The sequence below is a fragment of the Mangrovimonas sp. ST2L15 genome (genome assembly GCF_001280515.1).
GTDB lineage: Bacteria > Bacteroidota > Bacteroidia > Flavobacteriales > Flavobacteriaceae > Mangrovimonas > Mangrovimonas futianensis.
Genome location: NZ_LBIQ01000030.1, coordinates 1,613,186 through 1,670,856 on the forward strand (window position 1 = coordinate 1,613,186; position 57,671 = coordinate 1,670,856).

A 57,671-nucleotide genomic window follows, 5' to 3' on the forward strand; every position below is an offset into this window, starting at 1 on the left:
GCTCAAGTAGTCTTCTACCTGCTTGGTCGTTACCGTTTGGTGGTAGAAATCTTTATTGAGACCTTTTAAAATTTGACGCCACTTGTCATCGTCTTCAATTAATTGGCGTAAGGTGTGCAACATGTTGGCACCTTTGTAGTACATGTCTCCAGAACCTTCTTTGTTCACATCGTAAAAACCAATGATGGGTTTGTCATTAGAAACAGCTCTACGCGTTCCGATGACATATTCTGAAGCGGCTTTTTTTCCGTAGAAATAATCTAGGAACAGGTTTTCAGAATAGGCTGTGAATCCTTCATGAATCCACATGTCTGCAATGTCTTTGTTGGTAATGTTGTTTGCGAACCACTCATGACCAGACTCGTGGATGATGATGAAGTCAAACTTCAGCCCCCAGCCCGTTCCAGAGAGGTCACTACCCAAGTAGCCATTTTGATAATGGTTACCATAGGTCACCGAGCTTTGGTGTTCCATTCCTAAATAAGGAACTTCTACAAGCTTAAAGCTGTCTTCATAGAATGGATAAGGACCGAACCAATGCTCAAACGCTTCCATCATTTGAGGCGCTTGCTTGAACTGTTCTTTGGCCTTGTCTAAGTTGTAGCTAAGTACCCAGTAGTCCATATCTAAAGGACCTTTTTCACCTTGGTATACTTCAGAAAAATGGGTGTAATCTCCTATGTTGACATTGACGCCGTAGTTGTTGATTGGGTTTTTGACCTCCCAATTAAAGGTGGTAGTTGTTGAGTTTTCTACTTTGCTTTTTAAGCGTCCATTGGATACATCTATCAACCCCTTTGGAACCGTAACCGAAATGTCCATGCTGTCTACCTCGTCATACATGTGGTCTTTACATGGCCACCAGACGCTGGCGCCCAGACCTTGACAAGAAGTGGCTATAAAGGGATTGCCGTTTTGGTCTTTTTTCCAAGAGAAACCACCGTCCCAAGGAGCTCTAACTGCTTCTCTGGGTTTTCCGGTGTAGTGAACCACAATTTCTTCGGTATTGCCAACCTTTTGATATCTTTTTAAGTAAACGAAATGGGCGTTGCCGTCATGCTTTACATACAACCTTTGTCCGTTTTGGGTGACTTTGGTTATTTGCATGGGCTCTTGCAAATCGATTTGCATCACGCCATTGCGCTCTAGAATCTTATACCTAATGGTATTGGTACCTTTGATGGTTTTGGTTTCTGGGAAAACCTCAATATCTAAATGGTAATAAGTTAAATCCCACCAAGCCCGTTCTGGGGTAATGGTACCCCTCAAGGTATCTTGGTGTGTAAAATTCTCCTTCTTTTCTAATAGGCCTTGGGAATAGCCACTTAGAACAGACAGGGTCATAAACGTCGTTAAAAGTAAGTGTTTCATTATGTAGTAAGTGTGGGTAATTTAGTTATCCACAAATCTACTTAATAATTCTCTAACACTTTCAGGGTCTTTGACGTAATATTTGGCCTTGGTTTTTTTGAATCCCACTTTAACTGAGTATGAGGACTTTGGAAGATCTTCAAACATGTATTCGTCGGTCCAATCATCACCAATGGCAAACACAAAATCATAAGGTGCTTTGTTAAGCCAGCGTGAAGAAGCACGTCCTTTGTTAACACTACTGCTTTTTATTTCCATAACCTTATTACCGTTTAATACCGCCAAATCCCTATTGGAAATTAAGCTTGTTAACACGGTATTTAGTTCCATAGTCCTGATCTGGGCCAATTCTGGATCGGCTTTTCGGTAGTGCCAAGCTAAGGAGTATTTTTTCTTTTCTATAAAGGTTCCTGGGGTTCTATCTACAAAGGATTCTAGGATGGGCATGATGTTTTCCATCCAGTTTATTTTGATGCGTTCCAGCATTTCCCAATCTTTATTTTTGTCTTTGAGCCACACGCCATGATCTGTAATGAGGTTGTATGGTTTGTCGCCGAACCAATTTTCAAAGGTTTCTTTGTCACGACCACTAATGATAATGATATCGGTATCGGGTAACTGATTTAATTTATCCAGTAATTTGATGAGTTGCTCATCTGGTTTGGCATCTTGTGGGTCGTTCTGAAAACCAGCCAAGGTACCATCATAATCCAAAAAGAAAGCTCTTTTATTGGCCTTCTTAAAGTCGGCAATCATGGCATCTTGATTGGGGGTATCCATTTTTTTGGCTACAATGACCTCGCCCAGACTTTTAGTGGCATTTAGGGATTTCATGAATTCGCTAGCCCATTTTTCTATACTATACCTTTGAAGTCGCTTTTGAAGAATTTTCATGCGTTTGTTTTGTTCTTCCAGTGGCATTTCAAGTGCAAACTTCAGGGTGTCTGCTATTTGTTCAAAATTATTGGGGTTGATCAATAAGGCTTCATTTAATTCTTTGGAAGCCCCAGCCATTTCACTTAATACCAAAACCCCGTCTTGATTCACTCTGGTAGCTATGTATTCTTTGGCTACGAGGTTCATACCATCACGAATGGGTGTAATTAGGGCCACATTAGATGAGGTATATAAATCGATTAAATTATCAAAAGGCATGGACCTATAGAAATACCAAATAGGCGTCCAACTTACCGTGGCAAACTTTCCGTTGATGCGCCCGACCAATTCGTCTGTTTCCCGTTTTAACTTCTGGTATTGCGGTACATCAGACCGCGAAGGAACGGCGAGCATGATGAGTCGAACTTTTTCTTTGAACTGTGGGTATTTGTTGAGGAAATATTCAAAGGCACGGATGCGGTTGGGAATTCCTTTGGTGTAATCCATTCGGTCTATGGATAGGATCATTTTTGTGTCTTCTCCTGCCTGGATGTGATCATCTAACCGCTTTTGGAGCTCTGATTTTTCATCCTCACTTTGATTGAGTTGTTTGTTGGCCGCATCATAAAATTTGTTGTAATCTATTCCCATGGGGAAGGAGTCTACCTTCACAACCCGGTCATGGTAGGATACCTCATTGAACTGGACATCCAAACGTAAAATTCGTTTGACCGAACTTAAAAAATGTCTTTCATAATCATAGGTATGGAACCCTAAGAGGTCTGAACCTAGCATGCCGTGTAATAATTCTTCACGCCATGGGAAGGTTCTAAAGATTTCGTAAGAGGGATAAGGTATATGTAAAAAGAAGCCAATGGTTGAGTTTGGTTTCTTGTCTTTGATTAATTTCGGGAGTAATAGTAATTGGTAATCGTGTACCCATACATTGTCTCCGTCTTCAATGTGTTCGAGAACAACATCAGCAAACTTTTGATTCACTTTTTTGTAGGCTTCCCATTGCTCACTATCAAACTCTGTATATTCTAAAAAATAATGAAACAGTGGCCAAAGGGTTTTGTTGCTGAAACCGAAATAAAATTTATCGATATCATCTTGGTTTAACGGAACTCTGGCGCATTTGGCATTGGCCAGTTCCTTTTCAACTTCTTGCGTTAAGTCCTCTGTCAATTCTTCTTCTGTTAGGCCAGACCACCCAATCCAAATTCCGTCGCCCTCCTCATGAATTGATTTTAATCCTGTGGCCAAACCACCCACACTGGGCTTGACGTTCAATTGATTATCTTCTAGTTTGATTTGTAAAGGAAGTCGGTTGGAAATGATAATGGTTTTATTCATTGAATGTATATCTTGGTTTAAAGAATAGATTTTCGTTAATTTAAAGAAAAAATAGCTGTTAACCTCATAAAACATAAGATTTGACAAATAATTTAGATTATGGAATTATAGGAAATTGTAGAAGTGCCGCTTTAATTTCAAAAACAGGATCTATTGATTGGTGTTGTTTGCCTGAGTTTGATTCTTCTTCGGTTTTTGCCAAATTATTGGATGACCAGATAGGAGGAAGTTTTGAGCTGGAAGTAGATGATAGTTATAGTATTAGTCAGTACTATTTGGACGGAACTGCCATACTGGTAACTAAATTTAGCAATGGGATAGATGTTTTTGAAGTTCATGACTTCATGCCACGATATTATAAACACAATGGCACTTACAATGCCCCACCAGAAATAGTTAGATATTTTAATAGAGTATCGGGGAAACCCACTTTTAGGGTGAAATACCAACCTAAATTAGAGTATGCCAAGGGAGAAACCAAAACCTATGTCAAAGATGATTTTATAGTGAGTTTGACCTATGGTGAAAAATTTGACACCCTTTTCCTATATACCAATTTCAACAAGGAGGAAGTTGTTAATGGTGATGAGATATCCTTGATGGAAGATGGTTATTTCTTGATGGGGTATAATGAAAAGATTTTTGAAACGTCTACAGAAAAGATGTTTTTGGAGCATCAAAGGACTAAAGTGTATTGGTTGAATTGGCTTGACGTTACTCCAAAATTTAACCTATATCAAAAAGAAATATTACGAAGTGCTATGACCTTAAAGCTTTTGACTTATGATAAGTCAGGGGCGGTTCTGGCAGCAGCCACTACTTCCTTGCCTGAAACCATAGGAGAAGTAAGGAATTGGGATTATCGATTTTGTTGGATACGTGATGCCTCCATGGTAATCAAGGTGGTGTCGCAATTGGGTCATAAAAATATAGCTAAAAGGTATTTGAAGTTTATTATTGATCTAATACCAGATAAAGATGAGAAGCTTCAAATCATGTACGGAATTAATAAAGAAAAGATTCTTACCGAATACAGTCTGGATCATTTAGATGGTTACCAAGGTTCTAAACCAGTAAGGGTTGGAAACGCTGCTTACAAACAGAAGCAAAACGATATCTATGGTATTTTGATGGATGTCATTTACCAGCAATTTGTCAATTTCTCCATGGATATTGAGAACACAGAGGAGTTGTGGACCATTACTAAAGGCATTGTTTGGGTGGTTAATAAACACTGGCGGGAGCCTGATAAAGGAATTTGGGAATTTAGAGCTGAAGACAGGCATTTTACTTTTTCTAAAATCTTATGCTGGACGGCAGTGGACAAAGCCATTAAGGTTGCTGAGATTTTAGGCAAATCCAGAAAAATAACGAAGTGGAAGTTGATTGAGTCTGAGATTCGAGAAGACATTATGGCCAATGCTTGGAACAATGAGGTGAAAGCCTTTACGCAATCTTATGGTTCTAAGGATTTGGACGCTTCAGTTTTATTGATGGAATCTTATGGGTTTATAGATGCTAGAGACCCTAAATATGTGAGTACCGTAAATGCTATAGAACGTGAATTAAGTAATGACGGACTTTTATACCGCTATAAAAATCAGGATGATTTTGGGCTGCCATCATCCTCCTTTACTATTTGTACCTTTTGGTTTATCAACAGTTTATTTAAAATAGGAGAGGTACAGAAGGCTAAAAAGCTGTTTGATAAATTGTTGTCTTACAGCAATCATTTGGGCTTGTTTAGTGAGGATATCGATTTTAAAACTAAGCGCTTGTTGGGTAATTTCCCGCAGGCCTATTCCCATTTGGCACTCATAGAAACAGCCATCAATCTTTCTTCCACCACAGAGGAGGAGCGGATTAAGGAGACGATAGGGTAGTATTTAAAATTGTCCCCATTATTAATAGTTACATATGAATTATTTAAAACAACTGACGGATAAGTTTCTTTTCATGTCAGTAATAGGGATGTCCTTTTTAGGATGTTCATCAAAAATTGAAGAGGTTAAACCTATTGAGAGCCCTTATAAATTATGGTATCAACAACCTGCAGAAATTTGGGAGGAAGCTCTTCCCATTGGTAATGGAAGACTTGGAGCCATGGTTTTTGGAGGAATTGGCACAGAAACCATACAATTTAATGAGGAAACAGTTTGGGCAGGAGAGCCTGGGAACAATGTGCTTCCTGAAATAAAAAAGTACTTGCCTGAAATACGTCAATTAATTTTTGAAGAGAAGTATGAAGAAGCGCAACAATTAGCAAATACTTATTTGCCAAGACGCGCTACTTCAGACATGAATTATGGGATGTGTTATCAGCCTGTTGGGAATCTACAAATGGTTTTTCCAGATAGTGTTCAAACAGATGATTATTACAGAGATTTGGATATTTCAAAGGCTGTTAGCCATGTTAGGTATAAAGCTGGGGATGTTACCTATACGAGGAAATACATAGCTTCTTTAGGAGATGATATTATGGCTGTTGAAATTTCAGCTGATAAGCCCTCTGCTATATCATGCACCTTGTCAATGAATAGTCCGCATGAGCACCAAGAAGTTAAAATTGAAAATGATGAAATTTGGTTGCGAGGAACGAGTAGTGATTATGAAAACAAAAAGGGAAAGGTCGCTTTTGCCACCATTGTTAAACCCAAGGTTTATGGGGGTAATTTATTGGCAACGGATAGTTCCTTGGTGATTTCGGGAGCTGATCGACTCGTTGTTTTTTTATCCGTTGGAACGAACTTTAAATCCTATAATGAACTTTCCAATAATCCAGATAATATTGCGAGGACTAAATTAAATGCTGCTTTTGAGAAACAGTTTGATGAGCTAGAACAATCCCATGTTAGTACCTATAAAAACTATTTTGATCGTGTAGCGATTGATTTAGGAGAAACCGATTCCATTAAAAACCCAACAGACGTCAGGTTAAAGGATTTTAGTGAGGGTGATGATCCCCAGTTGGTAGCCTTATATTACCAATTCGGAAGATATCTTTTGATCTCTAGTTCCCAACCTGGTACACAAGCTGCCAATTTACAAGGAATTTGGAATCATTTGTTACGTCCTTCTTGGGATAGTAAATATACGGTGAACATTAATACAGAAATGAATTATTGGCTTGCTGAACCTACTCATTTGTCTGAGTTGCATGAACCACTGTTCGATTTAATCGAGGATGTTTCCAAAACGGGACAAGAATCTGCAAGGGATATCTATGGCGCTCGAGGTTGGAACATGCATCATAATACTGATTTATGGCGTATTACAGGTGTTGTAGATGGTGGGTATTACGGTTTATGGCCAATGGGCGGCGCCTGGTTGAGCCAGCATATTTGGTATCACTATTTATATAGCGGAGACGAAGCTTTTTTAAAGGAGAAGTATCCTATTTTAAAAGGAGCAGCTTTATTTCTTGAGGATATATTGGTAGAAGAACCAAAAAATGGTTGGCTAGTAGTGAGTCCTTCCATGTCTCCAGAAAATGCGCATCACAGTGGCGTTACCATAGCTGGAGGAACCACTTTGGATAACCAATTGGTTTATGATGTATTTAGTAATATCATTCAGGCTTCTGATGTTTTAGGGGTTGACAAAACCTATGCCGATAGCTTAAGAGAGAAGTTAAAACAATTGGCTCCTATGCAGGTTGGTAAATGGGGGCAATTGCAAGAATGGATGGAAGATTGGGATCGCCAGGGTGATAATCACCGCCATGTTTCACATTTGTATGGCCTGTATCCTTCCAACCAAATATCTGCTTATCACTCACCAGCTTTATTCACGGCTGCCAAGACTTCCTTGGAAGCTAGGGGTGATGAATCTACTGGATGGTCTATGGGGTGGAAAGTGAATCTTTGGGCACGAATGTTGGATGGCAACCATGCTTATAAACTCATAAAGGACCAATTGACGCCTTCTATTCAAGCAGATGGGACTCAAAAAGGAGGTACTTACCCTAATTTATTTGATGCGCATCCACCTTTCCAAATTGATGGAAACTTTGGATGTACTTCTGGTATTACCGAAATGTTGTTGCAAAGCCATGACGATGCTATTCATTTGTTGCCTGCATTGCCTGATACTTGGGAGGAGGGGCATATTTCTGGTTTAAGAACCCGAGGTGGTTTTGAAGTTGACATGAAATGGAAGCATGGGAAACTGAACCAAGCCACTATTAGGTCAACCATAGGAGGTACATGCAGAATTCGGTCCTATGTGGCTTTAAAAGGCCAGGGTTTGAAACCAGCAGAAGGAAGTCATCCTAACACCTTGTTACATAGTAGAGCCAATTCATTTCAAGAAGATGTTTTGGTGGAGAATTTGAAAAAGGTCTATGAGTATGATGTACAGACCGAAAAAGGGGATGTTTTAATTCTGGAGGTTATTCAATAAATTTTCAGAAAGTAACTTTTTTCAGTTCCACATAAAATAACAAAAGCCAACTCAAAGGAGTTGGCTTTTTACTTAGATTCATTATAAGACTCTTATTAAAAACAATACTGGTTTTCGCTTTTAACTTTTTCAGCAATCCTATTTCTTAAATCAACCACATTGGGCATGTTGGTGTATTTGGTAAAACGTTTTAAGCCCATAAGCATCATGCGTTGTTCGTCACCTTCTGCAAAGGACACAATACCTTCCTTGGCATTTTTCATGGTAATTTCCACAGCATTATATAGGTATAGTTGTGCCATGGCAATTTGTTCTTTTTGGGAGTCTGCTCCAAATCGTTTGGCATTCTTTTCAGCACGCAAAATACCAGATTCTGCCATATAGATTTCGATAAGAATGTTTGAAGCAGCCATCATCAATTGTTGGTGTTGCTCTAAATCGGGTCCGAATTTTTGAACCGCCGCTCCAGCAACCATTAAGAAGACTTTCTTTAAGTTGGCCAATACGGCTTTTTCTTCTGAAAATAATTCAGAGTAATCAGGTGTGTCAAATGACGGAATACCCATCAAATCTTCCTGAACTTTCATGGCTGGACCCAATAAATCTACATGACCTTTCATGGCCTTTTTAACCAACATACCTACAGAAAGCATTCGGTTAATTTCATTGGTTCCTTCATAAATCCTGGCAATTCTAGCATCTCTCCAAGCGGCTTCCATAGGAGTATCTTCAGAGAATCCCATACCTCCAAAAATTTGGATACCTTCATCGGCGCAATTTTGAACATCTTCAGAAACGGCCACTTTTAAAATGGAACATTCAATGGCATATTCTTCAACGCCTTTCAATTCGGCTTCCTGATGGGAATTCCCTTGGTTTAGTCTAATCTCGATGCGGTCTTCAATATTTTTAGCAGCTCTGTATGAGGCAGCTTCCCCAACATAGGCATTGGTTGCCATTTCGGCTATTTTGGCTTTGATAGCACCAAAATCTGAGATTGGTGTTTTAAATTGTTTACGCTCGTTAGCATATTGTACCCCAGTTGTAGTAATACGTCTTTGCGAATCTAAACAGGCTGCGGCCAATTTAATGCGACCAATGTTCAAAGCATTCATGGCAATTTTAAAGCCTTCACCGCGACCTGCCAACATGTTTTCAACTGGTACTTTGGTATCATTGAAAAAGACTTGTCTGGTAGATGATGCACGAATACCCAGTTTGTGTTCCTCTTCTCCCAAGGTAATCCCGTTTTCAGGATTGTTTTCCACAATAAACCCGGTGATGTATTTGTCGTCTTCAATTCTTGCAAAGACAATAAACATGTTGCAAAAACCGGCATTGGAAATCCACATTTTTTGTCCGTTGATCAGGTAATGTTTTCCATCTTCGGACAATGTGGCGGTCGTTTTACCAGAATTGGCATCACTTCCGGCACCTGGTTCTGTAAGGCAATAGGCACCAAACCATTCCCCAGTAGCTAATTTGGGGACGTATTTTTGTTTTTGTTCTTCCGTACCATACAAGGTAATCGGCATGGTTCCAATTCCAGTATGGGCTCCAAAGGCCGTACTAAAGGAACCGGTTCCACTAGAGATGTAGTCACAGACTAACATGGTAGATACAAAGCCCATACCCATTCCGCCATATTCCTCAGGGACAGCAACACTTAAAAAACCCATTTCTCCAGCTTTTTTCATGCATTGCTCAGTAAAAGCATAGTCTTTGTTTTCAAAACGGTCTCTGTTTGCAATAATTTCACGGTCATTGAATTCCTTTACGGATTCTTTCATCATTTGTTGCTCCTCGGTAAAATCTTCAGGAGTGAATACATCTTCACAAAGGGTTTCTTTGACCAAAAATTGGCCGCCTCTTAAAATATCTTTTTCTGTAGTTTCCATAATGTTTTAATTTGAGAGAAGAGAGTATAGAATATAGAGAATAGACTACTAGTTAAGACCATTTTGGAAACCCATGGTCATTCTTTGAAATTCTTCTATTTTCTCTTCAAGTGTGGTTAATGTTTTTTTATTAATATAATTTCTATGATGAGCAATTAATAGTTGGGTGCTAAGTTCGAAGGACGAACCGAGTGCTATATCCAAATAATTACTAAAGGACTTATTACTTTTTGCCGAACCTTCTGCTATATTACTGGGCATAGAAACCGAACTTCGGCTTATTTGAGATGCTAGGTCATAACGCTCGTGCTTAGGAAAATCAACTAAAATATCAGAAATGGTATTTGCAATTTCTAATCCCATCTGGCTAATCTTAAGATTTTTATAGTTGTGTCTCATAAGGTTTAAGAGTCAAGTCTATTTTCTCTATTCTTTTTTCTATACTCTTCCCTATGATAGAAATTCAAAAATCCCACAAGCTCCTTGACCTGTGCCTACGCACATGGTTACAGCGCCATATTGGCCTTTCATATTTCGTTTTCTCATTTCATCAAGTAATTGTACGGTCAATTTAGCACCAGTACATCCCAGTGGATGTCCCAAAGCAATGGCCCCACCATTCACGTTGACGATATCGCTGTTTAAGCCAAGTTCTCTTATGACTGCCAAAGATTGGGACGCAAAGGCTTCATTTAACTCTATCAAACCTAAATCATCTTGTTTTAGGCCTGCTTGTTTTAAGGCTTTTGGAATGGCCTTTACAGGACCAATTCCCATAATTCTAGGTTCCACACCAGCCGCGGCATAATTGACCAAACGGGCAATAGGTTCTAGATTGAGTTCTTTAACCAGTTCTTCGCTCATAATCATCACAAAAGCAGCGCCATCACTCATTTGTGATGAGTTTCCTGCCGTCACACTTCCATTGGCCGCAAATACTGGGCGTAGTTTTCCTAATACGTCTAAACTGGTATCGGCTCTTGGGCCTTCATCTTTTGTAACCGTATAGTTTTTTGTCGTTTTCTTACCATTGTCATCTAGGAATACATGTTCCACATCTATGGGAACAATTTGATCCTGAAACCGGTTTTCAGCCTGAGCTTTTAAAGCTTTTTGGTGCGAATTATAAGCGAATTCATCCTGGTCTTCACGCGAAACCTTAAATTCATTGGCAACGGCTTCGGCTGTCAGTCCCATTCCCCAATAGTAGTCTTCATGGCCAGCTTTAGCGGCTTTATAATCGGGTACGGGTTTGTAACCTCCCATAGGGATGTAACTCATGCTTTCAACACCACCGGCAATAATACAATCGGCCATTCCTGCCTGAATCTTAGCAGTTGCGATACCAATGGTTTCAATTCCAGATGCACAGTATCTATTTACGGTCACCCCCGGAACGTCTTCAATTTGTAAGCCCATGAGCGAAATCAAACGTCCCATATTAAGACCCTGTTCTGCTTCTGGCATCGCATTACCAACAATGACATCATCAATGCGGGTTTTATCAAAATTAGGAAGCTTGTCCATCATAAATTGAATGGTTTCTGCCGCCAATTCATCTGGCCTTTTGAATCGGAAAACCCCTCGAGGAGCTTTACCTACGGCCGTTCTATATCCTTTTACTATATATGCTGTTTTCATATTTTATTTTTTGAGAGAAGAGAGAATAGAAAAGAGAAAATAGACGTCCTCAAAAATCTCTATTCTATGTTCTTTATTCTATTTTCTAATTACGTAAGGGTTTTCCTGTTTTTAACATATGCTGAATACGTTCCAGTGTTTTTCTTTCTGTGCATAAACTTAAGAAGGCTTCACGTTCTATATCCAACAGGTACTGTTCGCTTACAAGTGTCGCTTCAGAAAGGTCTCCACCTGCCATGACATAGGCCAATTTGTTGGCTATTTTTTTGTCATGTTCACTGATGTAGTGACCTGCTTCCATAGAATCTGTACCAACTAAAAACATTCCTAAGGCTTGTTTACCCAATACTTTGACATCTGTTCTTTGAATGGGTTTGGTATAGCCTTGGTCGGCCATCAACCTAGCATAAGCCTTGGCTGTTGCAATCTGTCTGTCTTTATTCACAACCACCACATCTTTTCCTTTTTGAAGAACGCCTAAATCAAAGGCCTCATAAGCGGATGTTGATACTTTTGCCATACCAATGGTTAAGAAATATTCTTGGAGCACATTTAATTCTACATCATTCTTTCTAAAGGTATCAGAGGCTCTCAAGGTCATTTCTTTAGAACCACCGCCTCCAGGAATCACTCCGACTCCAAATTCTACCAAACCAATATAAGTTTCGGCTGCTGCTACCACCTTATCTGCGTGCATAGAAAGCTCACAGCCCCCACCTAGAGTCATACCATGTGGTGCTGAAATGGTAGGGATAGAGGAGTACCGCATACGCATCATGGTATCTTGGAAGTACTTAATGGCCATGTTCAACTCATCATATTCTTGTTCTACCGCCATCATGAATATCATGCCAATATTGGCACCTACAGAAAAATTAGCTCCTTGGTTTCCAACAACCAATCCATCAAACTCTTTTTCTGCTAAATCAATAGCCTTGTTGATTCCCGCTAGAACATCACCACCAATGGTGTTCATTTTAGATTGGAATTCACAATTAAGGATACCATCTCCCAAATCTTCGATAACCACACCTGAGTTTTTAAAGACTTCTTTAGATTTTCTGATGTTATCTAAAATGATAAAGGCATCTTGTCCAGGGATTTTGGTTTGTTTTTTGGAAGGGATATCATAATAATAGGTAGCCCCGTTTTGAACACTGTAAAACGATTTGCTACCAGATTCAAGCATCTCATACACCCAAGCATTTGGTTCATAGCCCTCTGCTTTCATAATTTCGATACCTTTTTCTACGCCAATGGCATCCCAGATTTGAAAGGGACCATGTTCCCAACCAAACCCAGCTTTCATGGCATCATCTATTTTATATAGGTCATCAGATATTTCTGGAATGCGGTTTGATACATAGGCAAACATAGCCGCAAAGTTCTTTCTGTAAAACTCTCCAGCTTTATCTTTTCCGCTAACCAATATTGGGAAGCGATTGATAACCTTGTCAACCGTTTTGGTAAGCTCTAAAGTGGCAAACTTGGCCGATTTTTTAGCTCGGTATTCTAACGTATCTAAGTCTAAAGACAGGATGTCGCTGCTTCCGTCGTTATTTTTTACTTTTCTATAAAAACCCTGACCTGTTTTGCTTCCCAACCAATTGTTGTTCATCATGGTTTGAATAAACCCTGGGAGTTTAAAAAGGTCGTGTGCTTCATCGTTAGGGCAGTTTTCATACAACCCATTGGCTACATGAACCAAGGTGTCTAACCCAACTACGTCTACGGTTCTAAAGGTAGCTGACTTGGGACGACCAATGACAGGACCAGTCAATTTATCAACTTCTTCAATAGTGAGTCCCATGTCCTTTACTTGATGGAAAAGACTCATAATTCCAAAAATCCCAATACGATTACCAATAAAGGCTGGTGTATCTTTGGCAATAACTGACGTTTTTCCTAAGTATTGCTCACCATAACTGTTAAGGAAATCCAATACATCTTGAGATGTTTTTGGTCCAGGAATGATTTCAAATAATTTCAAATATCTCGCTGGATTGAAAAAGTGAGTTCCACAAAAATGCTTTTGGAAATCTTCACTTCGTCCTTCGCTCATGAATTGAATCGGAATCCCAGAGGTGTTAGAGGTTATAAGTGTTCCCTCTTTTCTGTGTTTATCTAGATTTTCAAAGACCTTCTTTTTTATATCCAATCGTTCAACAACCACCTCAATGATCCAGTCTGCTTCAGAAACTTTGGCGATATCATCTTCTAAATTACCGGTGGTAATTCTACTGGCAAATTTTTGATGGTAAATAGGAGATGGTTTGGATTTCAACGCTGCTTTTAAGGAGTCATTTACCAAACGGTTTCTCACCATTTTGTGCTCTAAGGTTAAGCCTTTGGCTTTTTCGGCCTCTGTTAACTCTCGAGGCACAATATCTAAAAGTAATACCTCGACCCCAATATTTGCAAAATGACAGGCAATGCCACTTCCCATAATTCCAGAGCCGATTACAGCTACTTTATTAATAATTCGTTTGCTCATTATTTGATTGTTATTTGTCTTGGTTATATATTTTTTTGTTTGAAATCATCTCGTTGATTAATTCGGCCACTTCATAAAAGTGATTTAGTTTTTCCTCTGATATGTTGGCCCTTATAGCGTCATTGAATGTGATTACTTTTTCTTTTGAATAGGCTCTTTTTTTTCTGCCAAACTCCGTAAGGTGAATTAATACGCCTCGGCCATCTTCAGGATTTGGTTTTCTTTCTATTAATCCTCGGGTTTCCATGGTTTTTAAAATTCTGGAGAGGCTAGTGGCTTCCATTCCCATTTTGGGACCCAAGGCCGTTGAAGGTGTGCCTTTTTCGGGATCAATGCTCAGTAAAGTGAACCCCGTAGCCATTGTACTTTCAAATTTGGCGGCTTCTTCATTATACATTTTATTGACGGCTAACCAGGTGGTTCTTAGAACATAGTCAATTGTTTTATCTTTCATGGTTGATTTTTAGTCTTCCAAATATAAAAAAATATGCTATGCATGCATAATAAAAAATAATAATTTAACATAAAATAGGCAGATTGATTAGAGGCTTCGCAATTTTATGGGGTGTTAATTGTATATCTTATCGTAAAGATCCTTGTAAAGGTTAAGGATAATATCTCTTTTCATTTTCATGGTAGGTGTCAAATGCCCTCCTTTAATGGACCACTCATCTGGGGTGAGTTCAAAGCGTTTAATTTGCTCCCACTTTCCAAATTTGGAATTGCATTTATCTACTTCTTGTTGGATCCTGTCTATGACTTCTTTAGAGGTATAAATGGCATCATTGGTTGGGTCAATGGCTTTCCCTTTGAATTTGATCCATTCTTTGATAAATTCAAAATTAGGTTGAATCAAGGCTGCTGGCATTTTTTGGCCTTCGCCTATCACCATGACTTGTTCGATGAATCGAGATTGTTTTAACTCATTTTCCAATAGGGTAGGGATAACATACTTTCCGCCCGAGGTTTTGAACATTTCTTTTTTACGTCCCGTGATTTTCAAGAAACCTTCAGAATCAATTTCTCCTTTGTCTCCAGTATGGAAATACTCTTCTGTCATGACAGAAGCTGTTTTTTCAGGATCTTTATAATAGCCTTTCATCACATTAGGACCTTTTATAAGGATTTCACCATCTTCTGCTATTTTGACTTCTACATTACGAATAGGAATTCCTACGGTTCCAACTTTAAACATATGGTCAGCATATTTTCCAACGGCTACTACCGGAGACGTTTCTGTAAGCCCGTAACCTTCCATGACCTGCATGCCTGCTGCACAAAATATGCGTATGAGCCTAGGTTGCAAAGGCGCACTACCAGATACCATAGTGCTTAATTCACCGCCTAAAGCTTCTTGCCATTTGCTGAAAACGAGTTTTCGAGCTAAATTAAGTTTGAAGTGATACCAAGATCCGTTCTTTTGATAAGGCTCCCATTGTTCACCAAGACCTACCGCCCAGAAAAATATTTTTTGTTTTAAGGGAGATAATTCTTCAGCCTTGTGAACAATTTTATCGTACACTTTTTCCAGTAGACGCGGTACCACACTCATTAAATGAGGTTTGATCTCTTTTGCATTATCTCCAATTTTATCCAAACCTTCAGCAAAATAAATGGTGGCACCCATATATTGATAAATGTAAATTAAGACACGCTCAAAAATGTGACAAATAGGTAAAAAGCTGAGAACTCTGGTGCCTGCACCCGATATAGGTAACCTAGGAACACTATCTAAAGCATTACTTACAATGTTTTTATGCGTCAGCATAACTCCTTTGGGTCTTCCGGTTGTACCTGAGGTATAGATAATGGTTGCCAAGTCATCTTCATGAACTTGATTTTTTCGTTCCTCTACTTCCGGTTGATTAATTGGGTCTTTCCCTAACTCTAGTAGTTCTGAAAAATGTTTGCATCCTTCAATGTGATTGAAGGAATATACTTCTTTTAGCTTGGTATTGCCCTTTACTTGATTTAATTTGGCTAAAACATCTGCATCAGAAACAAAACAATAGATTGATTCACTATGGTTGAGTACATACTCATAATCTTCAGCTGAAATGGTTGGATAAATAGGTATGTTCTGTGCACCAACTTGCAAAATACCAATATCCATGATGTTCCACTCTGTTCGGTTTGTCGAAGAAATAACAGCTATTTTATCATCTTTTTGAATTCCCAACTTAAGAAGTGCTCTACTTATGGCATTTGCCTGATCAATATAAGCTTGTGTTGAGGTAGGAGTCCAGACCTCATCATACTTGGTTACAAGAGCCTCTTTTAGTTTGTAAGTCTCTAACTGATAATAAGGAAAATCGAAAAGTCTGGTTATATCTGTCATTTGTTCTATAGAAAAATTGAAGTTCTGCAAATTATGAAATTAATGCATATTTACAAATGTGTTTTATTTTGGCGAATAAATTCTAAAATTAATAATAATAGGAGTATAAAATTTTTAAGTTAACAAAAGGTTAGTATAAAGGCAGTTAAAACAATTTTTTAAATCAGGATTTTTTTTCGAAAAAAACTTGATAAAAACCATAAAAATGTGACATGAAACTTTATTTTTGTACCCCTATAATTCGGGATGTGGCCTCTCGACTACGCTCGAGACAAGCTTCCTTCCGGTTAGCGTATTCCGCCAATAGCGGAATGGTAGCAGGTTATGGGACACTATGTATACATACTTTGGAGTGAATCGTTAGGAAGGTATTATTGTGTGGAATCCAAAGATGTAGATAACCGATTGTTGGTTCATAATAAAGGTGGGAATAAATATACCACTAAAGGAATTCCTTGGAAACTTCAAGAAGTTTTTGAGGTTTCTAATCGCTCTGAAGCGAGAAAACTTGAAAATAAAATAAAGAAGCGAGGTATTAAACGTTTTCTTGAAGATAGATAATTCGGGATGTGGCGCAGTCCGGTTAGCGTACACGGCTGGGGGCCGTGTGGTCGCAGGTTCAAATCCTGTCATCCCGACACTTTAAAGCAAAGGTTAATGTAGAAAGTTTACTTTCTTAAATTAGCCTTTTTGCTTTATATGAAATTAAAGCAACGCTTTAATTTGCAACATAAGCGATGACAAATCGATTCTGTAAATCCTGTCATCCCGACGAAATGAAGTCCAACATGTATAATGTTGGACTTTTTTTATAAACATTATTTTCATTGAGAGCATTTGTTTTGCTAATGCCCGACAATAATTTTTTTAGAGACAATGTGTTCAGTGTCTTGTACTAAATGTACAATATAGGCTCCAGAACTTAGATCTTTTGTTGAATAATGATATTCTTGATTTTGTGATAAATCAACGTCATTCAAAATTTCTTTTCCTGTAATGTCATATAATGATACCTGCTGAAGGGTCAAATAATTTGGGTTTTTAATGATGATTTCAGATGTTGTTTGGTTATGAAAAACTACAATTGAATTTGAAATGGGTTCATCCATGCTTAGTGCTTCTTGAGTGAATGTAATTTCAAAACGATCGTTATAATTTTCTGCGTTTATCATTAATTCAAGGTTTTGCTCCCTTAAGTTTACATAAGAATCTGTCAACATATCATGTAAATAAATGGGCTGTACCTCATCAAAATTCTGTACATCAAAAATTCGAAAGCGAATGAGTTGTTGGCTATTTGATTTTACTATTAAGGGAATATGCAAGTCCTGATCAAAATTATATGCTTGGATGCAGTAGGGATCGTTATTCCAAGTCCAGTGAGCATCTGAACTAAGGAATTCAGGACTTTTTGCTTCCAATCCATAGTCAAATCCACTGCTTGCACTTTCATGGAAATTCATCAATAGTTGTCTTGTATGGGTGTCGTTGAAATCAACATTAATTCGGAATCTTTGATAGTCACCTGGTACGATAGTCAAACCATTTTCATCATAACTTATTGGGGTTGAATTGGTCAGGTTGGTGTCAGACTCTTGATTTCTAAAAAAGAAACTGTTGCCATCAGATTCTTTAACAAAATCCCTGTGGGCATTTTTAAAATAAGCTACTCCGGTGGAGCCTGTTTTCCCTTCTACCATAAATCCCTGTCCTATGGGGATGTACCTTTTAGCAATTTTGTTGCCTGATCCTGCTGGAAAATTAGTTGGTATACCATTGCTTAAATAGGTGGTGAAAGCAGCGGGGGTGAAGGAATCTACAAGACCATCAGAAGAAATAGTATAAGAAGCATAGCCACCCACATAATCGCTTAAAAAATGGGAGGTAGCCCCGGGAGCTTGTTCCCAATAGTACAGATATCCTGTTATGGCATTTTGATTGTCAGTATCCCAAATAAAATCTCTTGCGTCTAAAGCAGATGGATATGGATTGCCTACCAGAGTTAGTTGTTCAGCTAAAACACTAGTGGAAATTGTTCCGGAATTTGGTTTTCCTCTGAAGTCATACATTTGGTTGTTTCCAGACCCGTTAGTTCCTTTCATTGTAAAACCATAGGCTGTAGCAACATCCCCACTGTCACCAACATAATCCCATTCACTGTATGCCGTTCCTGGGTCAAATTTCCATATCCAGTAATTTGAAATTACTAAAGGACTGGAAGTACCATCATAACCAGAGGTAAAGGATGCTGGTGCACTTGTTATAGGAGCGCTCATCACCTCATAAATATTATTATTGGGCCTAAATGGTCTATTACCAACGGAATTGGCTAGAGTATTACCTACAGGTGAACACCAATAGTTATAAGCATATTCATTGACAGTGCCCCATTGGCAGACACTTAAAAGTCCTGTGCCAGAATTGCCAACTGTCCCTGTTCCTTGAAGAAGTTGTGCTTCATCTCTTAGGTAAAAAAGTGCCGTTGATTCCTGAATATTTACTTGGTCATTTACAAAAACCACCACGTCTGAGGCATATACATAGGCATTATTTCTTATCGTAAGCTGAGCATACCCGCCAAAATTTAGTAAAACAAAGAGAAAGAGTATGAAGTAGTTGCTTCTCATAAACATGATGTTTTCAATTCATCAATATAATTAGATAGGAAAAGAGGATACATAAGAGAATTTCCTTGGCCTAAGATAAAGACCATTATACTTATGTATCCTTCAATCCCAGTTGGCAGTGTGGTTATTCTGCCATGATTAAAATTGCTATTAATCGGTTTTGGTTGGCTCATTAGAAGCGCTGGTGTTAGTTGTGTTTTGCAATTGTAATTGAACTAGAATGTTTTGAATGCTTTCTTCCATGTTTAGGACCTGAGCTTGTAATTGATCATTTTTCTCCAAAATGAGTGTTTGCGACTCTTTGAGTTTTTTGATCTCTTCTTGTTGAGTGGCAATTTGCTGTTGCTGTTCCTTAATGGCTTGAGTTAAGAGAGAAATAAAATCATTGTATCTTAAACTTATTCTACCTTGGTCATCTTTTGTAAGAAACCCTTGGTCATCATAGCCTAAATCAAGGAGAACATGCTCTACTTCTTGAGCAATAAAGCCCATTTCTCGAGTTTGCTTCTCATTATTTTTTCTAATATAATCTACAGGTCTTAATTTAGTAAGCATATCCAAACCATAGGGTAGATCTCGCACATTTGACTTCCAAATGTTATCTGAAGTAATAGACCATGCTACTTGTATGCCAGCGTAAGTAATGCTGGTATTTCCTATACGAACTTGATGAATGCCTGTTGCATTGGGAACTTGTGCATAGCTTCCTATGCCTATATTATTGTTTCCACTCGTTAATTGAGATAACGCTTGCAACCCAATGGCAACATTATTGTTTCCTGTTTGGGCATTATTTAAAGCTTCATAGCCAATAGCCGTATTTCTATTGCCTCCTGTATTAGCATTTAAAGCACTATGACCTACAGCAACATTACCTATGGAGCCTACATTACTTTCTAGAGCAAGGGCTCCTATGGCAACATGGAAATCTCCTGTGGTATTAGAGTTGAGAGCGAGATAACCTAAAGCCGTGTTTTGGTATCCTACTGTATTGTAGCGTAAAGAATTATGTCCCACAGCTGTATTCTCATTACCACTCGTGTTAGCATTCAAGGCATTTGTCCCAACCGACGTGTTGTTGCTTCCATCTGAATTGTTTTGCAAACCACCTCTACCTAAACTTGTGTTGTAACTACCCGATGTGTTGCTCTCTAAGGTACGAGCACCAACTCCCGTGTTTTGAGTTCCTGTCGTATTATTTTGCAATGCATAAACACCGGTGGCAGTATTAGCTCCACCAGTTGTGTTCATAAGGGCTTGATATCCTGTAGCCGTATTGTTATTTCCGGTTGTATTTAAGAGCAGTGCATTGGTACCAATAGCAGTATTATTAGTTCCTGTAGTATTGGCGTTTAAAGAACTATAGCCTACAGCTACATTGCCATCAACTGTATTATTTTCTAACGAACCAGAACCTACAGCTGTATTGTTATTATCTGTATTGTTTGAATTTAGCGCATTGTACCCTAAAGCTGTATTATCATTTCCACTCGTGTTAGCATTCAAGGCATTTGTCCCAACCGACGTGTTATTGCTTCCATCTGAATTGTTTTGCAAACCACCTCTACCTAAACTGGTGTTGTAACTACCCGATGTGTTGCTCTCTAAGGTACGAGCACCAACTCCCGTGTTTTGAGTTCCTATCGTATTATTTTGTAGTGCAAAAGCACCGGTGGCAGTATTAGCTCCACCAAATGCGTTCATAAGGGCTTGATATCCTGTAGCTGTATTGTTATCTCCGAGTGTATTTAAGAGAAGTGCATTGGTTCCAATAGCAGTGTTTCTTTCGCCACTCTGATTGGTCTTTAAGGCACTATAGCCAACAGCTACGTTGCCATCTACTGTGTTGTTTTGTAACGCTTGTGAACCAACAGCTACATTAGTTGTCCCACTTATATTTAGTTGCAAGGTCTGATGGCCCACCGCAACATTATCAATGCCATCCATATTATTATTTAAGGCACTCCTTCCAATAGCTGTATTATAAGAACCTGTAGTATTTTCATATAAAGATATATTACCGACTGCAGTATTGTGAGTACCGGTAGTATTAGCAAGTAATGAGAAACGGCCTATGGCTGTATTAGCAATACCAGTCGTGTTGAATTTTAAGGTCCCCACACCTATGGCTGTATTGCTGCTTCCGTCAGTATTAGCTTGCAAGGAGTTGTAACCAATCGCTGTATTTTGATTTCCTGTGGTGTTTGCCGCTAAAGAATTAAATCCAATACCAATATTGCGATTATCTGAACCATCATCAATGGCTCCTGCATTGATTCCTAAAAATATGGAAGATCCATTATTAGTGCCATCACTATCGGATTTACCGTCCAATAAGTCATTAATTTGTTTGGCTCCGGTAATAGATATCCAATTAGTTGCTGCATTATCCCAATAGTAAAGACCCTTAGAAGGAGACCCATTTCCTGTGACAAATACTAACATACCATCTTGATCTGCTGTAGGATTTGGGGATGGAAAATTATCCACCCTAGGAATAAGAATACCATCTGTATTGACTGGAGTTGCCGTATTGGATGAGGAAATGTGCAAGGAAGCTTTGGGGTCGGTATTTCCTATACCTACCTGGGCAACTATAAAAGAAGAATACATTAGGGCTATAAATGTTACTATATAACCCCTTTTTAATGCATGTAAACCCATCATAATAGTTATGTTTTTTAATGACTTAGAAGGAGATGCATAAAATTGCCAAAATCATCAATGCATATCAATAGACAATGAATAGACAATTGCCGTAAAAGCTATATATTCTTAAGATAATCGGTCAAGTTGTCGCCCTTAGATAGTTCTAGTTTTTTTCGAATTCTATACCTGCTTGTGTTAACCGAGGAGGGTGAGATATTTAAAATAGTAGCAATATCTTTACTTTCAAGATTGATGCGAATCAAGGTGCATAGTTTAATGTCATAATCAGTGAGATCGGGATGACTAATTTTTAGTTTCGAATAGAATTCGGAATTAATGGTTGCAATTTTTTCGTGTAGGTTTTCGGTAAACGTGTTGGCTCTTTTTTTGTCCTCTATGGAGTCCAACAATTCTTTTATAAATAATTCCTTAGAAAAATGACCTTGCCTTTTGTATTTGGTTATGGTGTCATTAAGGCCTTCTAACCAGCTTACATTTTGTTGTGTGCTTAGAGCAATGTTGGTGAGGTCTTGCTTTTGATTTTCTAAATCTTTGGTGAGTAATTGGTTTCTATAGGAATGTGCAATGGCTTTTTGTTCAGCAATTTCTTTATTTTTTCTAGCCAAAGCCAAATGTTGTTTGTACTGAGAAAATAGAAAGATAAAAATACCAAGTAAAATGAGGAGGGTGCTAATTGTGATCCAAAAGCGTGTGCGATTTATTTGTTCTAGGTTAACCGTTTTTAAACGCTCATTTTCAATAAGTGCTTGATATTTATTAATAGTTTCTTCTTCCAATATACTACTCCCCAGTAGTTTGTTCTGAGTTTCTTGATGATGAAGGGAGTCTTTTTTAGCATCTAATTTTTTGGATAAATCCAGCGCTTGCTGATAATTTTTTTCTTGTTCTGCCAGTTCTCTAGAAGTTTCTAACCAAGCCATTTCGATTTCATTACCAAATCGAAAGTTTTGTATGGTATCTAAAGAAATGGCGAGGTTGTTTAAAACCTTTTTGGCTTCAGAAACCTGATTTAACTTTAAATAGGCATTAGACAAGTAGATTCCGGAAAGTAAATGATTTCTTTTCAATCGGTCATTACCCGTCAAGGTAAATACGTTTTCATAGTTGTTCTGGTAATGTTCTTTAGCAATAGTATAGTTTCCTTGGTCATATTCAATATGTGCTATGTTTTCATTGAGAACTCCATAAAATGGATGGTTTGATATGGAAGATGTTACCATGGTCTCCTTGGCTTTTTGGAAATACCATAAAGCAGAATCCTTGTTGCTTTCATAATCTAAATACTGCATCCCTAAATTATTAAGGGCAGAAGCAAGTCTTAAAGGTTTCTCATGATTAGAAATTTTTTTTACTAAAACAATCGCATCTAAATACGTTTGCTTTGCTTTTTGGTATTCTTTTAAAGCATTTTGTGATTTGGCTAATATCACATAGCTTAGACTAGTAAAAGTTGAATTAATGATATGATCAAGGTCACTGTCTAAGGCTATTTCTTTTAAAGCTAATTCTTTCGATTGCTGGTATAAGCCTAAATTAAAAAAACGTTCTGTATGTTGATAAAGAGATCTTACCTTAAATTTTGAATCCTTGGAGGAATCTAGGTTATTTTCATATTGGATAAAATATTTAAAGTAGTTTTCAAAATCCTTATTGTCATAGGCAATAAGTGCTAATGAATCACTTAACACAGGATTTTTTTCAATGTTATTTTGACCTGAAAGGGTTGTTAAACACATGAAAAGGGAGCATGTAAAAATACATCTTCTCACAAATTGATAGTTTTGAAATAAAAAAAAGCGTTTCAAGGACATAATCAATAAAGAATCTAAATATATTTAAATTCTTACAAATTATCCATGTAATGATCAATAACTTAGGTGATAAATTATCCGGTTAAAAAGAAACCCCGATATAAATTTATATCGGGGTTTTATGATTGTATCTAAATCAATTTAAATTTTCTCAATCCATTCTCTGGCATTCACAAAAGCTTCAACCCAAGGTGAAACTTCATCTTTTCTGTTTTTTGGATAGTGTGCCCAGTTCCATTGGAATGTAGAACGCTCAATGTGAGGCATCGTTACTAAGTGACGCCCTGTTGAATCACACATCATAGCAGTGTTGTAATCCGATCCGTTTGGATTGTGTGGGTATTCCGCGTAAGCGTATTTACCAACAATGTTGTACTGGTCTTCAGATTTTGGTAAGTTAAATTTACCTTCACCATGAGAAATCCAAACTCCTAAAGTGTTTCCTGCTAAGCTTGACAACATTACCGAGTTGTTTTCCTGAATAGTTACCGATGTAAATGCACTTTCGTGTTTATGAGAATTGTTGTGAACCATTTTACCATGAACCTCGTGCTCAGGGTTAATCAATTCTAATTCCATCCATAACTGACAACCGTTACAAATACCAACTGAAAGTGTGTCTTCACGTTTAAAGAAGTTTTTAATCACTTCGTTCGCTTTTTCGTTGTATTTGATGGCTCCTGCCCAACCTTTAGCAGAACCTAAAACGTCAGAGTTAGAGAATCCACCAACAGCACCTAAGAACTGAATGTCTTCAAGGGTTTCACGACCAGAAATTAAATCGGTCATGTGAACGTCTTTCACATCAAATCCGGCTAAGTACATCGCATTTGCCATTTCACGCTCAGAGTTACTTCCTTTTTCACGTAAAATCGCTGCTTTTGGTCTTGGTTTACTCGCATCGATTACCGGAAGTTTCCCTGTAAAGTGACTTGGGAAGGTGTACTGTAATGGTTGATTTTTATAGTTGTCGTAACGGTCTTGTGCTAAGCCGTTAGCTGTTTGTTTTTGGTCTAATAAGAATGATGTTTTATACCACATATCACGTAAACGAGATACCGTCATAGTAAATACATCAGTATTATTAATCACGCTTAGCGTGTCGCTTTCAGTTACTTTTCCAATGTTGAAGAAGTCAATGTTAGCTGCAGATAATACAGCTTCGATTGAAGCGTCTTTCGACTGAATTACTAAACCAGCATTTTCAGCAAACAACACTTTAAACGAATCGTTTTCAGCTAAAGCGGTAATATCTAATTCAGCACCTAAGTTATTATCAGCAAAACATAACTCTAATAAGGTCGTGATTAAACCACCAGAAGCTACATCGTGTCCTGCAACAATTTGTCCGTCAAGAATTAATTGTTGAATCGTGTTGAATACGTTTTTAACATATCCAGCAGATTGAACATTTGGTGTGTCGTTACCAATTTTGTTAACTATCTGTGCAAATGAACTTCCACCTAATTTAAAGTTGTCTTGTGATAAGTTGATGTAATACACATCGCCAGCACCTTTTTGGAATACAGGCTCAACCACCTTATTGATGTCGATACAATTGGCAGCCGCCGAAATAATTACCGTACCAGGAGCAATAACCTCTTCGTTAGGGTATTTTTGCTTCATTGATAAGGAATCTTTTCCAGTAGGTACGTTTATACCTAAATCAATTGCGAATTCTGAAACGGCTTCAACAGCCTCGTATAAACGTGCATCTTCACCTTCATTTTTACAAGGCCACATCCAGTTTGCCGATAAAGACACATTTTGTAATCCATCTTTTAATGGTGCCCAGATAATGTTGGTTAAGGCTTCGGTAATCGAGTTTCTACTTCCTGCTACCGGATTGATTAATCCAGAAATAGGCGAGTGCCCGATAGAGGTTGCGATACCTTCTTTACCTTTGTAATCTAAGGCCATCACACCAACATTGTTTAATGGAATTTGTAATGGTCCAACACATTGTTGTTTGGCTACTTTTCCACCAACACAACGGTCTACTTTATTGGTTAACCAGTCTTTAGAAGCTACAGCCTCTAATTGTAATAACTGGTCTAAATAATCGTAGAAGTTTTCTTTGTTATAAGCAACATCGGCATAATTGCGAGCTACTTTTTTGTCATGCATGTATGTTTTTGGAGAACTTCCAAACATATCATCCATGGCTAAATCCATTGGTTTGTGTCCGTTGGTTTTAGACTCAAAAGTAAAACGGTGATTACCGGTTACGTCTCCAACAGTGTACATTGGTGAACGTTCACGATCGGCAATTTTTTGTAATGTTTCAATATGTTTTTCGGCAATCACTAATCCCATACGTTCCTGAGATTCGTTACCGATAATTTCCTTATCAGATAAAGTAGGATCTCCTACAGGTAATTTATCTAAATCGATGTGTCCACCGGTTTCTTCAACTAATTCAGATAAACAGTTTAAGTGTCCACCAGCACCATGATCGTGAATAGAAACGATGTAGTTTTCATCGCTTTCAACCATACCACGAACCGCGTTAGCGGCACGTTTTTGCATTTCAGGATTCGAACGTTGTACCGCGTTTAACTCGATACCTGATTCAAACTCTCCAGTATCGGCACTTGATACCGCAGCACCACCCATACCAATACGGTAGTTTTCACCTCCAAGAATAACCACTTTATCTCCAACTTTTGGAGTTGCTTTCAGGGCTTGGTCAGCTTTACCGTAACCAATACCTCCGGCTTGCATAATTACTTTATCGAAACCTAATTTTCTGGCATCTTCTTCGTGCTCAAATGTTAATACTGAACCACAGATTAATGGCTGACCAAATTTGTTACCAAAATCTGAAGCACCATTAGACGCTTTAATTAAGATATCCATAGGGGTTTGGTATAACCATTTACGCTCGTCCATTGCCTGTTCCCACGGACGGTTTTCTTCTAAACGCGAATAAGACGTCATATAAACTGCAGTTCCAGCTAAAGGTAAAGATCCTTTTCCTCCAGCTAAACGGTCACGAATTTCACCTCCTGAACCTGTTGCAGCACCATTAAATGGCTCTACAGTGGTAGGGAAGTTGTGCGTTTCCGCTTTCAATGAAATAACAGATTCGAATTCTTTAGTTTCGTAAAAATCTGGTTTATCGGCAGTTTTAGGAGCGAATTGCTCAACAACAGGGCCTTTTACAAAAGCGACGTTGTCTTTATATGCTGAAACGATATCGTTAGGATTGGTTTCAGAAGTTTTACGAATCATTTTAAATAATGATGTCGGTTTTTCTTCTCCATCAATAACAAAAGTTCCGTTGAAAATTTTGTGACGACAGTGCTCACTGTTTACTTGTGAGAAACCGAACACTTCAGAATCGGTTAGCGGGCGACCAATTTTTTCAGAAACACCTTCTAAGTAAGCTACTTCTTCATCACTTAAAGAAAGCCCTTCCTGAATGTTGTAAGCCGCAATATCTTCAATATTCAGAATAGGTTCTGGCTTGATATCTATTGTGAATGATTCTTGGTTTAATCCGTTGAATTTTTCTGAAATCATTGGATCATACCCTTTGAAGTCTTCAGAAACAGCTTCGAATTCCTCAATTCGAATGATGTCTGAAATCCCCATGTTTTGAGTGATTTCTACAGCATTGGTACTCCAAGGCGTAATCATGGCCGCACGCGGTCCAACAAAAAAAGCATCCAAAGATGCTTGTTCTATTTTAGGTTGGTTGCCAAATAACCAGACCAACTTGGAGATGGTTTCTGTCGATAATTCTTTTGTTGTTTGAACAGCAAAAACGGTGCTGTTTGCGTTTCCAAAGAAATGAATCATTATATGTCGATTATAGGTGTGTTTTAAAAGGGCAAAAATACGCTTTTATTTTAGATTGATAATGCTCCTTTTTTAAATTTTAATTGGATTATTAACAGCTTTTCAAAAGTATTTTTTGAGAATGGAAACTACCGATCCATGATAGGAGCGACCAAAAAGATTTAAATGAACCAGTAAATAATACAATTGATAAATCTCTATTTTTAATTCTGATTTTGAGGATGCTGCATCACTTTCATAGTAAGCTTCGTAAAAATGTTCTCCAAAACCCCCAAATAATTTGGTCATAGCAATATCTACTTCTTTGTCTCCATAATAAATGGCAGGATCAATAAGGTAGGGAGTGCCATTTTCTGAAATTAAAAAATTACCACTCCATAAGTCGCCATGAAGTAGGGATGGGGTTACATCTTTTAATAAGGGCTCCAGAGTTATACTCATTTGGTTTTCGGGAGGACAGTCACTATTTGTTAACACCCCTTTATTCTTAGCTAATCGTAATTGAGGTAACAACCTTTCTTGAAGATAAAAGTCTTTCCAATTATGATGCTCTTGATTAGATTGAGGTAAGCTACCGATGAAATTATCAGAATCTAATCCAAATGACTTTGAAGTTCTTTGGTGTAATGCAGCTAATTGTTTTCCCAAGGAGGACAGGTCTTTACTAGTTGGTGCTTTTGTTTCAATAAATTCCATGAGTAGAAATGAACGATGTTCAAATTGATCGCAAGCAATAATTTTAGGGGTAGCTATGATGTTGGTTTTATCGATTGATTCCAAACCTAGTTTTTCGGCTTGAAACATGTGCAAGGCTTGAGGGGATTGGTGGCTTTTTAAAAAATAATTATCAGAATCGGTTTCAATTTTAAATGCTTGAGAAATATCACCGCCAGATAAGGCTAGGAATTGTTTTATATCTTTCTGGAGAATGTTTTCAATAAAGAATTTAAAATTTGAATTCATAGTGTAAACGAATAAACAAAAAAGGCTATCAAACAATGATAGCCTTTTTTAATTTATATAAGAGCTTTATTTTTTTACTAATTTTTTGGTAACACTTTGCCCTTCAATGTTGAGTTTTAAAATATAAATACCTTGAGGTAGATTTTGTACCATGATGGTTCCTGTTTTACTAATTCCTTTCAAAACCTGTTTTCCTAGTATGTTATAGATACTATAATCAAAGGTTTTGTTGGTATCGATATTTAGGGTGTTGCCAGAAACCGGATTGGGGTAAATTTTGATGGTTTTGGAAGTAAACTCTGTAGTTCCCAAAGTTTGGGTATGACTTCCTAAATCATCACAAGTATCTTGTGCGTAAGAATCCCATTCATTCAGGTCAAAAGTTGTTGAAGGACCACTTACTGTAGATTTTCTAACCAAAGTGGTGTTTTGTGCAAATGTGGAATCGTCTCCCAACGTACCGATGATATCTATCAGTACATCATTTTTAAACAAACCAATAGCATCATTGCCGTTGAACCCCGTGATTGTGTTATTCAAATCATCATATTCTGAAGAGCATATAGTTGCGCTTCCGTTGGCAATAACATAAACATCTCCTTGGGTTATTTGGGCATTGGCAGGGAAACTATAAGTTGCCGTCCAGCCACTGTTACCATTACTGCTTAATTTCAAGGTGTACATAGAAAGGTCGTCGATAGTGACGCCTGTGAAATTGGCTATTTCAAGGGCTTTATTATTGCCTCCTCCTTCAATATATTCTGAGAAGAATAAATCTTCGTCTCCAGAAGATCCATTATTGGTTGTTGTTTCACAAACTTCATTGCTTCCTACCGATTCATTGCCAGCAGCATCTTTGGCTTTTACCGTAAAGCAATAGGTGGTGTTTGGGCTCAAAGAAGTGGCAGTTGTGCTTGTTGTGGCATTTGAAAAGGCATAGACGCCATCTATGTAAATATCATAAACCGTTACAGCAACATTATCTGTTGACGCGTCCCAGTTTAAATCAACACTGTTGTCAGTAGGATTGCTTGTAGCCAAATTGGATGGGGCAGAAGGAGCTTCTGTATCTGTAGTGTTGCTCCATATTTGAGCTACAAATTCTGGATGATCGATAAATGGATTTCGGTTGTTTTGATAAGTAAAAAGCGCATTATTTCTATCAATCTCTTTTTGGGAAACAGGATCGTTGTTATGCCAATTCAATAAAATGGCTAAAAACGGTTCAGCAAAAACATTGTTGTTGCTTCCATCAAACATATCAAAAGCTCCCCAGGCATCTATTTGATCTTCATATCGTGTGGCAAAGTAGAAATAAATACGGGCTATATCCCCTTTAAATTCATCAATAGGTTCAAAAACAGTTCCAGTATATCCAGCAGAAATACCACTGTTTAGATTTCCTCCCAATTTTGACCCGTTCATGGTCGGATTCGAAATACCACTTTGGGACACCAATTGATTGTCGTCAACTACTCCAAAGGGGTAATTGCTTCTGAAACCGTTAACACGGCCATCCGTAGGTAATAAATTGTGGCCATCGCTATACATGGGCATTGCGTCGTTAAAAACCGATTTGGGGATGACGTGCTCCTTGTTGTAACAATCACCTTCAGAAGAATAATTGCCACACTCATTGGTAACAGGAGTAAAATTGTAGGGATCCATTCCGGAAGGGTTTTCAGAATAGACATCTAAAATGGAATTATCATTTTCATAGCTATCATAAACATCCAGGTCATTGTCAGCAATAAAGGCATCCATGGCGCTGTAGTCTTGGGCATTATGAAGATATTCAGTATCAAGTCCATCATTCGTATTATTTATGATGGCCTTTAATTGTGATTTCAATTCAAATCCGGTTCCTATTGCCGAATCATAATATCCAGCCGGTTCTTGGGAGAAACCAAAAAGAGAGATAAGTAAAAATGTAAAAAGGTAAATATGTTTCATTCAATTTATTTTTTTCTTTCTAATAAAGCCATGTAAAACCCATCATAACCAGATGTGTGGGATAAAATTTTATGGTCTTCAACAAAGGTAAAGTCTTTTCCCAATTCCGATGTTAAGAATCTGTCAACTTGCTCTTGATTTTCAGATGGTAGAATGGAACAGGTAGCATAAACCATTTTGCCACCTTTTTTGACCATTCTGGCATAATTCTGAAGGATATCTTGTTGGGTATTTTTAATGCGATCCAAAAACTCTGGTTCCAATTTCCACTTGGCATCAGGGTTTCTTCTCAAAACACCTAAACCGGAACATGGTGCATCAATCAAAACGCGATCTGCCTTATCATATAATTTTTTAATGGTTTTGGTAGATTCAATGACTCGGGTTTCAATATTATGGGCGCCATTGCGTTTGGCTCGACGTTTAAGTTCAGCCAATTTGTTACCATAAATATCCATTGAAATGATTTGTCCCTTGTTCTCCATTAAGCTGGCTAAATGTAAACTTTTACCTCCAGCTCCTGCACAAGTATCGACAACGCGCATGCCTGGTTGTGCATCCAATAAATCAGCAACTAGTTGTGAGGAAGCATCTTGTACTTCAAACCAACCATTTTTAAAAGCCTCGGTAGCGAAAACATTGGCTCGTTCTTTTAGTTTTAATGCTAAAGGAAAGCCGAAAATAGTTTCAGTTTCTATGCCTTCGGTCTGAAGTTTAAGTTGTAGGTCTTTGATGTTGGTTTTAAGTGTGTTGACTCTTAAAATCACATCAGCCTGTTCGTTTAAAGCAGCCAATTCTTTGTTCCATGAAGCTTCTCCTAATTCTTTTTCACCTAGAGCATCCAACCAATCGGGAATGGATTCCCTGAATTTTCTAATCTTAGAAAGCTCATCAAATTTCCCTTTAATTTTTCGGCTCGGTGTGCCTTCAAAATACTTCCAATCTGGAAGCTTGATACCTCTTAAAGTAGCCCAAACCGCAAACATGCGCCAAAGGTTATCACGATCAAAAGGCTCTTTAACTTCGGCTATTTCAGCGTACAGGCGTTTCCATCTCACTATGTCATAAGTCGTTTCTGCAATAAAAGAGCGATCCCGACTTCCCCAGCGTTTGTCACGCTTTAAAAGTTCTTGTATCACCTTATCGGCATATTCTCCTTCATTAAAAATTTTGGTAAGGCCATCTATAACGGCAAAGCAAAGATTTCGATGTAATCGCATGATAAAAAATTAGGGAGCAAAGGTAATGTTTTTATTGGTTGATATATAATGGAATGCTTATCGAGTTGTATCAAGAAATATTAAGAAAATGCTGAGGATTAAAACAAATAGATGCTCAATTCTTTTTGGGATTAAAAAATAAGGTTTCTCTAGGGTTACGGTATGGCTGCGGTATGGATAATGTATGGAAAATGTTTTTTGGTGATTTGTATCATAACCAGCAAAATTGACGGAAAAAAGGCGATATGTAACAAAATCCATGCTGATGAAGAGAACCGACCCAAGCGAGATTTTTAGTTGTTTTTAAGTTTTTTGGGGTATCTTAGGTTCTCGGAAGTTTTCTATTTTTAGACAAAATTTGGAATATGAAAGTTATTGTGTTTATTGGTATACTGTTTGTTTTTGCTGTTGGTTGTCAAGAAAAAAAGAAACCAATCCAGCCTAGGAGTTTTACAACCGTTGTTGCAGAACCCTTTTTAGAAGATTCCACATTGAGTATTAGAGCCATAGATATTATGGATGTAAATAGTGTTGCGTTTGCAGCGAACAATAATACTTATGGTTTGTACAACATCAGTAAAGATGAAGTATTACGATCTCAGGTAAATCAGGATTCATTATCATTGGAATTCAGAAGTATGGCAAATAATGGTGTTGATGTTTTTATTATGAGTGTGGGAAGTCCGGGATTGCTATTTAAAACGGGAGATGCGGGTAAGATGGAGCTGGTTTATAAAGAAGACGATCCAAAAACCTTTTATGATTCCATGGAGTTCTGGAACACAAATGAAGGGATTGCTATTGGTGATGCCACCGATGATTGTCTAAGTGTGATTATCACTAGAGATGGCGGTAATACTTGGACTAAATTATCTTGTGATCTTTTACCTGCTGGAAAAGCGAACGAAGGTGCCTTTGCCGCCAGTAACACAAACATTGCAATTGTGGGAGACCAAACTTGGGTGGCTACTACCATGGGACGTGTTTATTATTCGCCAGATAAAGGACATACATGGAAGGTTTATGATACTCCTATTGTCAAGAAAAAGGAAACGGAAGGCATTTATTCTATGGATTTTTATGATGCCTTAAACGGTTTAGCCATAGGTGGCGATTATACCCAGCCCGATCAAAATACAGCCAATAAAATCCGGACTAAAGATGGTGGTAAAACATGGGAATTGGTTGGCGCAAATGAAGGCCCAGGTTATAGAAGTTGTGTGCAGTATGTACCTAATAGGGAAGGGAAGGAATTGGTGGCCATAGGTTTTAAGGGTATTGATTTCTCCAATGATGGTGGTAGCAGTTGGAATCACTTAAGCGATGATGGCTTTTATACGATACGTTTTTTAAATGACTCTATAGCCTATGCTGCCGGTAGAGGTAGGATAAGTAAACTGACTTTTAAGGAATAAAAAAAAGCAGCTTTTAAGCTGCTTTTTTTAGTTTTGTCCCTGGTGTCTACGTTTCTTGAATTCGTTGAACATTTTATGTCTAAATTCATCTTCGGCCTTTTTAAGTAATAATATTTTATTGGCCGATAAAACACTCTGCAGGTCGTTTACATAAGTTTCAAGAGCGTCATGTTTCTCTTTTTCTAGGGCAATTATTTCCCTTAGACGTTTTTTAGATTCACTTTCTGATAGAGTCTCTATTCCTTCAAAATTTCGGGAATCAGACATTTTTTTTCTGAGGGTGTTGAACTTTTCTTCAAAGTCATTATAAATAGGCCAAAACTTTTCAGCTTCTGCCTTAGATAAATTTAACTTCTCGGTGAGGAATGCCACCTTAAGGGTTTTAATTTTTTCCCAATCCATTTTTTGCGCTTGAGTGTAAGCGACTGTCATTAGAAAGAAAATAAAAATTATTAGTCGTTTCATGTTATTGTTCTTCTTGAATAAGGTCTTCAATATCTGTTGCATTTAATAAATAATCCTCCAATTGGTCATCATTGACAACTTGCTCTAAAATAGAGGATGAAAGTTCATCATAATCAGATACCATTGTTTCCCATTGTAATTTATCTTCTTGATTTAAGAGATAGGTTTCCAAGGTTAGGGTATCAATATCCCCGAAAGTAACAGCATTTTTTTGAAAAATGGAAAGGTTCATTAAAATCAATACACTGGCAGCAATACTGATAGTACTAATAATAACTTTTCTATTGAAAAGCGAAATAACTTTAGGGGCTTGTTTGTTTTTATGGGTAGGGACTTGAAATTCAAAATGTTCCAAGTAATTTTCAGGGATTTGAAAACCAGAATCTGAAATCTTTGATTTCAGTTTGACCAAGTCCATGACTTGCTCTTCAAGTTCTTCAAAATAATTTTGAGGAACTTTAAAAGGACCATTTTGAGTTTTATGTAATTTATTTAATTCCATACCTTATTTTTGACTTCAAATCTTTTTAAAGGTTTAATCTTGAGTTAAATATTCTTCTATTTTTTTAACGGCTATATGGTAAGAGGCTTTTAATGCGCCCTCACTAGTATCTAAAATTTCGGCCATATCCTTGTACTTAATATCCTGAAAATATTTCATGTTAAAAACCAATTGTTGTTTTTCTGGTAATTTGGCTATGGCTTCCTGCAATTGCAGTTGAATGGCATCTCCTTCAAAATACACATCCGACTTCATATTTTGGATGGCCAGAGCAGTTACTTCTTCATTGCTCATTTGAAGTTTTTTTGCTTTTTGATTGATAAATGTAATCGATTCATTGGTAGCAATACGGTACATCCATGAATAAAGCTTACTATCTCCTTTAAAGTTTTTAATATTTTGATATACTTTGATAAAGGTGTTTTGAAGGACATCATCAGCATCGTCATGTGATTTAACGATATGTCTAATATGCCAGTAGAGACGCTCCTTGTAAAGGGTAACTAATTCCTTAAAGGCAGCATCATTTTGGGATTGCAATGACTTAACTAATTTGATCTCTTCGGTCTCCAAAAAATTCTTTTTAATAAGACCATGGAATGTATCAAAAGTTTAATGAACTAATGCTAAATATTTATTAAAAGTCAATAGGTTGTTAAACAGGTGTTTGCGCGAATAAATACCGATTAAAAGCAAAAAAAATCGATTAAATGTAAATTTGTCTTGGTTATAACGAAATATTGCCTTATGTTTGTTTCACCAACCTACTTAAATGACCGTTAGGCGGCCCCAAGTCTAACTGTTACCATATAAAAAAGGATCAGAATTAACTGATCCTTTTTTTATTTCATTATGAATTTTCTATTAATCAAAGCTTTGCATGTCCACTAATTTCTTGTAAACACCATTTTTAAGCATCAATTCGGAGTGATTCCCTTGTTCTACGATTTGACCTTTTTGCATGACTACAATAGTATCAGCGTTTTGAATGGTTGAAAGCCTATGGGCTATCACAATAGAAGTTCTATTGAGCATCATTTTCTCTAGAGCATCTTGCACCAATCTTTCACTTTCTGTGTCTAATGCAGAAGTAGCTTCGTCCAAAATCATTATCGGAGGATTTTTAAGTACGGCGCGAGCAATACTTAATCGCTGTCTTTGACCACCAGATAATTTAGCTCCAGAATCCCCAATATTGGTGTCGAGTCCCAGAGGAAGATCTTTAACAAATTCCCAGGCATTGGCAATCTTTAAAGCTTCAATGACTTCTTCATCGGTAGCATCTTCCTTGCCTAAAAGGATATTGTTTTTTACAGAGTCGTTGAATAAAATCGAATCCTGTGTAACAAGCCCCATTAATCCTCTTAAAGAATGCTTAGTGATATCTTTAATGTTTTGGTTATCAATTGAAATATTACCTTCCTGAACATCATAAAATCTGGTTACTAAATTGGCGATGGTGCTTTTTCCACTTCCAGATTGACCAACCAAAGCAACACTTTTCCCTTTTTGTACGGTTAAATTAAAATTTTTGAGAACCGCTTCCTTCTCATATTTAAAAGTGATGTTGTTTAAGGATATATTGTCTGTGAATTCTTTCTTAATGGTAGCATTAGGGCTATCCTCCATTGGGTTTTTTGTTTCCAAAATTTCCAAAACCCTTTCGGCCGCGGCATTCCCTCTTTTCACTCCATAACTTGCCTTACTAATGGCTTTAGCGGGTGTAAGTATGTTGTAGGCAAGACCCATAAAGGCAATAAATGTTGAGCCATCCAAAGTTTTGTTGAATACCATATTTCCCCCATACCAAAGTAGCGTAGCAATTGTAACGATACCTAAAAACTCACTAGTAGGTGAAGCTAAATTTTGTCTATGTGCTAACCTGTTGTTATATTTAAAATAGCGGTATGTGGAATCTGTGAATTTTTTAAAGAAATTACTTTCTCCATTGAATCCTTTAATCACTTTGAGGCCTCCTAAAGTTTCATCAATTATAGATAAAAATACACCTTGTTCTTTTTGAACCAAATTGGAGTGTTTTTTCAATTGCTTTCCTATGGCCGAAATAATAATTCCAGAAATAGGAATAAAAATAAATACAAATAGAGAAAGCTTTAGACTTAGCATCATCATGAATCCTATCGTAAAAACAATGGTCATGGGTTCTTTTATGATGAGCTCAAGAACAGCTAAAAGAGAATTTTGTACCTCTCCCACATCATTTGTGATTCTTGCCATGATATCTCCTTTTCTTCGATCTGAAAAGAAGGAAATGGGGAGAGCCATGGTTTTTTCATACATCTCATTTCGAATGTCTTTCAAAACACCGTTTCTAAGATATGTTACAAAATAAAGTCCGAGATAATTAAATAAATTTTTTAAAAGGAATAAGGAAATAACAAGAATTATAACTATTAAAAGTGCTTTGGAATTATCTGAGCCAACCAAATCACTTATTTTATAGTTCATGTAATCCGTGAAATAATCTTTAATATTCCCTATGCCTGTATATACAGGCTTGACATGTTCCTGTTTAGTTACCTCGGGATTGAAAAGAATATCCAGCATGGGGATTAAGGCCACAAAGGACAATCCGCTGAATAAAGCGTAAAAAATATTACATATGATATTTAAAAATGCGTATTTTTTGTAAGGTATCGCAAACCGGAGTATTTTCTTAAGGTAATCCATTCACTTAATTCAGGTTCATATCTTTTAGAATAGCGTCGATTTTCGCTTCCAATTTTTGTTCCGCTTTATCAAAATTTGACACATTGTCCAGTTTTCCGTTGACACTGATATAGAATTTGATCTTTGGTTCTGTCCCACTTGGTCTTAATGCGATTTTACTTCCATCTTCAGTATAATAAATCAATACATTGGATTTTGGAATATCGATAGATGTTTCTTTTCCCGTGGCCATGTCTTTGGAAACCGATAGCTGGTAGTCCTCCACTTTAGTAACAGGGCTGTCATTAACTTCTTTAAGTGGGTTTTCTCGAGCATCTATCATCATTTGTTTGATTTCTTGGGCGCCTTCAATTCCCTTTTTGGTCATGGAAATTAAGCGTTCTTTATAAAATCCGTGATCGACATAAAGGGAAAGTAATTTTTCATAGAATGAACCACCCTCAGCCTTAGCTTGAGTAGCTATTTCACATGCAAGTAGCGTTGAGGTCACAGCGTCTTTATCTCTAACAAAATCACCAACCATAAATCCGAAACTTTCTTCACCACCTCCTACAAAACTTTGGTTTGGGAAATCTTTTATCATTTTGGCAATCCATTTAAAGCCAGTCAATCCTACCTTTAGCTCAACACCATATGCATCTGCGAGTTCTTGCATCATGGGAGTTGAAACAATAGTAGAGCCTATGAATTCTTTGCCAGACAACTTGTCTTGTTCTTTCCATTGGTTTAATAAAAAGTCTGTCATGACAACCATGGTCTGGTTACCATTAAGCAAAACCAATTCATTATTTAAATTTCTCACGGCAACTCCTAAGCGGTCACTGTCTGGATCTGTACCAATAACTATGTCAGCATTGACTTTTTGGGCCAATTCCAAAGCCATTTTTAAGGCAGCAGGCTCCTCGGGGTTCGGCGATGCTACCGTTGGAAAGTCGCCATCAGGGACTTTCTGTTCCTCCACAATATGAACATTTTTATATCCGGCTTGTTTTAAGGTTTCAGGAATGGTTGTGATGGATGTCCCATGCAAGGAAGTGAAAACAATGGTTAAATTGTCTTTAGCCTTTTCTGTTGTGAAATTGGCATTTTCAACAGATGCTTTGATAAAGGCATCGTCCACATCTTTTCCTATATATTGTATTAAATCAGAATTAGATCCAAACCTAATTTCCGAATAATCCAAAGCGTTGATTTCTTCTATAATTTCACCATCTTGGGGAGGGACTAATTGTCCGCCATCTTGCCAATAAACCTTGTAACCATTATATTCTGGCGGGTTGTGGGAAGCTGTAAGCACGATACCACATTGACAGTCTAAATACTTAACTGCAAATGATAGCTCGGGAGTTGGTCTTAAATCCTCAAATAAAAAAACCTTGATTCCATTAGCCGAAAACACGTCAGCTACTACCTTGGCTAATGTTTTGCTATTATGTCTGCAATCATAAGCAATAGCTACTTTGATTCCTCCTTGAGGGAATGATTTATGTAGATAATTACTTAAACCTTGTGTGTTCTTACCCAAGGTATATTTGTTGATTCTGTTAGTTCCTAATCCCATGACACCTCGCATGCCACCTGTACCAAATTCCAAATCTTTATAGAAACTTTCTTCCAGCTCCTTAGGATTTGAAGCCATTAAATCTTTGATTTCTTTTTGGGTTTCCTTGTCAAATGATGGGGTTAACCATGTGTTTATTCTGTCAAGTAATTCAGGTTCAAAGTGTGTCATGATTGATTCAATTTATTTTTGTAAAAATAAGAAATTACCTTGGCTTATGGAGTTATAGGATATAAAACCTAAAGTACATTTAATTTTTCCTTAATGAGGTAGCGTTTTTTATCTGGTCGGTTTCTTAAAATGAGTTCTCCTAAAAACCCGGCAACAAAAAACTGAGTTCCAATGACCATTGTGGCCAGTGCCAAATAGAATTGAGGTCTTTGGGTGATGAGTCTTCCCTGCGGATGAAGAAATAATTTATCAATTCCTAGATACAATGAAAACCCAAATCCTATAGCAAACATCAACACCCCTAAGGCACCAAAAAGATGCATGGGACGTCTACCAAATCGAGATAAAAACCAAATAGTTATTAAATCTAAAAAACCATTTATAAATCGATCCATACCAAATTTGGTCTGACCATATTTTCTAGCTTGATGCTGTACTATCTTTTCGCCGATGTTTGAAAAGCCGGCCGTCTTTGCTAAAACGGGAATGTAGCGGTGCATTTCACCACTTACATCAATGTTTTTTACAACCGTTTTCTTGTAAGCTTTCAATCCGCAGTTAAAATCGTGTAATTTTACTCCTGAAGTTTTTCTGGCTGCCCAATTGAAAAGCTTGGAAGGAAGGTTTTTTGAAATGACGGAATCATATCTTTTTTTCTTCCATCCAGAAACCATATCATAATGTTGGTTTTGAACCATATCATACAACTCAGGTATTTCCTCAGGATTGTCTTGTAAATCAGCATCCATGGTAATGATGACATCGCCTTGTGCTAATTCAAAACCGGCATGTAAAGCTTGGGATTTTCCAAAATTTTTAAGGAATTGAATGCCTTTAACCTGTGGATTATTGTTAGAAAGCTGATTGATTATGTCCCACGATCTATCAGTACTGCCGTCATCAATAAAAAGGATTTCGTATGAAAAGCGATTGGATTGCATAACGCCTGCAATCCAATCATATAATTCATTCAAAGATTCTTCTTCATTTAAAAGAGGTATGACTACCGATATGTTCATTAAATTTCCTTGATTTTGGAATCCGATTCAAAAATAGAAAATTATTCTTCGTTAGGATTGTTTTTTTTGACTATTAAGGCCACTATAACCCCTATAACACCATAGAATAAAATTCTCCATACATAGGCTTGTAATTGTGCAACCAAGGAGAAATTGTCCTTTTTCTCAGCTTCTACCAAGGCTTCTTGAATGACATCTTGTGGAGCTCCAAATCGTTCCATGGTTTGTTTGGTGAGTAGTAATATTTGCTCATTTAAATATTTGGCCGCATCTGGATCAACAAAGGTGAAAATGACGATGCCCACAATTGAGGAAATGGCTGTTCCAATAGCTATGGTTATAAAATAGGAGCTAAAGGCTTCCTTAAAAGTTAGATAGCCACCAGACTTTCTTTTGACTTGAATAGCAGAGAAAGTACTATAGCCTACCGCTAATAAAAAGAGAAGAATACCTAGCCACCATTCTGTAAAAAGATCTAAATTTACAGCGTAAATTAATACGGTTATTACAGACAAAATAAGCCCTAAAACAAGGCCATTATTTATTGAAATAGATTTAAGTGATTTTTCCATTTTATTAGGGATTTAGTTGATTAACGCTAGTTAGTAAACAAAGATAACAAAACGTTACAGAAAAATTTAAAAATAAAATTTGTAAAAATTATTGCAGATAATATAAAAATACTTAAATTTGCACCTCGAATTTTTGAATAGAAACAAAAGCAGTTAGCGATGAAAAAAGATATACATCCAGAAAATTATAGAGTAGTAGCTTTTAAAGACATGTCTAATGAGGACGTTTTCCTTACGAAATCTACGGCTAGAACAAATGAGACTATTGAAGTTGATGGTGTTGAATATCCTTTAGTTAAAATGGAGATTTCTAGAACATCTCATCCTTACTACACTGGTAAATCTAAATTGGTAGATACTGCAGGACGTATCGATAAATTTAAAAACAAATACGCTAAATTTAAGAAGTAATTTAGTCTTACAATATTATCTTAAAAGCCTTTCCATTTGTGAAAGGCTTTTTTTATTTTTACAGAAAGTACTTAGCCATGAACTACATCCTTTTTGACGGGCCGTCACGCAATAAATTATTACCTTTTACTTATACTAGGCCCGTGGCGGATATCCGCGTAGGGATAATGACCATTAGGGAAAAATGGGAGTCTTATTTAGAATGTACTACTACCACGGTTACCGAGGACTACCTTTCAGAAAAATTCCCAATGGTAGAAATGGAAAATAACGTTATGATTAATGCGTCATTTCTTCCAACTCAGGAATTGGTTGAAATGATCAAGAATCTAGAAGAAAACCAAGCGATTTTTAATGATGAAGATGTGATTGCTTTTTTCGCCAAAGAATCACAAGAAGAAATTGATTTTGATACATACGAAGCTTTTGAATATCAGGAGAATGTTGTAAAGATTGAAAATACTTGGGATATCTTTTCAAAAAATGGTTTAGCCATAGTAAATGATTTTGAAATTTTGACTAAGAATAGAAGGTCGCAACCTATTCCTTCTACGGTAAATACTATTGCAGCAGAGAATATTTTTATAGAAGAGGGAGCCAAATTAGAATTTGTGACTTTAAATGCCTCATCAGGGCCTATTTATATAGGAAGAGATTCAGAAATCATGGAAGGCAGCATTATAAGAGGTCCTTTCGCATTATGTACTGGATCTACTGTTAAATTGGGCGCTAAGATTTATGGGCCAACCACTGTTGGGCCTTTCAGTAAAGTAGGCGGAGAGGTGAATAATTCTGTTTTATTTGGATATTCAAATAAGGGGCATGATGGGTTTTTGGGTAATTCAGTACTAGGGGAATGGTGTAATTTGGGTGCGGACACCAACAATTCCAATCTTAAAAACAATTATGCTGAAGTTAGGTTATGGGATTATGAAACTGAAAGATTTGCCAAAACAGGACTTCAATTTTGTGGTTTAATGATGGGGGATCATAGCAAATGTGGTATTAATACCATGTTTAATACCGGAACCGTTGTGGGTGTGAGCTCCAATATATTCGGAAGTGGTTTTCCAAGGAATTTTGTTCCTAGTTTTTCATGGGGAGGGAGTAATGGATTTACTTCCTATATGACATCAAAAGCCTTTGAAGTGGCCAAAGTGGTTATGGCAAGAAGGGATGTTGAGTTTACTGATCAAGATGCCGATATTCTTACTCATGTTTTTGAAGAATCTAAAAAGTATCGCAGGGATTAAGTGTTAACATAAATGTTAAAATTCTTATTTTGAACGATGAAAGTTTCTATTTTGTAGATGAATTACAATAAATAGAAATCCCTAAAAGCTATTTTTAAAAAATTCCAGAAGTTTAATCAATCCATTTACTTAACATGGTATGCTTTTTGAAACCTCTTAACCTATGAAAAACTACATTTCTTTTTTAACACTGTTTCTATTTGTATTTTCTTATGCACAAAAGGAAACTTATCATATTAAAAACATTAAACTCAATGATGAAAAAAGCCATTATGGAGTAAGTTATTTTAAAGATGGCAAAGTCTTTTTTACTTCCTTTCTTTTAGATGACAAAAACAAAATACGGCTAACCAAGGAGAAGATACCGGTGTTTTCACTTTTTTCTGGAGATATGGATGCAGAAGGAGAGATATCCAACGTAGAACCTTTTAAGTCTTCTGAAATCTATGAGTTTAATTGCTCAAGCGCTTCTTTTAGTCCTGATAAAAAATATATTTATATCACTACCAATTATGTCAATAAGGGGGATGATTATAAAAAAAATAATAAAATTAGAAATTTGCGTTTAGAGCGTGGAGAGTATGTGCCTGGTCGCGGTTGGGTTAATTTTAAAACCTTGCCTTTTTGTGATGACGGATATTCCTATGGTCATCCGGCTGTAAGTCCCGATGGGGCTTATTTGTACTTCACTGCAAATATACCTGAGGCACGTGGTCCTACAGATGTGTTCCGTGTGAGAATCCTAGGCGGAAATGAATATTCTGAAATAGAAAATATTGGCAGGGAGATAAACTCCAATAGAAAGGATATGTTTCCCTTTGTTAGCAAAGACAACATTTTATACTTTTCCTCAGATAGAGCTGGAGGATACAAAGGTTTAGATGTATATTATTGCCAAATTTTAGAGGATGGCACTTTTTCAAAGCCCAAATTAATGCCTAAGCCCATTAACAGTGCGGAAGATGATTTTGGGTTTATGCTTTTGGATGATGAAAAATCTGGTTATTTCTCATCTACTAGGTATGGTGGACAGGGAGAAGATGACATCTACTATTTTACTAAGGATTAACATCTTTTTTAACGGACTTTAAGGTTAATAGATTAATGGGGTTTATTCCTAAGCCATGAATTCCCTTTCTTGAAAAGCGAACTACTTCGTCATAGAAGAGGACAACAACAGGAATATGTTCCATAACGATTTGATCCATTTCAGAATATAATTGTTGTCTTTTCAAAGGGTCGGACTCTAAATATGCTGCTTCAAATAGGTTATCAAATTCCGTATTTGTATAATGTGCATAGTTGGGACCATTCGGGGCAAAGTTAGGGCTGTAAAATAGAGATAGATAATTTTCAGCATCAGGATAATCGGCGACCCAACTTGCTCTAAAAAAGTCCAATTTACCATTGGCTTTTGAATCCTTGAGGGTAGAAGGAGGAACTACATCAATAACTATATTCAATCCTGCCTTTTGCACCTCTCTTTGGATATACTCACAGAAACTTAAGTAATTACTTGTCGTGGTTAAGGTAATAGACGGATTTGAAATTCCAGAATGTAATTTAAATTGATCAATAAAGTCTTTAGCCTTTTTGGGATTGTATTCAAAACCAATTTGGTTATTGTAACCGGGTAGACCTCTGGGGATAAAACCTCCATCTGCTGGAATTCCTATGCCATTTCTAAGATAAGTGATCATTTTTTCTCTGTCAAACCCATAATTAATAGCTTTTCGCAACAATTCTGATTGAATTTCAGGAATGTCTGAATCCATGTAGAAAGCGAGATATTCTGTATTTAAATAGGGGCCTTTAATCATGTTTACCCTGTCTTGATATGACCTTCTTAGCTTTCCTTCAGTCGTTAAAATCTCATCCTTGTAAGATGCGTCTAAACCAGAAATATAGTCTAGGTTACCTTGTGCAAATTGCAAAAATTCACTTTGTTTATCGGGTAAGAAGGTGATTGCAACGGCTTCTAAATATGGAAGAGACCTGCCTCTTGAATCTTTTTCAAAGTAATGAGGGTTTTTCCTAAATACTAATTTTATATTCTCTTCCCATCTCTTAAATTTAAATGGACCTGTTCCGATTGGATGAGATCTAAATTCAGAACCATAATGTTCTACGATTTCTCTGGGGACGACACTACAATATTTCATGGTTAACAAGCCAAGAAATGCAGGAAACGGTTGGTTCAGTTTAATGTGTAAGGTAGAATCATTTAAAGCTTCAAAATAATCTACCTTATTCAAGACCCAACTGCCTGGAGAGGCTAGTTTCTTGTCTAAAAGCCTATTGAAACTATAAACAAAATCTTGAGCCTGTACTTGCCTTGTAGAATCTGTACCAAACAAATCGCTTTTGTGGAAATAAACGTCTTTTCTTAAATGAAATTGGTAACTTTTTCCACTATCGGTAACGGTCCAATTTTTGGCTATACAGGGTAGCACTTGTAAACTGTCATTCATTTGTACCAGACCATTAAAGAGTTGGTTCGTGGCCCATATATCAGCCAAATCTTTCGAGAATGCAGGATCTAGGGAGCTGATATTTTTATGTTCATTATATCTAAAAACATCAGAATCCTGGTATGTGTTTTTTTTGCTTTCACAGGAAAGAATGAATAACCAAACGCAACCGACTGATAGATAGAAAACTAAGTTTGTTAAGTTTATTGAAAGGGGTTTTACCATTCTTTATTTTAGTTGTAAATTTGCAGCCATCAAAAATGTAAAGATAAATTTTATTGACCCCATAACAAAAGGGAAATGGAGCAAAAGAAAGTCGCATTTTATACATTGGGTTGTAAGCTGAATTTTTCAGAAACCTCTACTATCGCCAGAAACTTTACTAATGAAGGGTTTGAGCGTGTAGATTTTTCTGAGAAAGCAGATATATATGTTATTAATACCTGCTCTGTTACCGAGAATGCAGATAAACGATTCAAAACGATCGTGAAACAAGCGCAAAAGGCAAATCCCGATGCTTTTGTTGCTGCAGTAGGTTGTTATGCTCAATTAAAACCGCAGGAATTAGCAGATGTGGATGGGGTTGATTTGGTTTTGGGGGCTACCGAGAAATTTAAAATTACGGACTATTTGAATGACCTTTCCAAAAATGATATGGGTGAAGTTCATTCTTGTGAAATTGAGGAAGCCGATTTTTATGTAGGTAGTTATTCCATAGGAGATAGAACAAGAGCTTTTTTAAAGGTTCAAGACGGATGTGATTACAAATGCACCTATTGCACCATTCCATTGGCCAGAGGGATTTCTAGAAGTGACACCATGGACAATGTATTGAAAAATGCTAAAGAGATTTCTGAAAAAGGGATTAAAGAAATTGTCTTGACTGGTGTGAACATTGGAGATTATGGAAAAGGCGAATTTGGAAATAAACGTCATGAGCATACATTTCTAGATTTAGTAACCCAACTGGATCAGGTTGAGGGAATAGAAAGATTGCGTATATCTTCCATTGAACCAAATCTTTTAAAAAATGAAACCATTGACCTTGTTTCTCGATCAAGAGCCTTTGTGCCTCATTTTCATATTCCTTTGCAAAGTGGTAGCAACGATATATTGAAAAAAATGAAGCGCAGGTATTTGCGTGAGCTTTATGTAGATAGAGTAGCTAAGGTAAGAGAAGTAATGCCACACGCATGTATTGGGGTGGATGTTATAGTTGGGTTCCCTGGGGAAACGGATGAACACTTTTTAGAAACCTACCATTTCCTAAACGAATTGGATATCTCTTACTTACATGTTTTTACCTATTCGGAGCGGGATAATACAGAGGCCGCAGAAATGATGGGTGTGGTGCCCAAAAAGGTCAGAAATAAACGAAGTAAAATGCTTCGGGGTCTATCCGTTAAAAAGAGAAGAGCTTTTTATGAAAGTCAATTGGGAACGCAGCGAACAGTTTTGTTTGAAGGCGAGAATAAAGAAGGTTATATTCATGGCTTTACTGAAAATTACGTTAAGGTAAAGGCGCCCTGGAACCCAGAATTAGTCAATACATTACATCCGGTGTCACTTACCGAAATTGATGAAGACGGATTGGTAAGGTTTGATTTTGTGAAAGTTGCGGTGTCTTAAGAACGTAATTTCACAGATAATCTAAGAAATTATCCGTTTATCTAATTTTAAAATTGAAAGAGTTTAATTACACTACTTTGGCGGAAATTTCGCCCCAATGAAACACTTTATTGTACTTTTTTTAAGCACATTCCTGGTTTTTAATTGTTCAGAGGATCAATCTTCGGAAGAAGAGAAGGTTAGCTATGTATGGAAATTAACAGAATGGAGTTTAAAGGAGTCTATAGATTTAAACAATGATGGAGAGGCGACAAGCAGCTTTGTTCCAGGTTGTTTAAATGGTTCAAGGATATATTTTTCAGATTCTGAAAACGCTTCGGTTTTTATTTCATCAGATGTTACTTTTTATCAAGATCACGAAAGTCTTGATTATGCCATGTCATGCTCTACCTCTTCAGATAGACCTGTTGTGGAAATTACATATAGTAAAAATGGAGATGAAATAATATTGAATACACCTGATGGTATTTTTAATGGCTATTTTGAAGGCAATGATTTATTGGTAGAGATTCCAGAAGGCTTTGAAGTTTTGGATAATGTTACTTTTGAAACTGTTTTGACAATGGATTTAACATTGAAATTTTCCAAAGAGTAATAAATATAAGTTTTGAATATAAAAAAAGGCCAAGATTAATTCTTGGCCTTTTCATTTTCTATTGACAGCCTTATATTCGCACACCAACGGGTAGCATACTTTTATACTGTCTATTTCTTCTTATAAATTTGGCTATCTCGGGACTTGTTGGAACCACACTTAAGTTTCTTTCTTCTATGTCCTGTAGTACTACTTTAATAAAGTCATTCTGAAATTCATCAGATTCTATATCACTTGGAATTATCAATTTCGTTAAAAAGATTTTCCTTTCCTGTAGAGAATATTCAATTTTCGCTAAGCTATTATCGACTTTTAGCTCATATTGGCGCAAAAAGTCATTATCAATTAGTTCTGCTGCATCAATCATAATCATTAAGTTTTATTCAATGGAATTTGTAAGAAGTGAACACTATTTTCAATAGTTTTGTAACGCAAAGGTACGAAAAAATATTGTTAATAAGAAAAGTGTAAGTGGTTAAAGCCTTATGGATCAAGAGCTAATTCATGTTTATTTTATGCCCGGAATGGCTGCGAAATCTACTATTTTCGAAAAAATAGAACTCCCTAAAGACCAATTTGAAATGCACTTTTTAGAATGGATCATTCCCTTAAAAAATGAATCCATTCAAAGTTATGCCAAGAGATTGTGTGAAAATATTGAACATGAAAATATTGTTTTGGTGGGTGTTTCCTTTGGTGGGATTATGGTTCAGGAAATGTCAAAAATCATAAAAACCAGAAAGATTATTGTCGTTTCAAGTGTCAAGACTAAATATGAATTACCAAGACGTATGAGAGCAATGAGAACACTTAAGGCGTATTGTTTAATTCCCAAAGAATTTCAAGCAAATGTGGATAGGTTGGCCAAATTTGCTTTTGGTAAAACTGCTACCGAACGTATTGATTTATATAGGAAATTTCTATATATAAATGATCCGTCCTATTTAAAATGGGCTATTAAACAAGTGGTTTGTTGGAATCAAAATAAACCACTGCCCAATACCATTCACATTCATGGTGATAAGGATTTGGTATTTCCTAAACGATATATTAAGGATTGCGAATGTGTAAAGGGAGGTACGCACATCATGGTTGTCAACAGGTTTAAATGGTTTAATGAGCATTTGCCAAGCCTTATTTTAAGTTAAAGTCCCTCAAAACATTATACTTTTTTTATACTTTTATAAAAAACTGAATTAGCATGAAATGGATTAAGAATTTGTTAGCTTTTGTTGGCTTATTCGCAGTTGTGAGCTTATTTGTTTACGCAATGCAAGATGCTCCAACCGACGAGAATTTTGAGAAGAAATTGGTGAATGATTATAATGTGTATGCCCTTCAAATTCCCGATGATTTGGATTTCGCCAAAGAAGCGATGCCCTTAGAGAATCCAGATATTTATGAAAGGATGGATCGTGAGCTTTTAGTCAATACCTATTGGCAATCGAATGGCTTACTGATGTTTAAAAGGGCTAGAAAATACTTCCCTGTTATCGAACCTATTTTGGAAAAGCACGGAATTCCAGAAGATTTTAAATATCTAGCGGTCATTGAAAGTGGTTTAACCAATGCTGTTTCTCCTGCTGGTGCGCGAGGATTTTGGCAAATTATGAGAGATACAGGTAGAGAATTGGGGCTTGAGATAAATGATAATGTGGATGAGCGTTATAACCTAGAGTTAGCAACAGAGGCAGCTTGTCAATACCTCAAAAATTCTAAAGAAAGATTAGGAAGTTGGACTTTGGCAGCTGCGGCATACAATGCTGGGGAAGCTGGTATTAAGAAGGAGTTGGAAAGACAAAATGTAAAAGATTACTATGATTTATTACTTGGAGAGGAAACAGGAAGATATGTTTTTAGAATCGTTGCTTTAAAAGAAATACTAAACCATCCAGATAAGTATGGTTTTAATTTTAGGGAGAAAGATTTGTATAAACCAATACCTACCTATAAGGTGGAGGTAGATACTGCTGTAACTGATTTTACCAAATTTGCAGACGATTATGATATCAATTATAAAATACTTAAAATCCACAATCCTTGGTTAAGGGAAAAGCACCTTAATAATAAGTCGAATAAACAGTATTTCATTGAGATTCCGAAAACAGGATCTTATGTGAACTAAATCCCATATATGATAGAATATTTTAAGGAGAATCCCTGGCGCATTTTAATACTAATAAACTATATATTAGCTATTTCAGCAGCATTTTTTATTATTCTTAAAAACATTAATCCAACCAAAACATTATCTTATGTTTTGGTTTTGGTTTTTTTTCCCTTTTTTGGATTGTTGGTGTATTATTTCTTTGGTCAAGAATACCGGAAAAGTAAAATTTTCAATCGTAAACACATTCTCAATCAAAGTATAGTTAGAAGAATTCAAGATGAGTTAAAATTAAATAATCGTGAAAAGCGTGAATTGAAGGCAATCTTGGAGGATAAGGTTCGATTAGTAAAGTTGATGTACAAAAATGAACATTCTCCTTTAACCTTGGAGAATAAGGTTCAATTATTAATTAACGGAGAGGCAAAATTTGAATCTGTTTTAAACGATTTAAACGAAGCAAAGGATCATATACATTTAGAGTACTATATCTTTCATGATGATGAGGCAGGAAACCCTATAATAGATATTTTGTGTGAAAAGGCAAAACAAGGTGTTGAGGTTAGAGTAAGTGTTGATGATGTTGGAAGTAAGTTTAGCAGAAATACAAAAAGGAGATTCAAGGAGTCTGGGGTTCAAGTCAATTATTTTATGCCTGTTTTTTTTCCATCTTTTACTGGCAAAATGAATTACAGGAACCATAGGAAGATTATAATTGTTGATGGAAAAATAGGGTATTTGGGAGGAATCAATATTTCAAAGGAATATTTAAATCCAGAGAACAAAACTACCCCATTTTGGAGAGATAGTCACTTGAGAATTGAAGGAGAGGCTGTAAAGCCATTACAAATTCAATTTTTTATGACCTGGAATTTTGTTTCTTCAGAAAAGGTGAAGTTAGCCGATCGATATTTTCCAGAAATTTTGGAAGATTATGATGATGTTCCCGTACAAATTGCTGGAAGTGGCCCGGATACAGATTGGGCCAATATTATGGAAGTAATTTTCATGGCAATTGTTTCTGCAAGCAAATATGTTTATATCACGACACCTTATTTCATTCCCAATGATGAAATAATTAAAGCTATTCAAATTGCCTCTAAAAGTGGTGTAAAGGTAAAACTGTTGATTCCCAAAAATTCAGATTCTTGGACTGCCAAATATGCCTCCAATTCTTATCTGGAGCCACTTTTGGAATCAGGAGTTGAGGTTTATAGATACTGTAAAGGGATCATTCATGCTAAGACTATTGTGGTTGACGATATCTTTTGCAGTGTTGGGACAGCCAACATGGACTATAGGAGCTTCAACATTAATTTTGAGATTAATGCTTTAATATATCATGAAGAACAGACCATAACCTTAAAAAATCAATTTATGGAAGATTTAAAAGATTGTGAACCGGTTGACTACGAAAGGTGGTTGGAGAGACCTAAAATAAACAAACTGAAAGAATCTTTCTGTCGCCTTTTGGCACCTTTACTTTAATTTACCGACGTTTTCCTGGGCGTTGTTGTCTATGTCCTCCAAAATGTTGATTAGGCATTTGGGCACGTTTCATGTTTTCCTTCATCATTTTGATTTGTTCATTCAACATGTTGTGCTTGTCTAGCTTTTGAGCTTCATTCAAAAGAGCTTGAGCTTCTGTTTTTCTTCTTTTAGCAAAAGCAATACCCGCCAAATTTAATTTAGCCATAGCCAAATCATGATCCATTGCGAGACCTAGTGAGATGGCTTTCTTAAAGTATTTTTCAGCATCATTCATATTGCTTTGGGAAACCATAATTCCATGAAGATAATTGTAATATCCTTGTTGCTTTTTAACTAAAGCGCCCTCTGGGTTCTTTATTTTGTCTAACCATTTTTTGGCACCTTCAAAGTCTTGTTTTCGCAATCTTAAAAATGCTAAAAGAATCATTTCATTCTTAAAATAGAGGAAAATAAAAATCCCAGCTAATAAGATGAACATAATGCCATTACCAATATTTCCTTCAATGAATTGATAAACGGCATAAGCTAATACTAGGACTGCAATAACGAGTTTGAATATTTTATTGAACATAAACTGCTATGAATGATCTTAAATAATTAATTTTGCTGCAAATTTAAGATGTTTAAATTTGAAATCACACCTCAAAAATGGGTTTTTCAAATTTTGTTTGCAAACAAGCAAATATTAAAATTAAAATATTTTTTAAATAAGGTTTGCTAAATAAAAAAGCCTTTGTATATTTGCACGCACTTTTGGATACCCCAAAGGTTTTGATAGTTAATTAGGAATTATTCAGATAATAAAGATACAAGGAAATGAAAAGAACGTTTCAACCATCAAAGAGAAAGAGGAGAAATAAACATGGCTTTAGAGAGCGTATGGCTTCAGCCAATGGTAGAAAAGTACTTGCTCGTAGAAGAGCCAAGGGTAGAAAGAAATTAACTGTATCTTCTGAATCAAGACATAAGAGATAAATGATTAACAATGGTTAATATAAAAAAGGTGTTACTAAGAGTAGCGCCTTTTTTTATGTCTCGTATTCATTCACTATTTTTGCAAAAACAAATAAACTTCATTTAAAAAGATGCCTAAAGATTCAAGTATCAAGTCAATTTTAATTATTGGTTCAGGTCCCATCATTATTGGTCAAGCTTGTGAATTTGATTATTCTGGAAGTCAAGCCTTGAGATCTTTGAGAGAGGACGGAATTGAAACCATTCTTATTAATTCAAACCCAGCAACCATCATGACAGACCCATCAATGGCTGATCATGTTTATTTGTTGCCATTGACTACCAAATCCATAGTTCAAATATTAAAGGATCACCCTCAGATTGATGCTGTTTTACCTACAATGGGTGGGCAGACCGCTTTGAATTTATGTATTGAAGCAGACGAAAAGGGTATTTGGAAAGATTTTGGAGTAAAAATCATTGGTGTTGATATCGATGCTATCAACATTACAGAAGACCGTGAGAAATTCCGTGAATTGATGTTGGAAATAGGTGTTGGTATGGCACCTCAAGCAACTGCCACTTCATTTTTAAAAGGTAAAGAAATAGCGCAGGAATTTGGATTCCCGTTGTGTATTAGAGCATCTTTTACCCTAGGTGGAGCAGGAGCTTCTATTGTCTATAATGAAGAAGAGTTTGATGAATCATTAACTAGAGGACTGGAAATTTCCCCCATCCACGAAGTTATGATAGATAAGGCCATGATGGGCTGGAAAGAGTATGAGTTAGAGCTACTTCGTGACAAAAATGACAATGTTGTTATTATTTGTACCATAGAAAATATGGATCCTATGGGAATCCATACAGGTGACTCAATTACAGTTGCACCTGCTATGACATTGTCTGACAAGACCTTTCAAAAAATGCGTGATATGGCCATCCTTATGATGCGTAGTATCGGTGATTTTGCAGGAGGATGTAACGTTCAGTTTGCAGTAAGCCCAGATGAGAATGAAGAAATTATAGCTATTGAAATTAATCCTAGGGTTTCTCGTTCATCTGCTTTAGCCAGTAAAGCTACAGGTTATCCAATTGCGAAGATAGCATCTAAGTTGGCTTTGGGTTATACTCTAGATGAGTTAAACAATCAAATTACACAATCGACTTCTGCTTTATTTGAACCTACATTAGATTATGTTATCGTTAAAATTCCAAGATGGAACTTCGATAAGTTTGAAGGTAGCGACAGAACTCTAGGTCTTCAAATGAAATCTGTGGGAGAAGTTATGGGAATTGGAAGATCCTTCCAAGAAGCACTTCATAAGGCTACACAATCATTAGAAATTAAAAGAAATGGTTTGGGAGCCGATGGTAAGGGGTATAAAAATTATGACCAAATCATCAGTAAATTAACCCATGCTAGTTGGGATCGCGTCTTTGTGATTTATGATGCTATTCAAATGGGTATACCGTTGAGTAGAATTCATGAAATCACTAAAATAGACATGTGGTTCTTGAAGCAATATGAGGAATTATATTTCCTAGAAAAGGAAATTTCACAATATACTATTGAAACTTTAGACAAGGATTTACTTTTAGAGGCAAAACAAAAAGGCTATGGTGACCGTCAGATTGCACATATGCTGAATTGTTTAGAAAGCGAAGTCTACAAGAAGCGTGAGGAACTAGGAATTAATAGGGTTTACAAGTTAGTTGATACTTGTGCTGCAGAGTTTCAAGCGCAGACACCATATTACTACTCTACCTTTGAAAATGAGGTAAAAACTAAAGATGGCAATGTTTTTACAGAAAACGAAAGTGTTGTTACTGATAAGAAGAAAATCATTGTATTAGGTTCTGGACCGAACAGAATTGGTCAAGGTATCGAGTTTGATTACTGTTGTGTTCATGGGGTGTTAGCGGCAGCTGAGTGTGGTTATGAAACCATTATGATCAACTGTAATCCAGAGACGGTTTCTACAGATTTTGATACTGCAGATAAATTATACTTTGAGCCGGTATTCTGGGAGCATATTTACGATATTATTAAGCACGAAAAACCAGAAGGTGTTATTGTTCAATTAGGAGGTCAAACAGCTCTTAAATTGGCTGAAAAACTGGATCGTTATGGTGTGAAAATTATTGGAACCAGTTATCAATCGTTAGATTTGGCTGAAGATAGAGGAAGCTTCTCAACGTTACTGAAAGAAAATAACATTCCTTATCCAGAATTTGACACGGCCGAAACTGCTGAAGAAGCCTTAAAAGTAGCTGATAAATTGGATTTCCCAATTTTGGTTCGTCCTTCTTATGTATTAGGAGGGCAAGGAATGAAAATTGTTATCAATAAAAAGGAACTGGAAGAGCATGTCGTTGATTTATTGAGAAGCATTCCTAATAATAAACTGCTTTTAGATCACTACTTGGATGGTGCCATTGAGGCTGAGGCTGATGCCATTTGTGATGGTGAAAATGTATATATAATAGGTATCATGGAGCATATTGAGCCATGTGGAATACATTCAGGAGATAGTAATGCAACGCTTCCTCCATTCAACTTAGGAGATCTGGTTTTACAACAAATTAAAGATCATACAAAGAAAATTGCCTTGGCGTTGAATACAGTAGGGTTGATTAATATTCAGTTTGCTATCAAGGATGATATGGTTTATATAATAGAAGCTAATCCTAGAGCATCTAGAACAGTGCCATTTATTGCAAAGGCATATGGGGAGCCTTATGTAAACTTTGCAACCAAAGTAATGCTTGGAGAGAAAAAAGTAACTGATTTTGATTTCAAGCCACACTTAGAAGGATATGCGATCAAACAGCCCGTATTCTCTTTCAACAAGTTCCCTAAGGTTAATAAGAAATTAGGACCAGAAATGAAGAGTACAGGTGAAAGTATCTTATTTATTGATAGTTTAAAAGATGATGAATTCTACAACCTTTACGCTAGAAGAAAAATGTACTTGAGCAAATAAGAAGTAAGTATTCTAAAATAAATCAATTATAATCTACGAGTTTGGGCTTACCAAACTCGTAGTCTATATATTGGAATTCCTGATTGTCAATTGAGTTCATCTTGAAGCGATTTTTCCCTGTCCCGGGAATTTGATTATACCACGCTAATGACAAATGGAAATTACTAAATATCAAATAATCATTTGTAAATAGGATACCTAATCCAACTTTAGCAAATCCTTTTCCGTTAAATAATTTTCTATCATCCCCATTTATAAGTCCAAAGGAGGCATTCAAAAATGGAGATAATCTAAAGCCTAAAAAAGAATAGGGAGAATAGGACTGTATTTGAATATTGGTAAGCCATTTTTTGGTTCCTCTCACTTCTAAACTATAAAACCCCTCAATACCTACTGGGGTATTGCCATCTAGACCTATTTTATCACCGTAGGCATCTAATCGATTGTTTCCAAGTATTAGGTCAGACCATATAAAATGTCTGAATTTCCAATCAGACCAGCTCATCAGTTTGGTGTAGTAATGAGCTTTAATAGACAGGGCTGTTTGTTCACTTTTACCATTACTTAGGAATCCACCATATTGCAGGTCTGTTCCCAAATAGCCAAAGGAAAAATAATTACCTGCAGCAATTCGTCCACCCAAATACATGCGGTTTCTGTTATTTTTATTTTGTACGCCCGTAGTTATCCCATAAGAAGCTCCTATAGGGACATCTTCTATTATGTCATAGTTTTTAATAAATCTATCCTGCACAAAGGAACGCTGTGAAAAACCAACCCCCATAAGCCAAAATTTTTCATCGCTGTAGTAATTTAAGGGATCCAATTCGAGACTGGGACTATCAATGAATTGTACATTATAATATCTGGTAGAAACTATAAATTTATTTAATCGTGGATCAAAAGGAGTAAGGTTTTTAAATAAGTCAAATGCAACTGCTCCCCAATAATCTTGGAGGTTGTACTTAAAGCTTTGTGATGGAATTTCTAGGTCATTTGGAATAGAATCTTGGTAAGTTTTTTGTCCAATATAAATACCTCCAGCCCAACGAGTTAACGGGGAAAAGAAATTTCTTTCCAACGAAATACTTTTATCATAATGATCATATTCATTGATGTAATACTCCAGATTGAAGCTTACAAAGCTTCTTTGGATGTTATAAATGCGATATCTAGTTTGAAACGTATTCCTGTTATTATCAAAATTTTGTTCATATCGATTGTCAAATTCATGTCCCCATCCCATAAAATTTCGCTCCCTTAACCGAACCTCTACTTTAGAATTTGAATAAGAACCACTTGGAATTAAACTCCAAGAATCTAAAGAATATATATACACATCAACACTGTCTGGTGAGGTTTCAATTGGTTGCAGGTCAATTCTAACTCTTCTTATGAATCTTTGACTTCTCATAAGACGTTCAGATTCCACTATTTTTAGTGAATCTATGGCATCTCCTTCTTTTTGAAGCATGTAATTTTTAAGGACAAATTCCTTAGTTTTTACATGGAGAGCATTTCCTGCTTTTTCCAAAAACTTCTGTGGTTGTATAGTCGTGTCTCTTATAGAATGCCCAAATGGATCTTGACTTATGATATGAATTTTTCTGATGTATTTGCCCTCCATACTTTTAATTGAAGATTGGTGATCTAACATCATTTTCACTGTTTCTTTGTCTTTTTGAGTCTCTGGATTTCTAACTAAATACTTGTATAGAAGTTTATTGAATTTATTGTCGTCCTTCTTTTCCTCCACAAATTCAATAAGGTTGTCCTTTTTTACTTTGATGGTATCCGTAGTGATTATGGAATCTTTTTTTTGGTTTGGGTTCTGGGAATACAGAAGTGAAACTGAAAGCAGAGTAAAGCAAAGCAGTCCCTTTTTTATGTAGGTAAAAAGATTCATTTCAAAACATATGTTAGTTATGAAAGTACAAAAGGCAACATAAATTTGAAAAAGAGGCCAATTAAGATGGCTATCCCAAAACTAATAAGAGTGCCTATTAAAATATACTCCGTAAGTTTCCTTTCCTTACTTTCTTTGAGATCACCAAACCTAAATACCGATTTAGCGGTAATCAAAAAACCTACAGCTTCCCAATGGTCAGTAATAATAAATACAAAAACCAAAAGCCGTTCTAAAATACCAATGTATTTTCCAGCATCTTGTAAAGATTCATTGTCTTTGGTCAATTTGGGAATGTCCCATTTGCTGAAAATAACCTGCATGATTATGGAAACAGGTTGTGTAAGGAATATTAAACAAGTTAAAATTAAAAGTGAAGAACTACCAATAACTTCTGTGAGTAGAGAGCTTTTTAAAATTTCAGGTTTAACTATGATAAATCCAACAACTATAACTGTTATATGAAGAAGCTGATCCATGAAGAACCATTTCCTTTTGTTCTTTTTCTTTTGAAAAGAGAGTTTTAAGGCATCAATGATGCCATGAGAGAAAGCGATGGAGAGTAACAAAAGCCAAAGAGTTAAATCCCAGGTGATAAGGAATAAAAGTGTAAGATGAATGGCAATATGAAGATATAAATATCTGGATTTGAGCTTATGTTTCTCTTTGTCTTTCACCCATTTTTTAGGCTGTAAAATAAAATCACCTATGATATGAGCTAACAGTAGTTTTATTAACAGAATCATGAGTTTAATTTACTTATTTTTTTCCGATACATTTGATCGATTTCCAAAACTTCTTCCAAATTTGCGCGTTTCATGCGTTTGCTTACGGCATCTTGGCTAATGCCTATGATTTCTGCTAGTTCTTTTTGAATTTTTTTCTTGTTTTCCAAATAGAGTTTGACAATTTCTGCAGAATTGGGTGTCCAATGATCCATCGTCAATGAAATCAATTTAAAGTATAAGTTGAGTTCTTGATCCAATTCTAAATCTGAGGTCTTGATTTTTAGGTTTAATTTATCACGTTTAAGAGTTTCTAATGTTTCGCCTGAAAATTGAAATGCTTCACCATTAGATTCCGTTACGGTTTGACCTTCAAATGACTTTTCTCCTATGCCAATGGACAATCTTACATCTAAATCCTTAATAGACTTGATGCATGCTTTTATATAAACAGCATGCTCAAAGCATTGGAAATAATCCTTGATTTCGAGTTGAAAACTATCTCCTCTATAAACTTCCCAGTTAGCCTCATTCAAAGTTATTTGCTGTAAAGCAGCGCGCAGGGGTGATAACCAAATACTAGGGTCTTGCAGTTTGGTTGAATTGACGATATCTCCTGTTATTACTCCAATCATTCTACATTCCTTTTTTGTGGAATAAACAAATATATTCCTTTTTTGTGGAATAATCAAATATATTCCTTTATTTAGGAATGTGATCCAGGAGTTTAGCCCTTCAAATCGATCTTAATATTATAGCCTTTAAGATGATCTAAGTAATTGTTTAAAGAGAAAGATTCGCCGTTAAATTCTTCAGTACGATGTTTTTTGGTTTCTTTTCTTTTTATGGCTTTTAAGAATCTTTTGATTTCATTTTCATCATTCAATATGAGTCCTGGAACCTTTATGGTGTTGCCGTGATCATCTTTAGCTACCATGGTAAAGTAGGAAGAGTTGCAATGTTTCACCTCCCCAGTTCTAATATTTTCAGACTCTACCCTAATTCCTACAACCATAGACGTCTTTCCAACAAAATTTAAGGAAGCTTTCATGGTCACCAATTCACCTATTTCAATCGGATTTAAGAAATCTACAGTATCTACGGAAGCAGTTACACAATAAGTTTCAGAATGCTTGGAGGCGCAGGCAAAGGCAATTTGGTCCATTAAATTTAAAATATATCCACCATGAATTTTTCCTCCAAAATTGGAATGCGATGGTTGCATCAGCTCAGAAATAGAAATTTTTGAGGAATCTACTGTTTTAAAATCGTGTTTACTCATCGTCTTCTTCGGCTCTTTTTAGTAAGTTTTCGTTTAAATTTTTA

Annotated in this window: 44 protein-coding genes and 1 tRNA gene (2 of these 45 running past the window's edge); 15 read left to right on the forward strand and 30 right to left on the reverse strand. The window is 36.5% G+C overall.

Annotated elements, in window-relative coordinates; genetic code table 11:
* Both ZA07_RS11155 and ZA07_RS11160 read right to left on the reverse strand, forming a co-directional pair.
* A protein-coding gene (locus tag ZA07_RS11155; protein ID WP_157492121.1) for a M1 family metallopeptidase crosses the window boundary here: on the reverse strand, positions 1-1,371 show its 5' portion. The gene continues 264 nt to the left of window position 1, outside the view; 1,371 of the gene's 1,635 nt are visible here — the first part of the coding sequence; it begins with the start codon at positions 1,369-1,371; its stop codon lies beyond the left edge, outside the window.
* A 21-nt stretch (positions 1,372-1,392) separates the two neighbouring features.
* Positions 1,393-3,603 carry a bifunctional alpha,alpha-trehalose-phosphate synthase (UDP-forming)/trehalose-phosphatase gene (locus tag ZA07_RS11160; protein ID WP_053972126.1) on the reverse strand — a complete coding sequence of 737 codons (2,211 nt, stop codon included), beginning with the start codon at positions 3,601-3,603 and terminating at the stop codon, positions 1,393-1,395.
* 80 nt (positions 3,604-3,683) lie between these two features.
* On the opposite strand from ZA07_RS11160, the gene ZA07_RS11165 reads away from it, so the two are divergent.
* The gene (locus tag ZA07_RS11165) at positions 3,684-5,486 is read left to right on the forward strand and encodes a glycoside hydrolase family 15 protein (protein ID WP_053971762.1); all 1,803 of its coding nucleotides are present in this window, start codon (positions 3,684-3,686) and stop codon (positions 5,484-5,486) included.
* A gap of 34 nt (positions 5,487-5,520) precedes the next feature.
* Positions 5,521-8,004, forward strand: a complete 2,484-nt coding sequence (locus tag ZA07_RS11170) for a glycoside hydrolase N-terminal domain-containing protein (protein WP_082316569.1) — start codon at positions 5,521-5,523, stop codon at positions 8,002-8,004.
* 95 nt (positions 8,005-8,099) lie between these two features.
* Here the strand turns inward: ZA07_RS11170 and ZA07_RS11175 are convergent, their stop codons facing one another.
* From ZA07_RS11175 to ZA07_RS11200, 6 genes are all read right to left on the reverse strand, one after another.
* Positions 8,100-9,902 (reverse strand): acyl-CoA dehydrogenase family protein, encoded by a 1,803-nt coding sequence (locus ZA07_RS11175; RefSeq protein ID WP_053971764.1) that lies wholly within the window; start codon positions 9,900-9,902, stop codon positions 8,100-8,102.
* Between the two features lie 48 nt (positions 9,903-9,950).
* Entirely contained in the window at positions 9,951-10,301 is a 351-nt protein-coding gene (locus tag ZA07_RS11180; protein ID WP_053971765.1) for a four helix bundle protein, read from the reverse strand.
* A 51-nt stretch (positions 10,302-10,352) separates the two neighbouring features.
* Positions 10,353-11,543: an acetyl-CoA C-acyltransferase gene (locus ZA07_RS11185; RefSeq protein WP_053971766.1), complete on the reverse strand. Its 1,191-nt coding sequence runs from the start codon at positions 11,541-11,543 to the stop codon at positions 10,353-10,355.
* An 85-nt stretch (positions 11,544-11,628) separates the two neighbouring features.
* Complete coding sequence (locus ZA07_RS11190) at positions 11,629-14,037, reverse strand: 3-hydroxyacyl-CoA dehydrogenase/enoyl-CoA hydratase family protein (protein WP_053971767.1); 2,409 nt, start codon at positions 14,035-14,037, stop codon at positions 11,629-11,631.
* 10 nt (positions 14,038-14,047) lie between these two features.
* Complete coding sequence (locus ZA07_RS11195; protein ID WP_053971768.1) at positions 14,048-14,491, reverse strand: MarR family winged helix-turn-helix transcriptional regulator; 444 nt, start codon at positions 14,489-14,491, stop codon at positions 14,048-14,050.
* Positions 14,492-14,605: 114 nt separating this feature from the next.
* Positions 14,606-16,375, reverse strand: coding sequence for a long-chain fatty acid--CoA ligase (locus ZA07_RS11200; RefSeq protein ID WP_053971769.1), 1,770 nt, complete (start codon positions 16,373-16,375; stop codon positions 14,606-14,608).
* Between the two features lie 324 nt (positions 16,376-16,699).
* Between ZA07_RS11200 and ZA07_RS11205 the strand changes: the two genes are divergently transcribed.
* A complete protein-coding gene (locus ZA07_RS11205; protein ID WP_053971770.1) occupies positions 16,700-16,936 on the forward strand; it encodes a GIY-YIG nuclease family protein in 237 nt (78 codons plus the stop codon).
* Between the two features lie 2 nt (positions 16,937-16,938).
* Positions 16,939-17,013: transfer RNA gene (locus ZA07_RS11210), tRNA-Pro, on the forward strand.
* A gap of 207 nt (positions 17,014-17,220) precedes the next feature.
* Here ZA07_RS11210 and ZA07_RS11215 read toward each other — a convergent pair.
* The 7 genes from ZA07_RS11215 to ZA07_RS11245 form a co-directional block, all read right to left on the reverse strand.
* Positions 17,221-19,002, reverse strand: coding sequence for a T9SS type A sorting domain-containing protein (locus ZA07_RS11215; RefSeq protein WP_197276724.1), 1,782 nt, complete (start codon positions 19,000-19,002; stop codon positions 17,221-17,223).
* 150 nt (positions 19,003-19,152) lie between these two features.
* Positions 19,153-21,669: a tail fiber domain-containing protein gene (locus tag ZA07_RS11220; RefSeq protein WP_082316570.1), complete on the reverse strand. Its 2,517-nt coding sequence runs from the start codon at positions 21,667-21,669 to the stop codon at positions 19,153-19,155.
* 98 nt (positions 21,670-21,767) lie between these two features.
* Positions 21,768-23,408: a LuxR C-terminal-related transcriptional regulator gene (locus ZA07_RS11225; protein ID WP_053971773.1), complete on the reverse strand. Its 1,641-nt coding sequence runs from the start codon at positions 23,406-23,408 to the stop codon at positions 21,768-21,770.
* Between the two features lie 216 nt (positions 23,409-23,624).
* Entirely contained in the window at positions 23,625-27,287 is a 3,663-nt protein-coding gene (purL, locus tag ZA07_RS11230; RefSeq protein WP_053971774.1) for a phosphoribosylformylglycinamidine synthase, read from the reverse strand.
* 102 nt (positions 27,288-27,389) lie between these two features.
* On the reverse strand, positions 27,390-28,250 hold the full coding sequence (locus ZA07_RS11235) for a fructosamine kinase family protein (RefSeq protein WP_053971775.1): 861 nt from the start codon (positions 28,248-28,250) through the stop codon (positions 27,390-27,392).
* A 66-nt stretch (positions 28,251-28,316) separates the two neighbouring features.
* Positions 28,317-30,203 carry an endonuclease gene (locus ZA07_RS11240; protein ID WP_053971776.1) on the reverse strand — a complete coding sequence of 629 codons (1,887 nt, stop codon included), beginning with the start codon at positions 30,201-30,203 and terminating at the stop codon, positions 28,317-28,319.
* A 5-nt stretch (positions 30,204-30,208) separates the two neighbouring features.
* Positions 30,209-31,423: an RsmB/NOP family class I SAM-dependent RNA methyltransferase gene (locus tag ZA07_RS11245; RefSeq protein ID WP_053971777.1), complete on the reverse strand. Its 1,215-nt coding sequence runs from the start codon at positions 31,421-31,423 to the stop codon at positions 30,209-30,211.
* A 365-nt stretch (positions 31,424-31,788) separates the two neighbouring features.
* Between ZA07_RS11245 and ZA07_RS11250 the strand changes: the two genes are divergently transcribed.
* Positions 31,789-32,838, forward strand: a complete 1,050-nt coding sequence (locus tag ZA07_RS11250) for an oxidoreductase (RefSeq protein WP_053971778.1) — start codon at positions 31,789-31,791, stop codon at positions 32,836-32,838.
* Positions 32,839-32,865: 27 nt separating this feature from the next.
* Here ZA07_RS11250 and ZA07_RS11255 read toward each other — a convergent pair whose 3' ends face one another.
* From ZA07_RS11255 to ZA07_RS11285, 7 genes are all read right to left on the reverse strand, one after another.
* Positions 32,866-33,303: a hypothetical protein gene (locus tag ZA07_RS11255; protein WP_157492123.1), complete on the reverse strand. Its 438-nt coding sequence runs from the start codon at positions 33,301-33,303 to the stop codon at positions 32,866-32,868.
* A 1-nt stretch (position 33,304) separates the two neighbouring features.
* On the reverse strand, positions 33,305-33,805 hold the full coding sequence (locus ZA07_RS11260) for a hypothetical protein (protein ID WP_053971780.1): 501 nt from the start codon (positions 33,803-33,805) through the stop codon (positions 33,305-33,307).
* Positions 33,806-33,838: 33 nt separating this feature from the next.
* Complete coding sequence (locus ZA07_RS11265) at positions 33,839-34,378, reverse strand: RNA polymerase sigma factor (protein WP_053971781.1); 540 nt, start codon at positions 34,376-34,378, stop codon at positions 33,839-33,841.
* Between the two features lie 291 nt (positions 34,379-34,669).
* The gene (locus ZA07_RS11270; protein WP_053971782.1) at positions 34,670-36,496 is read right to left on the reverse strand and encodes an ABC transporter ATP-binding protein; all 1,827 of its coding nucleotides are present in this window, start codon (positions 36,494-36,496) and stop codon (positions 34,670-34,672) included.
* 4 nt (positions 36,497-36,500) lie between these two features.
* The gene (locus ZA07_RS11275) at positions 36,501-38,228 is read right to left on the reverse strand and encodes a phospho-sugar mutase (protein WP_053971783.1); all 1,728 of its coding nucleotides are present in this window, start codon (positions 38,226-38,228) and stop codon (positions 36,501-36,503) included.
* Between the two features lie 68 nt (positions 38,229-38,296).
* A complete protein-coding gene (locus ZA07_RS11280; RefSeq protein WP_053971784.1) occupies positions 38,297-39,247 on the reverse strand; it encodes a glycosyltransferase family 2 protein in 951 nt (316 codons plus the stop codon).
* A 41-nt stretch (positions 39,248-39,288) separates the two neighbouring features.
* Positions 39,289-39,819 carry a DUF4199 domain-containing protein gene (locus tag ZA07_RS11285; RefSeq protein ID WP_053971785.1) on the reverse strand — a complete coding sequence of 177 codons (531 nt, stop codon included), beginning with the start codon at positions 39,817-39,819 and terminating at the stop codon, positions 39,289-39,291.
* Between the two features lie 159 nt (positions 39,820-39,978).
* Here ZA07_RS11285 and ZA07_RS11290 point away from each other — a divergent pair, with 159 nt between their 5' ends.
* From ZA07_RS11290 to ZA07_RS11300, 3 genes are all read left to right on the forward strand, one after another.
* Positions 39,979-40,230: a type B 50S ribosomal protein L31 gene (locus ZA07_RS11290; protein WP_053971786.1), complete on the forward strand. Its 252-nt coding sequence runs from the start codon at positions 39,979-39,981 to the stop codon at positions 40,228-40,230.
* A gap of 77 nt (positions 40,231-40,307) precedes the next feature.
* Entirely contained in the window at positions 40,308-41,483 is a 1,176-nt protein-coding gene (locus ZA07_RS11295) for a GlmU family protein (protein ID WP_053971787.1), read from the forward strand.
* A gap of 163 nt (positions 41,484-41,646) precedes the next feature.
* Positions 41,647-42,552, forward strand: coding sequence for a PD40 domain-containing protein (locus tag ZA07_RS11300; RefSeq protein WP_053971788.1), 906 nt, complete (start codon positions 41,647-41,649; stop codon positions 42,550-42,552).
* Here the strand turns inward: ZA07_RS11300 and ZA07_RS11305 are convergent.
* A complete protein-coding gene (locus ZA07_RS11305) occupies positions 42,542-44,179 on the reverse strand; it encodes an ABC transporter substrate-binding protein (RefSeq protein ID WP_053971789.1) in 1,638 nt (545 codons plus the stop codon). The genes ZA07_RS11300 and ZA07_RS11305 overlap by 11 nt on opposite strands.
* A gap of 75 nt (positions 44,180-44,254) precedes the next feature.
* On the opposite strand from ZA07_RS11305, the gene mtaB reads away from it, so the two are divergent.
* Positions 44,255-45,583 (forward strand): tRNA (N(6)-L-threonylcarbamoyladenosine(37)-C(2))-methylthiotransferase MtaB, encoded by a 1,329-nt coding sequence (gene mtaB / locus ZA07_RS11310; RefSeq protein WP_053971790.1) that lies wholly within the window; start codon positions 44,255-44,257, stop codon positions 45,581-45,583.
* Between the two features lie 97 nt (positions 45,584-45,680).
* Positions 45,681-46,178 (forward strand): hypothetical protein, encoded by a 498-nt coding sequence (locus ZA07_RS11315; RefSeq protein ID WP_053971791.1) that lies wholly within the window; start codon positions 45,681-45,683, stop codon positions 46,176-46,178.
* Positions 46,179-46,248: 70 nt separating this feature from the next.
* Here ZA07_RS11315 and ZA07_RS11320 read toward each other — a convergent pair whose 3' ends face one another.
* Positions 46,249-46,545: an N-acetyltransferase gene (locus ZA07_RS11320; protein ID WP_197276725.1), complete on the reverse strand. Its 297-nt coding sequence runs from the start codon at positions 46,543-46,545 to the stop codon at positions 46,249-46,251.
* Between the two features lie 118 nt (positions 46,546-46,663).
* On the opposite strand from ZA07_RS11320, the gene ZA07_RS11325 reads away from it, so the two are divergent.
* From ZA07_RS11325 to cls, 3 genes are read left to right on the forward strand one after another with little or no spacing between them, the layout of a single operon-like run.
* Positions 46,664-47,326: a hypothetical protein gene (locus ZA07_RS11325; protein WP_053971792.1), complete on the forward strand. Its 663-nt coding sequence runs from the start codon at positions 46,664-46,666 to the stop codon at positions 47,324-47,326.
* 53 nt (positions 47,327-47,379) lie between these two features.
* Complete coding sequence (locus ZA07_RS11330) at positions 47,380-48,303, forward strand: lytic transglycosylase domain-containing protein (RefSeq protein ID WP_053971793.1); 924 nt, start codon at positions 47,380-47,382, stop codon at positions 48,301-48,303.
* Between the two features lie 9 nt (positions 48,304-48,312).
* Entirely contained in the window at positions 48,313-49,773 is a 1,461-nt protein-coding gene (gene cls / locus ZA07_RS11335; RefSeq protein ID WP_053971794.1) for a cardiolipin synthase, read from the forward strand.
* A 1-nt stretch (position 49,774) separates the two neighbouring features.
* On the opposite strand, the gene ZA07_RS11340 is transcribed toward cls, so the two are convergent.
* Positions 49,775-50,347 (reverse strand): hypothetical protein, encoded by a 573-nt coding sequence (locus ZA07_RS11340; protein ID WP_053971795.1) that lies wholly within the window; start codon positions 50,345-50,347, stop codon positions 49,775-49,777.
* Positions 50,348-50,592: 245 nt separating this feature from the next.
* Between ZA07_RS11340 and rpmH the strand changes: the two genes are divergently transcribed.
* Entirely contained in the window at positions 50,593-50,751 is a 159-nt protein-coding gene (gene rpmH / locus ZA07_RS15900) for a 50S ribosomal protein L34 (protein ID WP_082316571.1), read from the forward strand.
* A gap of 110 nt (positions 50,752-50,861) precedes the next feature.
* Positions 50,862-53,714 carry a carbamoyl-phosphate synthase large subunit gene (gene carB, locus ZA07_RS11345; protein ID WP_053971796.1) on the forward strand — a complete coding sequence of 951 codons (2,853 nt, stop codon included), beginning with the start codon at positions 50,862-50,864 and terminating at the stop codon, positions 53,712-53,714.
* A gap of 22 nt (positions 53,715-53,736) precedes the next feature.
* Here the strand turns inward: carB and ZA07_RS11350 are convergent, their stop codons facing one another.
* The 5 genes from ZA07_RS11350 to ZA07_RS11370 form a co-directional block, all read right to left on the reverse strand.
* Positions 53,737-55,620, reverse strand: coding sequence for a hypothetical protein (locus ZA07_RS11350; protein WP_053971797.1), 1,884 nt, complete (start codon positions 55,618-55,620; stop codon positions 53,737-53,739).
* Between the two features lie 17 nt (positions 55,621-55,637).
* On the reverse strand, positions 55,638-56,366 hold the full coding sequence (locus ZA07_RS11355) for a DUF3307 domain-containing protein (protein WP_053971798.1): 729 nt from the start codon (positions 56,364-56,366) through the stop codon (positions 55,638-55,640).
* Positions 56,363-56,980: a SatD family protein gene (locus ZA07_RS11360; RefSeq protein ID WP_053971799.1), complete on the reverse strand. Its 618-nt coding sequence runs from the start codon at positions 56,978-56,980 to the stop codon at positions 56,363-56,365. The genes ZA07_RS11355 and ZA07_RS11360 overlap by 4 nt, the downstream gene beginning before the upstream one ends.
* 92 nt (positions 56,981-57,072) lie before the next feature.
* Positions 57,073-57,627 (reverse strand): acyl-CoA thioesterase, encoded by a 555-nt coding sequence (locus tag ZA07_RS11365; RefSeq protein ID WP_053971800.1) that lies wholly within the window; start codon positions 57,625-57,627, stop codon positions 57,073-57,075.
* Positions 57,620-57,671: the 3' end of a DNA recombination protein RmuC gene (locus tag ZA07_RS11370; RefSeq protein ID WP_053971801.1), read on the reverse strand. Its footprint extends 1,268 nt past the window's final position; the window shows 52 of its 1,320 coding nt (coding positions 1,269-1,320); its start codon lies beyond the right edge, outside the window — the gene reads right to left on this strand; the stop codon is at positions 57,620-57,622. Before ZA07_RS11370 ends, ZA07_RS11365 begins: the two co-directional genes overlap by 8 nt.

Coding starts and splice junctions, on each gene's coding strand:
- ZA07_RS11160 (WP_053972126.1), bottom strand. CDS start 3,603: ATGAATAAAACCATTATCATTTCCAACCGACTTCCTTTACAAATCAAA.
- ZA07_RS11170 (WP_082316569.1), top strand. CDS start 5,521: ATGAATTATTTAAAACAACTGACGGATAAGTTTCTTTTCATGTCAGTA.
- ZA07_RS11175 (WP_053971764.1), bottom strand. CDS start 9,902: ATGGAAACTACAGAAAAAGATATTTTAAGAGGCGGCCAATTTTTGGTC.
- ZA07_RS11180 (WP_053971765.1), bottom strand. CDS start 10,301: ATGAGACACAACTATAAAAATCTTAAGATTAGCCAGATGGGATTAGAA.
- ZA07_RS11185 (WP_053971766.1), bottom strand. CDS start 11,543: ATGAAAACAGCATATATAGTAAAAGGATATAGAACGGCCGTAGGTAAA.
- ZA07_RS11190 (WP_053971767.1), bottom strand. CDS start 14,037: ATGAGCAAACGAATTATTAATAAAGTAGCTGTAATCGGCTCTGGAATT.
- ZA07_RS11195 (WP_053971768.1), bottom strand. CDS start 14,491: ATGAAAGATAAAACAATTGACTATGTTCTAAGAACCACCTGGTTAGCC.
- ZA07_RS11200 (WP_053971769.1), bottom strand. CDS start 16,375: ATGACAGATATAACCAGACTTTTCGATTTTCCTTATTATCAGTTAGAG.
- ZA07_RS11205 (WP_053971770.1), top strand. CDS start 16,700: ATGGGACACTATGTATACATACTTTGGAGTGAATCGTTAGGAAGGTAT.
- ZA07_RS11215 (WP_197276724.1), bottom strand. CDS start 19,002: ATGAGAAGCAACTACTTCATACTCTTTCTCTTTGTTTTACTAAATTTT.
- ZA07_RS11220 (WP_082316570.1), bottom strand. CDS start 21,669: ATGATGGGTTTACATGCATTAAAAAGGGGTTATATAGTAACATTTATA.
- ZA07_RS11225 (WP_053971773.1), bottom strand. CDS start 23,408: ATGTGTTTAACAACCCTTTCAGGTCAAAATAACATTGAAAAAAATCCT.
- purL (WP_053971774.1), bottom strand. CDS start 27,287: ATGATTCATTTCTTTGGAAACGCAAACAGCACCGTTTTTGCTGTTCAA.
- ZA07_RS11235 (WP_053971775.1), bottom strand. CDS start 28,250: ATGAATTCAAATTTTAAATTCTTTATTGAAAACATTCTCCAGAAAGAT.
- ZA07_RS11240 (WP_053971776.1), bottom strand. CDS start 30,203: ATGAAACATATTTACCTTTTTACATTTTTACTTATCTCTCTTTTTGGT.
- ZA07_RS11245 (WP_053971777.1), bottom strand. CDS start 31,423: ATGCGATTACATCGAAATCTTTGCTTTGCCGTTATAGATGGCCTTACC.
- ZA07_RS11250 (WP_053971778.1), top strand. CDS start 31,789: ATGAAAGTTATTGTGTTTATTGGTATACTGTTTGTTTTTGCTGTTGGT.
- ZA07_RS11255 (WP_157492123.1), bottom strand. CDS start 33,303: ATGAAACGACTAATAATTTTTATTTTCTTTCTAATGACAGTCGCTTAC.
- ZA07_RS11260 (WP_053971780.1), bottom strand. CDS start 33,805: ATGGAATTAAATAAATTACATAAAACTCAAAATGGTCCTTTTAAAGTT.
- ZA07_RS11270 (WP_053971782.1), bottom strand. CDS start 36,496: ATGGATTACCTTAAGAAAATACTCCGGTTTGCGATACCTTACAAAAAA.
- ZA07_RS11275 (WP_053971783.1), bottom strand. CDS start 38,228: ATGACACACTTTGAACCTGAATTACTTGACAGAATAAACACATGGTTA.
- ZA07_RS11280 (WP_053971784.1), bottom strand. CDS start 39,247: ATGAACATATCGGTAGTCATACCTCTTTTAAATGAAGAAGAATCTTTG.
- ZA07_RS11285 (WP_053971785.1), bottom strand. CDS start 39,819: ATGGAAAAATCACTTAAATCTATTTCAATAAATAATGGCCTTGTTTTA.
- ZA07_RS11290 (WP_053971786.1), top strand. CDS start 39,979: ATGAAAAAAGATATACATCCAGAAAATTATAGAGTAGTAGCTTTTAAA.
- ZA07_RS11295 (WP_053971787.1), top strand. CDS start 40,308: ATGAACTACATCCTTTTTGACGGGCCGTCACGCAATAAATTATTACCT.
- ZA07_RS11300 (WP_053971788.1), top strand. CDS start 41,647: ATGAAAAACTACATTTCTTTTTTAACACTGTTTCTATTTGTATTTTCT.
- ZA07_RS11305 (WP_053971789.1), bottom strand. CDS start 44,179: ATGGTAAAACCCCTTTCAATAAACTTAACAAACTTAGTTTTCTATCTA.
- mtaB (WP_053971790.1), top strand. CDS start 44,255: ATGGAGCAAAAGAAAGTCGCATTTTATACATTGGGTTGTAAGCTGAAT.
- ZA07_RS11315 (WP_053971791.1), top strand. CDS start 45,681: ATGAAACACTTTATTGTACTTTTTTTAAGCACATTCCTGGTTTTTAAT.
- ZA07_RS11320 (WP_197276725.1), bottom strand. CDS start 46,545: ATGATTGATGCAGCAGAACTAATTGATAATGACTTTTTGCGCCAATAT.
- ZA07_RS11325 (WP_053971792.1), top strand. CDS start 46,664: ATGGATCAAGAGCTAATTCATGTTTATTTTATGCCCGGAATGGCTGCG.
- ZA07_RS11330 (WP_053971793.1), top strand. CDS start 47,380: ATGAAATGGATTAAGAATTTGTTAGCTTTTGTTGGCTTATTCGCAGTT.
- cls (WP_053971794.1), top strand. CDS start 48,313: ATGATAGAATATTTTAAGGAGAATCCCTGGCGCATTTTAATACTAATA.
- ZA07_RS11340 (WP_053971795.1), bottom strand. CDS start 50,347: ATGTTCAATAAAATATTCAAACTCGTTATTGCAGTCCTAGTATTAGCT.
- rpmH (WP_082316571.1), top strand. CDS start 50,593: ATGAAAAGAACGTTTCAACCATCAAAGAGAAAGAGGAGAAATAAACAT.
- carB (WP_053971796.1), top strand. CDS start 50,862: ATGCCTAAAGATTCAAGTATCAAGTCAATTTTAATTATTGGTTCAGGT.
- ZA07_RS11350 (WP_053971797.1), bottom strand. CDS start 55,620: ATGAATCTTTTTACCTACATAAAAAAGGGACTGCTTTGCTTTACTCTG.
- ZA07_RS11355 (WP_053971798.1), bottom strand. CDS start 56,366: ATGATTCTGTTAATAAAACTACTGTTAGCTCATATCATAGGTGATTTT.
- ZA07_RS11360 (WP_053971799.1), bottom strand. CDS start 56,980: ATGATTGGAGTAATAACAGGAGATATCGTCAATTCAACCAAACTGCAA.
- ZA07_RS11365 (WP_053971800.1), bottom strand. CDS start 57,627: ATGAGTAAACACGATTTTAAAACAGTAGATTCCTCAAAAATTTCTATT.